Genomic DNA, 57,671 nt, shown 5'->3' with positions numbered 1-57,671 from the left:
TCCTTGAAGCGCTTCAAGGTCGAGAGCTTGCCTTCGTGCACGACGACGTTGTCGCGGATCAGCCGCACATTGGCGCCGCGTTCCACGGTGCCGTCGGTGACGCGGCAGCCGGCGACCTTGCCGACCTTGGAAATGTTGAACACTTCCAGGATCTGGGCATTGCCGAGCATGGTTTCGCGCAGCGTCGGCGCGAGCAGGCCGGACATCGCCTTTTTGATGTCGTCGACGAGATCGTAGATGATGTTGTAATAGCGGATCTCGATGCCGTTGCGCTTGGCGGCAGCCGCGGCTTCCTTGTTGGCGCGAACGCTGAACCCGATGATGGCGGCGTTAAAGCCTTCCGCCAGCGTGACATCGGATTCGGAGATGCCGCCGACGCCCGCATGCAGGATGCGCGCGGCGACTTCCTCGGTGCCGAGCTTTTCGAGCGAACCCAAAATGGCTTCGAGCGAGCCCTGCACGTCGGCCTTCACGATCAGCGGGAATTCCTTGCGGCCCGCGGTCTTGAGCTGCGACATCATCTGCTCGAGCGAGCCGCGCATGCCGGAGATCGAGGCGGCGGCATTCTCGCGCTTCTGGTGGGCGCGATAGCTCGTGACCTGGCGGGCGCGGGCTTCGTTCTCGACGACCGCGAGGCGGTCGCCGGCTTCCGGCGGCCCGTTGAAGCCGAGCACCTCGACCGGCACAGAAGGTCCGGCCTCGTCGAGATTGTCGCCCTGGTCGGAGATCAGCGCGCGGACGCGGCCCATTTCGGCGCCGGCCACGATGATGTCACCGACGCGGAGCGTGCCGCGCTGGACCAGCACGGTCGCGACCGGACCGCGGCCGCGATCGAGCTTGGCTTCGATCACGGTGCCTTCGGCGGGCCGTTCCGAATTGGTCTTCAATTCGAGCAGTTCGGCCTGCAGCGCGATCATCTCGAGAAGCTTGTCGAGATTGGTCTTGTTCTTGGCGGATACCTCGACGTCGACGACTTCACCGCCGAACGATTCGACCTGGACCTCGTGCTGTAGCAGTTCGGTGCGCACGCGCTCCGGCTTGGCATCGGGCTTGTCGATCTTGTTGATCGCCACGATCATCGGCACCTTGGCCGCCTTGGCGTGGTTGATCGCTTCGATCGTCTGCGGCATGACGCCGTCATCGGCCGCCACCACCAGGATCACGATGTCGGTGACCTTGGCGCCGCGGGCGCGCATCGCGGTGAACGCCGCGTGGCCGGGCGTATCGATGAAGGTGATCTTCTTGCCGCTTTCCGGCGAGGTCACCTGATAGGCGCCGATATGCTGGGTGATGCCGCCGGCTTCGCCCGACACCACGTTGGCGTGGCGCAGCGCGTCGAGCAGCGAGGTCTTGCCGTGGTCGACGTGGCCCATCACGGTGACGACGGGCGAGCGCGGCTCGGTGTCGGTGGAATCGTCGACGACGTCGAACAGGCCCTCTTCAACGTCGGACGCGGCGACGCGCTTGACGCTATGGCCCATTTCCTCGGCGATCAGCTGCGCGGTATCGGCGTCGATCACGTCGGTGATCTTGTGCATCGCGCCCTGCTTCATCAAAAGGCGGATGACGTCGACCGCGCGCTCCGACATGCGGTTCGCCAATTCCTGGATCGTGATCGCTTCCGGGATCGTGACCTCGCGGACCAGCTTTTCCTTCGGCTCGTTCGAGGCATGGCCCTTCAGGCGCTGGGTGCGGCGGCGGAACGAGGCGATCGAACGCTCGCGCACGTCGTCATTGAGCGCGGTGACGACGGTCAGGCGGCCGCGTTCCTTCTGCGGCCCGGGCTTGTGGGTGGTCTTGGGGGCGGCGACCGGACGCATGGCGCCGCCGGGACCGCGCCTGATCTGGCGCGGACCTTCGTCCTCGTCGGAACCGTCGGCGGCGACCGGCGTACGGACGGGCGTCGCAGCGGCCGGGCGGGTGGTGCCTGCCGGGCGCGCCGTGGCCGGACGGGCGGTAGCAGTGGCAGGCGCTGCGGCCGCTGCCGCGGCAGGCTTGGCTTCGCCTTCGCCGAACCGCTTCTTGGCCTCGCCTTCGGCCTTGCGCTTGGCTTCCTCTTCCTGGCGGTGCCGCTCTTCCTCGGCCTTGCGGCGGGCTTCGGCAGCCTCGCGCTCGGCTTTCTCGGCGGTTTCGCGGACGGCGCGGCGCTTGGCCTCTTCCTCGGCCTGCCGCCGCTCCTCGACTTCGCGCACCTTGGCGTCGGCCAGCGCGCTGGCGCGGGCGGAGCGTTCGTCTTCGGTCAGCGTGCGCAGCACGACGCCGGAGCCGCCGCGCGCCCCGGCCGGTGCTGCCCCGGGGCGGGAGAGCGGCGCTTTCGCCGCGGGCGCCTTGGCGGCCACAGGCTCTGGCGCATGCGTCTCAGTCGCCGGCGCATCGCCGCCGACGCGGCGCTTGCCGCGCTTTTCGACCACGACCTGCTTGGTCCGGCCATGGCTGAAGCTCTGGCGCACGGTGCCCGTCTCGACCCGCGGCTTCAGCGTCAAGGTCTTGGTCGGGACACTCAAAGTCTTGTCGCCAGGCGTTTTGGTATCAACCATTCAGCAGTCCTAATCTCGTTAGCGTTGTGCGCTTCCGCGCCGTCATTACAGCAAGGTCTTCGGAACCGATCGTCGTCAGAATTTCTGGCCGCCATCCCCGGTCCTGTCGTCATCGTCCATCCGGTATCGAACCAGGATCTGGCAGCGCGACAGGAACGTTTTGCTCGCCGGGCCCGCGAGCAGCGCAGCATGTATCACATTTGACCGGCCCAGTGCCAAATCCAATTGTGCCGAGGTTAAAGCAGTCACAATCGGCAAATCGCGCGAATCGCCGATATTTCGGCTCCTTTGCCCGGCGATCGCGTCCAATTTGCGGATTCCGTCGGCCGCCCCGTCAGAAGCGTGGACCAGGGCTTCGGCCCGGCCCTGTTCGAGCAGGCCCTCGACCTTGGCATAACCGGAAATCACCTGGCCGGCCTTGGCGGCCATGGCCAGCGCCTCGACACAGCTTCGTTCCAGCAGGGCCTCGGTATCGGCGGGAAGGGTGGCCGCAACCCGGACGTCGCGCTTGAACCCACGGCTAAATTGGTGACGCCGCACCGCTTCTGCAATGGTGCGGCGCGAGGCGCCGACCCACAGGCCGCGGCCGGGCAATTTTCGTTTCAAATCGGGAACGACGTCGCCCGATGGGGCGACCACGAAGCGGATCAGCTCGTCAATCGGGCGCACCTTCCGGCTGACCGCGCACATCCGCATGGTCGCGGACTTGTCGGTCCGCGGCCCATGGTCGAGATCGGGGTCAGCCAAAGCGAGCATGCCTGTTTGACGGCTCCTGTCATCTGCGCACGGTCTGCGCGCAGAAATGATATTCGGCGGTGCGTAACACCCGCATTACGCCGTCTGGTCGGCGGCCTCGGCCGCCTCGGTCTGCTTGGCGAGCTCGGCCTCGGTGATCCAGCCGGCGATGACGCGGGCCTGCATGATCATGCGCTCGGCGTCGTCGCGCGAGATCTCGTTGGCGTCCAAAATGCCGGCGTGCTTGGTCGGCTCGCTGCCTTCCTTGCGCTCGGTCCAGCCAACCAGATCGTCGGTGGCGCAGCCCGCCAAATCCTCGACCGTCTTGATGTCGTTCTCGCCGAACTTCACCAGCATCTTCGAGGTTACGCCGGGGACCTTCTTCATCGCATCTTCCACGCCAAGCTCCTTACGCTTGTTTTCCAGCTCTGTTTCGAGCTGTTCCAGATACTCCCTCGCCCGGCTCTGCAGCTCGTTGGCGGTTTCCTCGTCAAAACCCTCGATGCTGGCCAATTCCTTGACGTCGATCAGCGCCAGCTCCTCGACCGAGGTGAAGCCTTCCGAGGCCAGCAACTGGCCGACCACCTCGTCGACGTTCAGCGCTTCCATGAAGACGCGCGTCGAATTCTCGAAGTCGGCCTGGCGGCGCTCGGATTCTTCCTGCTCGGTCAGGATGTCGATATCCCAGCCGGTGAGCTGCGAGGCGAGGCGCACGTTCTGGCCGCGCCGGCCGATCGCCAGCGAGAGCTGGTTGTTGGTATCGGGCACGACGACCTCGATCCGCTCGCGGTCCTCGTCGATCACGACCTTGGCGACTTCGGCCGGCGCCAGCGCATTGACAACGAAGGTCGCGATATCGGGCGACCACGGAATGATGTCGATCTTCTCGCCCTGCAGCTCGTTCACGACCGCCTGTACGCGCGAGCCGCGCATACCGACGCAGGCGCCGACCGGATCCACGGAGGAATCCCGGGAAATCACGCCGATTTTCGCGCGCGAGCCGGGATCGCGGGCGACCGCCTTGATCTCGACGATGCCGTCATAGATCTCGGGCACTTCCTGCGCGAACAGCTTGGCCATGAACTGCGGATGGGTGCGAGAGAGGAAGATCTGCGGTCCGCGGGTCTCGCGGCGGACGTCAAAGATGTAGGCGCGGACGCGGTCGCCGTTGCGGAACACCTCGCGCGGCAGCATTTCGTCGCGGCGGATGATGGCCTCGCCGCGGCCGAGATCGACGATCACGCTGCCATATTCGACGCGCTTGACGACGCCGTTGACGATATCGCCGATGCGGTCCTTGAATTCCTGATACTGCCGGTCACGCTCGGCTTCGCGCACCTTTTGCACGATCACCTGCTTGGCCGACTGCGCGGCGATGCGGCCATATTCCAGCGGCGGCAGGGTGTCGGCGATGGTGTCGCCGACCTGGGCGCCGGGGTTGGCGCGCTGCGCGTCTGCCAGCGAAATCTGGTTGGCCGAGTTCTCGACCTGCTCGACGACCAGCATGTGGCGCGACAGCCGCAGCTCACCCTTCTTGGCGTCGATTTCGGCGTGAACGTCGGTCTCGCTGCCGTACCGGGCGCGGGCCGCCTTGGCGATGGCGTCTTCCATCGCAGCGATCACGATGCCGCGGTCGATCGACTTTTCGCGGGCGACCGCGTCTGCGATCTGCAGCAGCTCGAGTTTGTTGGCACTGACTGCCATGGCCTAGTCTCCTTCGGTAGGATCGATATCGCCCCTGCGCAGCCTTTCTGCGGCGAGGCGGTGTTTCTTGGTGTTGGTCGGAGCCGGCTTCTTGCCGGACTTCGACTTCGGTCTATTGCTTTTGGCCGGGTCGCTCTTCTTCGCGTGCGGCGGAGACGGCGGCGCCAGCCCGAGATTCTGTTTCAATTGGCGCTCGGCCTGCTTGCCGCGGCGCATCGATTCCGCAATCAATTCGTCGGTCAGAACGAGGCGCGCCTCGGCGATGTCTTCCATCACCAGAAGCACGTCGGCATCTTCGTCCGCGCGTGTGTCATCCCGATGTAACCGCACGGTGTCGCCTTCGACGCCGGCCAGCGTACCACGGAAACGCTTGCGGCCCTGATGGGCGATGGCCATTTCAATTTTCACGAGGTGGCCGCCAAAACGCTCGAAGTCGGAGCGACGGACCAGCGGGCGGTCGATGCCCGGCGAGGATATTTCCAGCCGGTAGGCCCGGTCGATCGGGTCGGCAACGTCGAGCACCGGCGACAGCGCCCGCGAGATCGCCTCGCAATCCTCGATCTGCATCGACCCGTCGGGCCGCTCGGCCATGATCTGGACGGTGCAGCCGGCCTCGCCGGATATTCTGATCCGGACCAGCCGGTAGCCCATGCCCTGCAGCACCGGACCCGCGACCGCCGACACCCGCGCCGCCACGCCCGGCTCGACGACGAGACGGGGCTCGGCGAGCAGGTCGGCATCCACGGAACCAGTCGGATCGATCATGTCCAGGGTCAAAAGCGTCTTACTTGCATGGGTTTAGGCCGGGCCTTAACCGGGTGTCCGGCCGGTTCCCCAAACCGGCCCGCGTGCCCGTTCTGGGCAGGGCAGGTTCAGGTAATAAAAAAGAGCGGGTCCCGGGGGGCCCACTCTCAATACGCGATCGTATGAGAACCATAAGTTGCCGCGGATATAGCGGTTTTTCCGCAATCCGACAAGGCCCGCGATTCCGTTAAGACCGATTTTGCCACGCTTTGGCAGTGCGGAAATCGTCTAACCCTTCATTCATAGACGCTGCCTAGATTTCCCGAAAAACCGGCCAATTCGGCTGGTTTGGGTGGGGTTTATGACTGGTTCACCATCGCTGATCCCGGAACTCGACGACATCGTCAGTCGCGGCGATCCGAAACGCCGCGCCGATGCCGCGCGCCGTGTCAGCGAGCTTTTCCTGCAGGGCGCGGCGAACTTCCGCGCGGACCATGTCGAATTGTTCGACGGGGTCCTCACCAGCCTCGTCCCGCACGCCGAACTTACCGAGCGCGCCGAATTGGCCGAGCGGCTGTCGCTACTGGACAACGCGCCGCGCGGCCTGGTCGGCCAGCTGGCCCATGACGATGAAATCGCCATCGCCGGGCCGCTGCTGCGCCGTTCGCCGCTGATCGACGAAAAGACGCTGCTCGAAATCGCCTCCGAGAAGGGGCAGGGCCATCTGCTGGCAATGGCGGAGCGGCCGACGCTTTCAACCGAACTCACCGACGTCATGGTCGCCCGCGGCGACCGCGACGTCATCAGGCGGACGGCCGGCAATGCCGGCGCGGCCTTCTCGACGAGCAGCTATTCCACGCTGATCAAGCGCGCCAGCCAGGACGGCGTGCTGACGATTCGGCTCGGCCAGCGCGACGACCTCTCGCCCGATCACTTGAAGGAGCTGCTTTCCGGCTCCATCGACGTCATCCGCCGCCGCCTGTTCCAGGTCGTCAAGCCCGAGCGGCAGGCCGAGATCAAGCAGGCGATGACCATCATCGAGACCCCATCCGAGCGCGAGGAGCGGCGCGACTTCTCCTCGGCGCAGCGGACGGTGACCAAGCTTCATCGCGAAGGCGCGCTCGGCGAAGGCGCACTGCTCAATTTCGCCAGGGTCTTCAAATACGAGGAAGCGATCGCCGCGCTGTCGGCGATGACCGGCGTCAAGATCGAAACGCTACATCGCCTGATCAGCGGCGAACGCTACGATCCGATCCTGATCGCGGGCAAATCGATCGATCTCGAATGGGCGACGGTGCGCGCGCTGATCCTGCTTCGGCTCGGTCCGAACCGGACGGCGTCTCCGACCGACATCGAAGATGCGCGGCTCAACTACATGCGCCTGATGCCCTCGACCGCCCAGCGCGTCCTGGCGTTCTGGAAGACGCGGTAAGTCTGGCCCCGACGCTCTCTCCGTCATTGCTCGCAATGACGGCTGAGGAGAAACATCTCCCCAACGCAAAACCGCCACGCTATGCTCCGTGCCAAGGACGCGACACAGCGTCATCTTGGGGAGTGCGACATGCTGACGGACGCAGAAGTTCAAGCCCATGCCGACCGGATCCGCGACAACGGATACACCGTCATCGAAAGGGCGGCGAGCCCGGAACTGGTCGAAGGCCTGATCGCCACGCTGCAGCGCATCGAACGCGAGCATCAGCTCGGCCCGGCCAAAACCTCGTTCGAGGGTTTCAAGACCGTCCGCATCAACAACCTCCTCACCTATGACGATTTGTTCTGGGAGGTGCCGCTGCACGACAACGTGCTGCCGGTGGTGGAGCGCGTGCTGGACAGAGAATGCCTGTTGTCGTCGTTCTGCTCGCTGGTACTGGGACCAGGGCAGGAGGCGCAGCCGATCCATGAGGACACGCAACTCATTCCGCTGCCGCGGCCGCACATTCCGATCACCATCAATGCAATCTGGGCATTGTCGGATTTCCGCGCCGATAACGGTGCGACGCGGATCATCCCTCGCAGTCACAAATATGATTCCTCGCCCGAGTACGGCCGGCAATACGACGCCGTCACGGCGACGATGCCGGCCGGCAGCGTGATGCTGTTCGACAGCGCGCTATGGCATGGCGGCGGCGCCAACAACTCCGAGGAACGGCGCTTCGCATTCTCCTGCGCCTATTGCTGGGGCTGGATGCGGCAGCAGGAGAATCTGCAGCTCGGCATTCCCCAGGAAACCGCAAAGCGCTTTCCGCGGCGGCTGCAGGAACTATGCGGCTACAGCGTCTACAAGGGACAGTTCGGCCATATCGACAACCACGACCCGATCGAGCTGTTGGGACGCGAGCGTGGCAAGCGCATGGTATGGGAGGCGACCGACGTCAGGAAGGCGCGAATGATGGGCGAGGCGGCGAAGGCGTAACGGAACGGATCGCTGCAACATCACGCGATCGAAGAAAACCGTCGACCAGGCCGTTCCCTTCTCTGCATGCGTCGAGCAGAAAAGACCGAGCTTCCAATCTGGCGTCTTGCATCACGCATACAGTCAAGCGAACGCGGCATGCTGCAAGTGCGTCAGATGAAATCCGTCGCCGCTTCCGAAAAAAATTTTCAGTTACACCGGACAAGGTTGCTCGCCGCCTCTTTTTGGCCCGGTTCAGCCTTTCACCTTGTCAAATCTTCGCGCAATCGCCATCACTATGGCATCAGTGCAGAAAGCGAGACGAAAATGTCATCGCCTTCAGACAAGACACGGCGCAGGATTATCCTGACCGCGCTCGCTACTGCGGTGCACGCGTCCGCGCCTCGCTCGGCCGCCGCCGAGGAAGATCCCCCTGGAAGCGATCTGCGGCCGCAAAAAGCCGACCTTCTGGTTTTTGCCGAGGGCGATCACGCAGGCGAGGTGATCAAACCGGAGGACTTGAAGGCGGGCGGCCCGCCCGTGCGCGCCTGGCCGAAGGATCCCAAGACCTCGGTGGTGCGCAAAGCCTCGCGGTTGAACGAGGTGGTGCTCGTCAAGCTTGATCCTGCGGAACTTGACGACGCCACGCGCCCGCGGTCGGCCGACGGCATCGTGGCGTATTCGGCGATCTGTTCCCATGCCGGGTGCCCGATCACGGCCTGGGTGAAGGCGGCGCAGGGCGACAAAGAAGTTCTCAAATGCATGTGCCACAATTCGGAGTTTGACCCCCGGCAAGGCGCGCAGGTGGTGTTTGGACCAGCGCCCCGGCGCCTCGCCGCGCTGCCGCTCGCGATGGCTGACGGTTCGCTCACCATCGCTGGAACATTCATCGGAAAGACCGGAGCACAGCAGGGAGGATGATGTCGCGCCGGCAGATGCCGTTCAAGGACAAAGATGAAGAAAAACAAACAGGGAGGAAGCGTCCATGACCATGAAGCAGTGGCTGTTGCCGGGCTTGTTCGCGTCAACATGCCTTTTCTCAATCACCTGCAGTGCCGGCCCCATCGAAAGCTACAGTCCGGTCACACCAGATCGTCTGAAGAATCCGGAACCCGGCAACTGGATGCTGTATCGCCGGACCTATGACGGCCAAGGCTACAGTCCGCTCAAGGAGATCAACACCTCGAACGTCAAGGACATGAGGCCGGTATGGACGTTCTCGACCGGCGTAGTGGAAGGACATGAAGCGCCGCCGATCGTCAACAATGGCATCATGTTCATCACGACACCGATGGGGCAGGTGATCGCACTCAATGCCAAGACCGGCGATGAGTACTGGCGGTACAAGCGGCAGCTCCCGGACGATCTGTTCCAGCTGCACCCGACCAACCGCGGCGTCGGGCTGTGGCAAGACAAATTGTATCTAGCCACGACAGACGATCATGTGGTGGCGCTCGACGCCAAGACCGGCAAGGTGCTGTGGGACACCAAGGTTCAGGATTACAGGAAGGGCCAGTACCTGACGCTGATGCCGTTGGTGGTCGACGGCAAGGTGATCGTCGGCGGTTCGGGCGGCGAGTTGGGCGTACGCGGCTATGTGGTCGCGTTCGATGCCGATACCGGCAAGGAACTCTGGCGCACCTTCACCATACCGGGGCCGGGCGAGCCGGGCCATGAAACATGGACCGGTGACGACTGGAAATCGGGTGGCGGCTCGGCATGGATGACGGGCACTTACGATCCCGAGACGAAGACGATCTATTGGGGCGTCGGCAACGCCGCGCCCTGGCCGGGAGACAGCCACCCCGGCGACAACCTCTACACCAGCTCGGTGCTCGCGCTCGACCCTGATAACGGCAAGATCAAAACCCACTTCCAATACCATCCGAACGATTCCTGGGATTGGGACGAGGTGGATGCGCCGATGCTGGTCGACCTGCAGCGGGACGGTCGCACCTTCAAGAGCCTGATCCACCCGGGACGCAACGCGATCTTCTGGGTGCTGGAGCGCAAGCCGGACAAGATCAACTATGTCGCCGGCTGGCCTTTCGTTCACACCGACGTCTGGAAAGGCATCGAAGCCGAGACCGGCAAGCCGATCGTCGATCCCGCCCACAAGCCGGTCATGGGCAAGCGGATCGAATTCTGTCCCTCCTTGTGGGGCGGCAAGGATTGGCCGTCGGCGGCCTACAGCCAGAACACCAAGCTCGTCTACGTCCCCGCCAATGAGAATTTCTGTGGCGGCTTCACCGGCGAGAAAGTCCCGCTGGTGGAAGGCCAGCTATGGCTCGGAACCAAGCCCGAAGATATCGGCCTGAAGGTCCGGCCCGGCGCGACGCATTATGGCGAGTTGCAGGCGTGGGACCCGGCGACCGGCAAGAAGGTCTGGTCGCACAACTTCCCGAAATCGCAACTGTTCGGTTCGGTGACGGTGACCGCCGGCGATCTGGTGCTGGTCGGTGGCACCAATGACCGGATGTTCCGCGCCTTCCACGCCAAGACGGGCGAGTTGCTGTGGGAGCAAAAGACCAACTCCGGCATCATGGGCATGCCCGTCGCCTATGAGGTGGACGGCACGCAATATATCGCGGTGCAGTCGGGGTGGGGGGTTGACGCACAGCGCATCCAGGATGCGCTGGCCACCCAGAACAATGTCGGTATCGAAAACAACGTACCGCAGGGCGGTGTCGTCTGGGTGTTTGCCGTCAAGAAGTGATTGGCGGACGCCGCTCGGGAGCGATCGGAAATGAAAGGGGGCGCCGAACGAAATGTTCGGCGCCCCTTTTGCTGGCCGCTATCGATACTACTTGCCCATTCTCTCGACCTTGCCCTTCTCGGCCTCGTTCATTTTCTTAACGGTCGGATCCCGCGGCGCTTCGCCGGTGGTCTGGTTCGTCGTTGCCGGCGGACCTTCGTTTGGCAGGGAAGATTGCCCCGGCGGTGTCGTCGCCGGCCGCGTTGCGGTCGCAGGGGGTGGCGATGTCGTTTGGGCGGTCGCCGCCTGCACAAACAATAAAAGAGCGCTCGACAGCAGGGACGCCGCGAGCGCTGTTGAGTTCGGTTTCATCGATCTCGCTCCTGTCGGATCGATGAAAACGGCCGGTGCCGCCCAAGGTTCCTGTTACGCCTCCAATTGCTTGCCGATCGGCAAGGCGCGGATGCGCTTACCGGTCGCGGCGAAGATCGCGTTGATCAGTGCTGGCGCAAAGGGCGGCACGCCAGGTTCGCCGACGCCGCTCGGCGGCGTATCGGGGCCGGCGGGCACGATGTAGACATTGGTCACGGCCGGTGCCTCGTCGATGCGGATCACAGGGAAGTCGTCATAATTGCCCTGCTGCACCTTGCCGTCCTTGAAGGTGATGGCGCCGTGCTTGGCGAGGCTCAGGCCCATGATCGCGGTGCCCTCGATCTGGGACTGGATCCGTTCCGGATTGACGTAGGTGCCGCAATCGATCGCGGTATCGACCCGGGGCACAGTGAGCTTGCCCTTGTCGTCAACGGCCACCTCGACGATCGTCGCGATGTAGCTGACGAAGCTGCGATGCGCGGCAATGCCGAGCCCGTGTCCCTTGGGAACGGTTCGGCCCCAGCCGCCCTTTTCAGCGACCAGCTCGACGACCTTGCGAAGCCGCGCAGTGTCGATCGGGTAGCTGTCGTAGGGCTCGCCATAGTTCCAGAGGTCTTTCACGGAATCGAGCTTGACGATCCGCGGCGTGCCGATCAGTTCGAGCAACGTCGTCTTTTGGTCGCGGCCGGTGGCATGGGCGATTTCGCCGACCATGGACTGCACCGCGAAGGCACGCGGAATGTTCGACACCGAGCGGAACCAGCCGATGCGGGTATGCGCGGCCGCTTCCGGATTTTCGCACTGCACGTTGGCGATCTCGAATGGCATGTCGACCAGCCCCATGCCGAGCTCGAACGGCGCCTGATTTTTCGTTCCGGCCGCAAAGGTCGAGGCGATGCTCGGCGCGACGCTGCGGTGCCGCCACGCCGTCACCTTGCCGCTCTTGTCGAGGCCGGCCTCGATGCGCTCCACCGAGACGGTGTGCAGGAAGCCGTTGCGAATGTCGTCCTCCCGCGTCCATTGCACCTTGACGGGCGCGCCGAGTTCCTTTGAGAGCAGCGCCGCTTCGAGGGCGTAATCGCATTTCGACTTGCGGCCGAAACCGCCGCCGAGCAGCGTGACGTTGACGGTGACATTCGCCTCGGGAATGCCGAGCGTCTTGGCGACGTCCTCGCGCGTTCCGCCGGCGCTTTGCACCGGCGCCCAGATCTCCGCCCTGTCGCCCTTGACGTCGGCGACCGCAACCGGCGGCTCCATGGCGACATGGGCGAGATGCGGCAGATAATATTCACCGATGATCACCTTGTCGGCGGCCTTCAGGGCGGCTTCGACGTCACCTTCCTTGCGAACCACGAGGCCGGGTTTGCGTGCCGCTTCCTCGAGCTCGGTTCGGTAGGCGACCGAGTCGTATTTGCCGTTCGGGCCGTCGTCCCAGACGACCTTGAGGGCATCACGGCCCTTGATCGCCGCGCCGGTGTTGCGCCCGATCACCGCGACCCCGCCAAGCGGCTGGAATTTGGAAGGCCACGGCCAGCCCTTGACCTCGATCACCTTCTCGACGCCGGAGACCTTCATCGCATCAGCGCCGTCAAACGAGGCGACCTTGCCGCCGGTCACCGGCGGGCGGGCAATCACGGCGTATTTCATGCCGGGCAGGCGCACATCGGCGCCGTAACGCGCAGCACCGACGGTGATGTCGCGCAGGTCGACCATGCTGATCTGGCCTTTGCCCAGATAGCGAAAATCCTTCGGGTCCTTCAGCTTCAGGCCTTCGACGCTGGGGACTGATTCCTTGGCGGCATCGGCGGCTAGTTCACCAAAGCCAAGGCGGCGGCTGGTCGCACTATGGACGACTTCGTGATTGACGGCCCTTACCTCGGCCGCCGGCACGCCCCAGCGTTTCGCCGCGGCGGCTTCGAGCATTGTGCGGGCCGAAGCGCCGATCTGCCGCATCGGCATCAGATAGTGGCGCGTGCTGCGCGATCCGTCGGTGTCCTGGTTGCCGAATTTGACCTCATCGCCATGCGCCTGCTGGACGCGAACGCGCGACCAATCGGCGTCCATCTCTTCGGCCACGATCATCGGCAGGGAGGTGCGGACACCGGTTCCCATCTCGGCACGGTGCGCGACGATCGTGACAATGCCATCGGGCGCGATCGACACGAACACGCGCGGGTCGACCACGGTGCCGTGCGGCATCTTGTCGGCGCCGGTCTGGTACGCGGCAAAAGCCGGGCGCGACATCACGGGCGCCGCTAGAACGAAGCCGCCGGCAAGGCCGAGGCCTTTTAGGATGCTGCGGCGCGAAACGTTATCGACCTTGACGTACCGTTCAAAGCCACGAAGTTTCTTCGGATTGGTTGCGATGTTCATGATCAGACCCCCGTCGATGCGAGGTGGACCGCGTTTTCAATGCGCTGGTAGCAGCCGCAGCGGCAGATGTTCCCAGCCATCGCTTCGCGTATCTGGTCGTGATTGGGTTTTGGATTTTCGATCAGCAGCGCCGCGGCCTGCATGATCTGGCCGGCCTGGCAAAAGCCGCATTGCGGGACGTTCAATTGACGCCAGGCCTTCTGCACCGCGTGATCGCCGGTCGGATGCAGGCCTTCAATGGTCGTGACTTCGCGGCCGACCACATCGGAAACCGAGGTGATGCAGGCACGGGTGGCCTGCTTGTCGACGATCACGGTGCATGCGCCGCACAATGCCTGGCCGCAGCCATATTTGGTGCCGGTCAGGCCTGCCTCATCTCGGAGAAACCAGAGCAGTGGGAGATCCGGGTCTCCATCCCAGTTCCGTTCCTGACCATTGATCTTCAATTTGATCATGACATGCCTCGCTCTTCATAAGCTGTTGGTGTCGGGAGCGAGGACCAGTTCCCCCGGAAGATCAGCACATGATCCCAAGCGAAACGACCCCGCTGAGAAACTGCAGGCTCTGCACTTCAATGTTTGTTGAATATCTGCGTCGCGCCCGTCCTCCTTTTTGAATTTTTCTTATTCAAAAGAGGGTTGCAGAAAACTACAACAATGCGGCGCGAATAGAATTCACAATGCCTTGTTTTGCTTTTTGTAAAAACAGGTCTCCCGCGAGGTGAGACGCGCGCTGCAAGCGAGCGGTCAGCCGATCCGCCGAAACCGCAAATAGCTCGTGACACGCCCTTCGCGCTCGGCTTTTCGGCCGTAACGCGTCATGGTGTAGCCGTCCCACGGCAGCTTCCAGTCGCTGGCGCGCTCGGCGGTCCAGCGGAAATCGGAACTGCGCATCATGTGCGCCAGTGTCCAGGCGCAGTAATCGTCGATGTCGCTGACGAAGCGGAACTCGCCGTCCTTCTTGAGGATGCGCGCCATGGCATTGACGGTAGCGTCCTGCACGAAGCGCCGCTTCCAGTGCCGCCGCTTCGGCCAAGGATCGGGATGGATCAGGTCGATCCGAACCAGCGATTGCGGCGGGGCCCAGGCGAGCAGCTCTGCGGCATCGCCTGCGTAGAGTCTGACATTGCCGATATTGTGCGCCTCGATCTGCGTCAGGATCTTCGCCATGCCGTTGACGTAAGGCTCGCAGCCGATGAAGCCGATATTCGGAAAGGACTGCGCCTCCGCAATCAGATGTTCGCCGCCGCCGAATCCGATCTCAAGCCTGACATCGTCGACACCGTCATCGAAGAGATCGGCAAGCCGCGCCGGCGCGCTTGTTCCGATATCGAGCGACAGATGCGGCAGCAGATTGTCGATCAGGTCGGCCTGGTGGATGCGAAGCTTGTGGCCCTTGCGGCGGCCGAAGAACGAGCCGCGTCCATGCACCGACGCCGCCCCATCCGGCGGCGCGTCGGCATCGCCGATGTCGCGCGGAGCGGTCATCATCGCAGCGTCTGGTACAGCCGGTAGAGCAGCCGCGCCCGCGGCTCGATCGAGGAGATGTACATCTGCTCGTAATGGGTATGCGCGCCTTGGCCGTCAACACCGAGCCCGTCGAGCGTTGCGGTATGTGGCGCGGTGAAGTTGCCGTCGGAGCCGCCGCCGGTCGACATATCGACGAGATCGAAACCAATTTCGGCAGCGAGCGTCTTGGCGTGCTCGTAGAGCGCGGCGCCCGAATTGCTCTTCTCATAAGGCGGGCGGTTCAACTCGCCGATCACTTTGACAATGACGCCCTCGGTGCGCGGTTTCAGATTGCGGATCTTGGCGACGAGCTCCTCCGAATCTGACATCGTCGGCACGCGCATGTCGACTTCGGCATAGGCTTCCTCCGCGATCACGTTCGGCCGCGTGCCGCCGCGGACCACACCGACATTGACGGTGATGCCGCGCTTCGGATCGTTCATCGCCTCCAGCGTTTGAATGACATGGCCGAGCTCGCGGATGGCGCTGCGGCCGTCCTCGGGCCGCGAGCCGGCATGCGAGGGCACGCCCTTGATGAAGACCTCGAAGCGGCCGACGCCCTTGCGTCCGGTGACGATCTTGCCGCCGTCGCGCGCCGGCTCGGTCACCAGCACATATTTCGCCTTTTTCCCCTCGGCCTCGATCAGTGCGCGCGACGTCGGGCTGCCGATTTCCTCGTCCGAGACGTAGAGCTGGGTGATGCCGAGCGGCGGCCGTGCGCTTTCGGCGCAAACCTGCCGGAATGCGTGGTAGGCGAGATAGGCGCCGCCCTTCATGTCGTAGATGCCGGGACCGAAGGCGCTGTCGTCCGCAATGCGGAACGGCAGCCGCTCGATGAAGCCGATCGGATGCACCGTATCGAGATGGCTGAGCACCAGGATTCCCGGTGCGTCCTGTCCCCAGGACGAGCGCGCCAGCAGATGATCGCCGCAGCCGGAATGTCCGGCGATCCGCTCGACCGTCGCGGGCAGGCCGCGATAGCCCTCGGCGACGAGGGCGGCGAGCTTGTTGACCTGTTCGGGGGCCTCGGTCGGGGTCTCGATTTCGACCCAGCGTCGAATGCCTTCAAGGATCGGTGCGGGATCGAATGGATTGGATGTCGTCATGACGTATCCGATACGTCGTCATCCCCCGATGTGCAATTGCACATCGCAAGCGGCGCAGGTAGGCACCGGGGAATTATGGCATATTCCAGAATACGAAATTATCAAACGGGCAGTTGAAACGGGAAGCTGACAGGATCAGCGTGGATCAGGCCCGTCTCGTGATGCGATCTGTTCGACCAGCTCGACGATCGAGCGCCGCATTTTCGAATCGGCGATGCGCGTAAAGGCGCGTGTCAGTGCCAAGCCCTCTGATGTCGCGAGGAAATCCGACACATAGGCCGGGGAGGCGCCTTCACCGAAGCTGTCGCCGTTAACCGCGCCGCTCGGTCCGCCGTCGAACAGAAACGACACCGGCACTTGCAGGATCTCCGAGATCTGCTGCAGGCGGCTGGCGCCGACCCGATTGGTGCCTTTTTCGTATTTCTGCACTTGTTGGAATGTGAGGCCGAGCGCTTCGCCCAGTTTTTCCTGGCTCATGCCCAGCATGATGCGGCGCATCCGGACGCGGCTCCCGACATATTTGTCTACGGGATTAGGCGCTTTCGTGGACATCCTGCATCACTCCTGGGATTGCGCGACGGGAATGAGGCAATGGAAGCGCAATGCCTCAGGCGCCGGTACCGTCAAATCCTGCTCGGAGGATCGGGTCAAATTACGGACGATCTGAGCAACGAAGTTGACTGGTTGTTGTTCTTGGCTTGCAACCGCAGAAAGCGAATTGCAGGCTGTCTGTCAACTGGTGGAACCAGGCACGCGACGTTTTTTAGTAAACCAGTGCCAACTTGCTACGCGTAAATCTCAGGCAGCGTGCTTCGTCGTGCGGCGTCTGACGATGAACAGCAAGGCAGCCGCCACAATCACCGCCGCGGGGATATCTCCAAGACGAGCATAAATCGTCGGCGGCAGTGCGGACGGCAGGCTGGCGTCCAGCACGCCGTCAACGCCGAGATCAAGGCGTGCCACAATTCGTCCCGCGGGATCGATCACGGCCGAGATGCCGGTGTTGGCCGCGCGCACCATCGGCAGGCCTTCCTCGATCGCGCGCAGTCGCGCCTGCTGCAGGTGCTGGTAAGGGCCGGTCGAATTGCCGAACCATCCGTCATTGGTCACATTGATGATCCAGCCGGGACGCTCGTCGCGCGCTGCAACATTTCCGGGAAAAATCGCCTCGTAACAAATCAACGGTAGCGCGGGCGGTGCATCCGGCACTTCGATGGTGCGGCGCCGCGTGCCGGGAATGAAGCCGCCATGCACCTTGGTCAGCTGCACGAAGCCGAGCTTTTCCATCCATTCCTGAAACGGCAGATATTCGCCGAACGGCACCAGATGCAGCTTATCGTAGACTGACAGCACGCCGCCGTCATGGTCGATCGCATAGATCGAATTGTAGGCGCGGGTGACGCGCATCCCGGGCGGCCCGTCGGGGGCGCGCACCGAGCCGGTCATCAGCACGGTGCCCTTGGGCAAGAGTTCGGCGATCTGCGCCATCGCGTCGGCTTCCCGTGTCAGGAAAAAGGGGAAAGCCGATTCCGGCCAGATCAGGATCTGCACGTCGCGCACGCCGGTGGATTGCGGTCCCGAGGCGCGATCGGACAGCGCGAGGTATTTCTGCATGACCTCGGCCTTGGCGCCGTAGTTGAATTTGACGTCCTGCTGCAGGTTCGGCTGCATGATGCGCAGCTTCACCTTGGTCAGGGCGGTCGGCTGCAGCGACAGCCGCACCGCGCCGAAAATGCCCATGGCTACCAGCAGCGCGAGCGCGGCAACCGGTGCGATCCAGGGCTTTCGGCCGCGCGAGGAGCCGTCGATCAGCACGGCCGGACTGGCAAAGATCGCGACTGTGACGAAGGTCATGCCCCACAGCCCGATCAGCGAGGCGGCCTGCGCCAGCGCCAGAGGTTCCGACAGCGCGTAGCCGAAGGCGTTCCAGGGAAAGCCCGACAGCACATGGCCGCGCAGCCATTCGCTGACCGTGAGCCCGATCGCAAGCGCCAGCAGCCGCGAGGCATCCCGCGTCCAGAGGAGGCGCGCCAGCGCGAAGCCGAGCGCGGGAAACAGCGCGAGATAGGCCGGCAGGCCAAGCACAGCGAACGGCATCAGCCAGGCAAAGGTCGGTGCATCCACCAGGAATGCGTTGCCGATCCAGTAGAGCCCGGGCACGAAATAGCCGAGCCCGAACCAGAAGCCGGACATCGCCGCGGCCGGCACGCCGCCCGATTTTCCGGCCGCCGCGCCGTCGATCAGCCAGACGGCGATCGGAAAGGTCACGAACAGCACCGGCCACGCGTTGAACGGCGCCATCGCCAGCGACGACAGCGCGCCGGCAGCCAGCGCGATCACCGCGCGCTTCCAGCCCCAGGCCAGGATGATCGACAGTCCCGTGAGGCGGAATTTGCTGGAGAGATTCACTGCGAGCCGGCTCCATCGCCGGAGGCCGGCGGTGTGTTGTCATTGGTCGGCGACACGCCGGTGTCGGGCGTGGGCTCGCGGCGGCTTCGGTCGCGCGTTGTGCGCGGCGTCGGACGTTCTTTTCGGATTCCGATCCGCAGCCGCTTCACCCGCCGCGGATCGGCGTCGAGCACTTCGATCTCGAAATTCCCGGGGCCGGCGATCACCTCGCCGCGCACCGGCAGCCGTCCGACCTGGGAGACCAGATAGCCGCCGAGGGTGGCGACCTCGTCACTGGCTTCGCCGGTGACGAATTCCTCGCCGATCATCTTCCGCGCATCCTCGAGGCTGGCGCGAGCATCCGCGATGAAGGTGTTGTCGCCCTGCCGCACGATCGACGGCGGCTCGTCGCTGTCGTGCTCGTCGTCGATCTCGCCGACGATCTGCTCGACGATGTCCTCGATCGACACCAGCCCGTCGGTGCCGCCATATTCGTCCACCACCAGAGCCAGATGGATGCGCGAGGCCTGCATTTGCGCGAGCAGGTCGATCGCCCGCATCGACGGCGGCACGTAGAGCAGCTTGCGGATGATGTTGGCCTCGGCGAGCGGCATGGCGAGGTCGACGGCGCGCAAATCGAGGCCCGCCGGAAACGGCTTTTTCCGTTTCGGCTTGTCGGTCTCACCGACGCGCGCCTTTGCGGTCATGAATGCCAGCAGGTCGCGGATGTGAACGATGCCTTCGGGATCGTCGAGCGTTTCGTTGTAGACCACGAGCCGTGAATGCGCCGCGCTCTCGAACAGACTCATCAGCTCACCGAGCGGAATGTCCCGCTTCACCGCGACGATATCGGCGCGATGCACCATTACGTCGGCGATCCGCCGCTCGTTGAGGTCGAGGATGTTGCGCAGCATGGTGCGCTCGATGGCGGAAAAGCCGACATCGTCGGGCGTGGAAGCATCGAGCACGACCTGAAGATCGGCGCGCACCGATCCGGACTTCCAGCCGAACAGCGTGCGGATCGCCCGCAGCAGCCAGTTCTCTGCCGGCGGCCGCAGCACCTCGCCTTCCTGTACCACGACCGGCAGGTTGGGCGTGTCGCGCGGGTTATCCTGTATTGGGTCGGAGTCCGGCATTTTAATCCATCCGCTCCCGGTCCGCATAGGGATCGGGAATGCCGAGCTGGGCGAGGATCTCCCGTTCAAGACTTTCCATCACCTCAGCGTCGGCGTCCTTCTCGTGATCGTATCCGATCAAATGCAGGAACCCGTGAACCGCAAGATGGCTGAGGTGATGGTCGAACGGTTTTTCTTCCTCATCGGCCTCTTTGCGCGTGGTCTGATAGGCGATGGCGATATCGCCGAGCATGCGCGGCGCGTCCGCCGGTGCGCTCGCGGTCGGCTGCAGCGCGGGGAACGACAGCACGTTGGTCGGCTTGTCGATGCCGCGCCAGTTATTGTTGAGCGTGCGGACGCCGGCATCGTCGGTCAGCATGACCGCCAGTTCAGCCTCACCGACATCGGCATCGGCCATTTCAGCGGCGGCGTTGATGGCGCGATGGATCACCGCCTCGGCATCCGGCTCGGTCTGCCAGCAATCGGCGACGACGAGAACTTCGGTGAGCGGAAGGACGGAGGACACGAGCGTTCCAGCGCTTTGCATTGCAATGTTCGGGTTACGGCCCGGGCCCGCCTGTAGCAGGTCCGGCGCCGACAATTTCTGGGTCAAGATTTTCCGATTGCCGGTTTCTGTGGCAATCCCTCATAGGCGGCGACGATCCGCGCCACCAGTTCATGGCGGATGACGTCTTCCGCGGTGAATTTCACCTGCGCAATGCCTTCGACATTGTCGAGCAGCTTGCAGGCCTCAGCGAGCCCCGAAGCCTGGCCGTTCGGCAGGTCGACCTGCGAGGGGTCGCCGGTGACGATCATGCGGCTGTTCTCGCCGAGCCGGGTCAAAAACATCTTCATCTGCATCGAGGTGGTGTTCTGCGCCTCGTCGAGGATGATGACGGCATTGGTGAGGGTGCGGCCGCGCATGAAGGCGAGCGGTGCGATCTCGATCTCGCCGGCCTGCAGCGCGCGCTCGACGATGCGCGCATCCATCAGATCGTACAGTGCGTCGTAGATCGGCCGCAGATAAGGGTCGACCTTTTCCCTCAGGTCGCCGGGCAGGAAGCCGAGCCGCTCGCCGGCCTCGACGGCAGGCCGCGACAGGATGATACGATCGACTTCCTTGCGTTCGAACAATTGCGCGGCATGCGCCACCGCAAGCCAGGTCTTGCCGGTGCCGGCCGGGCCGATGCCGAACACCAGCTCGTGGCGTTTCAGCGCGCGGATGTAGGAATCCTGCGCAGCAGTGCGGGCGCGCACCGGACGTTTGCGCAAATTGATGGTCTCGAATGTCGGCTTTGCGGTCTTGGCGTCGAACTCGAACAGCGAGCCCTGCGCGATCACGGCGCGGATCGCGCCCTCGACTTCGCCCTGCGAGAGATCGTGGCCCTGCAACGCCTGCGCATAGAGCGTCTCCAGCACGCGCCGCGCGGCGTCGCAGCCGTCGCGGGAGCCGGCGATGGTGATGTGGTTGCCGCGGGAATCGACGACGATGCCGAGCCGCCGTTCGATCAGCGCCAGGTTCTGGCCGTAGGGGCCGACCAGGGCGGAAGCGGCGCGGTTGTCGTCGAAATCGATGACGACCTGGGTCTCGGGCGGAATTTGCATGTCGCGATCAAATTTGCGGCTGGGAGCGAGCGAAGATGAATCCGATGCACTTTTTGGCAAGGGTTCAGGCTCCCAGCGTTTCTTGAGAAGAATGGGTCGTCTGAGCCGCGCGCGGCGCGGCGGGGCCGGCGAGCTCGCCGAGCAGGCTGTAACGCTCGAGGCTGTCGATCCTGACCGGCAGCACCTGTCCGATGATGTCTGGCGAGGCGAACACGTGGGCGGGCTGCAGATAGGCGGTGCGCCCGACGATCTGGCCGGGATTGCGGGCCGCGCGTTCGAACAGCACATCGACGGTGTTGCCAATCATGGCCTTGTTGAAGGCCGATTGCTGGCTGTCGATCAATTCCTGGAGGCGCACCAATCGCTCGTCCATTTCCGCCGCTGACACCGTCTCCTGCATGTCCGCCGCCGGCGTGCCGGGCCGCGGCGAATATTTGAACGAATAGGCCGCAGCGTACCCGATTTGCGTGACAAGCGCGAGGGTGGCAGCAAATTCTCCCGCGGTTTCGCCGGGGAAGCCGACGATAAAATCCGATGAAAACGCAATGTCTTGGCTGGCGGAACGGAAACGGTCGATGACCCGGCGATAATCATCGGCGGTATGCTTGCGGTTCATGGCGGCGAGAATCCGGTCGGAGCCGGACTGCACCGGGAGATGGACGAACGGCATCAGCGCCGCCAGATCGCGATGCGCCGCAATCAGGGTGTCCTCGACGTCGCGCGGATGGCTGGTGGAGTAGCGCAGCCGGGCGATGCCGTCGATTTCGGCAAGCCGGTGCAGCAGCTTGCCGAGCGGCCAGACGCGACCGTCAGGGCCCTCGCCGTGATAGGCGTTGACGTTCTGACCGATCAGGGTGATCTCGCGCACGCCGTTGTCGGCCAGCCGCTTCACGTCGTCGACGATCCTGGTGACCGGGCGCGAGACTTCCGCACCGCGCGTATAGGGCACCACGCAGAAGGTGCAGAACTTGTCGCAGCCTTCCTGCACGGTGACGAAGGCGGAGATGCCGCGCGCGCGGATCGCATCCGGTTTCGGTTGGGGCAGGAAGCTGAACTTGTCCTCGACCGGGAATTCGGTCTCCAGCGCGCGGCCCTCGCTTTTGGCGCGCGCCAATAGCTGCGGCAGATGATGATAGCTCTGCGGCCCGACCACGACGTCGACGGTCGGCGCGCGGCGGATGATCTCCTCGCCCTCGGCCTGCGCCACGCAGCCCGCGACCGCAATGCGCATGTCGCGCCCGTGACGCGCCGCCTCATCCTTGGCAACGCGCAGCCGGCCGAGCTCCGAATAGACCTTCTCGGACGCCTTTTCCCGGATATGGCAGGTGTTGAGGATGACGAGATCGGCATCCTCGGCGCTTGCAGTCTCGACAAAGCCCTCGCTGGCCAGCGTGTCCACCATGCGTTGCGCATCGTAGACGTTCATCTGGCAGCCATAGGATTTGATGTGCAGCTTGCGCGGCGGCTTCATGGAACCTTAAAGGGGTGGTGGAATGGCGCCCTGACGGCGGCTGGGGCTCAAATATAGCCTAAACGGCCAAAAAGCCAGTGTTTGAGGCAGTCATTCCGGGGCGCGAAGCGAACCCGGAATCTCGAGATTCCGGGTTCGATGCTGCGCATCGCCCCGGAATGACGGGAAAAACGGATGCGAAAGTATTTGCGGCGAGGATGCCGCGAGATCAGTCTCAGTCCGCCTTGCCCCATAAATCGAACAGTTCGGGCGGCGGGACCTCGACCCACTCATTGCCGAGATTGATCCGGTAGGGCGTGCCTGAAGATGCGGACAGGCGCCACAGTTTCGGGTCGACCGGGCGGCTATGGCGCGCACCCATCGCGCGACCGGTTCGAGCGCCGCCGCCTGTTTGGCCGGCGCCAGGGTAAATCCGCCAAGCATCACGAAGCGCAACTTCCTGTCGGCGGCGAGCCGTTCGAGGTCCGCGGACGTGAGGATCGGGTCGTCGCCGAGATATCCGCCCATCGCCATCACGGGCTGGCCGGTGGAAATGATCAGCGGCGCGGCGACATTGGCATTGGGAACCGCGACGAGAAAGCTCGCCGCCTCGCGATTGGCGGCCAAATAGCCCGTGAGCTTCCGGCGGGCCGCTTCCAGCCGCGATGTTCTCACCGCCGCCCGCTCGGTATCGGATTGCGCAAGCAACGCGGTCATGTTGGCGACCGGCGCGGCAACGTTCGGACGCCGCAGAACGAGGCTCGCGGCGGTCAGGACCGGTGCCGCGAGCAATGCGCCGATCGACGCGATCGCAAGCAGTCTTGCCGGACCGCTATTCTGGCGCGGAAGTGCATAAAGCACACCGCCGCAGATCGTCGCCGCTGCAATCGCTATCAGCCACGTGCGGCTGAGCCAGTCGGACCCGATCGTCGTCGTCGACTGTGCGATGCAGAGATAGGCTTGCCAGGCGGCGGTCGCCGCGACGGCCAGCGGAAAATATATCCGCTTGCCTTCTTTCCATTTCGACCACAGCCCGGCGACGGCGATGCCGCAAAATACGGCGAGCGGCGGCCCGAGCACGGCGACGTAATAGGTATGAATCAAGCCGCCGGCAAAGCTGAGCACGATCCAGTACAGCGCAAGCCAGCCGGTCCATAGACCGGCGCTAATGCGCCGCGATGCCGGCGCGCCCACGCCCCACGCATCCGACCAGGCGAGCACGAGACCTAGAAGCGCGGGCGGCAGCAGCCAGGCGAATTGTGCCGCGGCCCTTGGGCGGAACAGGCGAAGAGGTCCGATCGGCGAGTCGTCGGTCAGGACAGGTTGCCGGACGGCAGTGCTCGCCGGCGTCGCTGCGTCAGGGACTGCCGCTTGATCGGCGGCCGTGGATCCGATGAAACGCGCCGCGCCGTTATGTATCAAGGCGAGCTCCAGCATGGAGTTATGCCGGGTGCTGCCCGCATAGGGCCGATCGCGAACCGGTGTGAGGTCGAACAAGGCCGCCCATGACAGCGAGACGATAACAAGGACGACGCCGGCGATCGCCTGTCGCTGGATGTGCCACAAAACCGGTGCTGCCGGGCGGGCGAGGCTGAACGCCAGGGCGACGACGGGAGCGAGCACCAGCGCCGCTCCCATCTTGACGTTGAAGCCGATGCCGATCGCCGCCATCGCGGCGCAGAAGAGCCCAAGCCGGCCGGTCTCGGCGGCGCGCATTGCGAGCCATACCGCTGCTAGCAGCACCAGGATGAGGCAGCTCTCGGTATTGTTGGAGCGATCGACCGCAATGTTGACCGGGCTGAGCGCCAGCGACAGCGCGGCCATGGCGCCTGCCGTGCTGCCCCAGACCCTCTGCACGAGCATGTAGAGGAGAACGATTGCGGCCAATCCCGCCATCACCTGGGCGAGCAGGATCGAAAGCGCGCCAAAGCCGAGCAGCTTGGCGCTCGCGACCTGCAGCCAGATCGCCACCGGCGGCTTGTCGATCGAGACAAAGGCCGCCGGATCGAACGAATTGAAGAAGAAATTATGCCAGCTATCGAGCTGGCTGCGCACGGCCGCGGCGTAATACTGCCGGCCGAACTCATTCTGCGAAAGCTGCCAGGTGCGCGCCAGCGCGGCCAGCGCCACAATGAGCGTGAGCGGCACGGCCTGCTTCAACATCCGGCTGTCGGGTGATTTCAGAATGCGCCGCTCCCCTCGCGCAGGCTCGTCTGAAACTATCACCTGCGGATTCCGCGGCCAGTTAACTCGCGGCAAGGTTGCTTGACCGACGTCAGGAGTGACGCCGGGCGTCTACCACGTTGGGCTCCGCTAGCCGGCCTTTCGACCGAGGCGTGCAATCAACTCAGGCAACTCTCGCATATCGTCGAAGATCACGGTCGCCCCGGCGTCGTATAGCCTCTTGCCATAACCTTCCCGGCAATGGCTGCCGCCATGGAAGCCGAGAACGGGCATGTCGGCCGCGACCGCGGCGGCGATGCCGGCGACGCTGTCCTCGATCACGAGGCAGCGTTCGGGCGGAACGTTCATCTGTCCGGCCGCGAACAGAAACAGGTCGGGCGCCGGCTTGCCGTTGTCGACCTGCGAGGCCGAAAAAATATTCGGCGCAAACCGGCCATGGAGCCTGGTGCGGCCGAGGCTGATCTGCATGCGTTGATGCGATCCGCTGGATGCGACGCAGACCGGTTGGCTTATGGCATCGAGCGCGGCGTGAATGTGGGGCACGGCTTCGAGGTCAGCCTCGAACGTCCGGTACAGCGTGTCCTGCAGCTGCAGATGAAAATCATCCGGCAGCGCGCGGCCGAGTTCCGCCTCGACTTCCGAGTTGGCCTGTTTGGTCGATCGGCCGAGGAAGCGGTGAAACACCTGCTCGGCCGTGATCGGATAGCCGTGGCGCGTCAGCGTCTGCGCATGCACGCGGCATGAAATGACCTCGCTATCGACCAGCACGCCGTCGCAATCGAAGATGATGAGGTCGAAGCTCACGAAAAATGATTCACAAAACTTAAGCTTTGTCTTCGTCGAGCGGCACGCAATACAGCTCCAGCCGGTGATCGACCAGCTTGTAGCCGAGCTTGCGGGCGATTTCGGCCTGCAGCTTCTCGATTTCTTCCGAGGTGAATTCGATCACCTTGCCGTCGCGCAGATTGATCAGATGATCATGATGGCTGTCGGGCATCTGCTCGTAGCGCGCGCGGCCCTCGCGGAAATCGTGCCGCTCGATGATGCCGGCATCCTCGAACAGCTTGACGGTGCGGTACACCGTCGAGATCGAGATCTTGTCGTCCACCGCGACACAGCGCCGATAGAGTTCCTCGACATCGGGATGGTCGACCGAATCCGCGAGCACGCGCGCGATCACGCGGCGCTGTTCGGTCATGCGCATGCCGGTGGCGGCGCAGCGCGCCTCGATGCCGGTATTCTTTTGCGCTGACGAGGATTTCAATGCGGACATGGTCTCTGAACGCCTTGGGGAAGGTCGAAGTGTTTTGCCACCCCGTGCATCCTACGACAAGTCGCGCCGCATCAGAAGTGCGTTCAATTGCTCCCCGCCGGGTTGCTGATAATAGCGTTCCCGGCGGCCGATGACCTCAAATCCGGCCCATTCATAAAGCCGCCGCGCCGGCTGATTGTTTTCCTCGACCTCGAGGAACACCTTGCGCGCGCCGCGGCCGGCGAGATGACCAAGATGTGTCAAGAGCAGGTTGCGCGACAGGCCGCGGCCGCGCTGGGCCGCATCGATGGCGATCGACAGCAGCTCGGCCTCATCGGCACCGATGCGCGACACCGCAAAGCCGATGATTTTTTGTCCTAGTCTCAACCGGTGAACGAGGGTGTTACGCTCGGTCAGCATCACCTCGAATTCGCCTTCGCCCCAGCCGCGGTGAAACGATGCGCCATGCAGTTGCGCCAGGCGCTGCGCGTCGCGCTGGCCGGCCGGTTCGATCACCGCCTTGCCGCCGCCCCACCAGTCGGACAACCACTTCATCATGATCCTGATGGTGGCAATGCGCCGGCCAGTGGATCCTTTGGCGGCTTGGCGTCGGGCGCGCGCAGATAATAGGGCCGTGCGGGAGAGCTCTCCGGATTGACGGCCGCGCCGAGCCACGCGACCCAGGCAATATCGGGCGCCGCCTGTTGATCGACCTTGAACGGCGGCACATCCGCCATCCAGCGCTCCGCCAGAATCTTCGCCGCATTGCCGACCAGATGCGGGGTGCCGAAGCGCGCCGCATCGAGCGCCTCGGCGATCGGCGCCACCTTCGGCTTGATGAGCGAGCGGCCGTCGCCGCCGAGCGCCTGAAAATAGACGTGATCATGCCGCGCATCGATCGCCGATATGACGGGATGTTCGCTGTTCTCGCTGACGATGGGGGCGGCAAACGCGGTGAGCGTCGTCACGCCGACGACCGGCTTGCCGGCGGCAAGCGCGATGCCGCGGGCGGCGGAAAGGCCGACGCGCAATCCGGTGAAGCTGCCGGGACCCGTCGTCGCGGCGACGCGGTCGAGCGCGGCAAAGGAAACGCCGGACGCTTTCATCACCCGCGCGATCAGCGGCATCAGCGCCTCGGCATGGCCGCGCTTCATCGATTGCGATTCTTGTGCGATGACGCCGCCCGCGGTGTCGAGCACGGCCGCGGCGCAGGCATCAAGCGCGGTATCGATGGAGAGGATGAGCATGAGGAAGGTATAGCAGACGCGTGGTCAGGCCGTCATGTGCTGCGGCTGCGTACGAGGCTGTCGTAGGGTGGGCTGAGCGAAGCGGGCCCACCATCTTTGTCGTGCTGATGCGCGGTGGGCACGCTTGCGCTTTGCCCACCCTACAGCATCAACTCACATCGGCCGGACTTCGACCACGTTAGGCACGAAGTGCCGCAGCAGGTTCTGGATGCCGTGCTGCAGCGTCGCGGTCGAGGACGGGCAGCCGGCGCAGGAGCCCTTCATGTTGAGGTAGACGACGCCATCCTTGAAGCCGCGGAAGGTGATGTCGCCGCCATCATTGGCGACCGCCGGCCGCACCCGCGTCTCGATCAGGTCCTTGATGGTCGCGACCGTCTCGGCATCCTGCTCGTTGAAGAACTCGCCTTCCTCGTCGGAGGCATCGTCGCTTCCTGCGCTGCCGTCGGCGAGCAGCGGCGCGCCGGACATATAGTGCTCCATGATGGCGCCGAGGATCGCGGGCTTGAGGTGCTGCCAATCGCCGTCCTTCTTGGTCACGGTGACGAAATCATAGCCGTAGAACACGCTTGAAACGCCGGACACGCCGAACAGGCGTTCGGCCAGCGGCGAGCGGGCGGCGGCTTCAGGAGAGGTAAATTCCATCGTGCCGCTGTCGAGCACGGTACGGCCCGGAATGAATTTCAGCGTGGCGGGATTGGGCGTGGCTTCGGTCTGAATGAACATTGGTTTTCTCCGGCGTCGCCGGTTCAAGGCCGGCGCGTGGGGTCTCCATAGCAGATGGCGACGGGGCGCGCACGATCAAGGGCAGAAATCAGTTACTTTATAAAGGCATAGGTCCGGGCTGAGCGGCAGAAAAGCATGGGTCCCGGCTCTGCGTCGCGTCATTGCATGCCGCGCCGCGTCCGGGACACGTGAATCATGCGCCGTCCTCCGTTCCCCGGACGCAACGCAGCACGGAGTGATGCGTTGCTGAGCCGGGGTCCATGGCGCCCTAAGACAGCCCGTCGATGTCGGAATCGCTGAGGTCGCCGGGCACGATGACGACCGGAATCGGGAAAGAGCCCGCGACCTGGGCCATCATGCTGATCAGCGGCCCCGGGCCTTCCGGGCCGGGATTGGCGGCGAGCACCAGCATGGAAATATCGACGTCCTTGTCGATTACGTCGAGGATCTGGGCGGTCGGGTCGCCTTCGCGAATCACCCGCTCCGGGGTGATCGCGGCGATGCCGTTGGCGCGGCCCGAGGCGCGGTCGAGCGCCTCGTTGGCGGCTTCCTCGGCCTCGGCGCGCATGATGTCGGCGACCCCCAGCCATTGCTGGTTCTGGTCCTCGATCGCGATGATGCGCAGCATCACCACGCCGCCGCCGACGCGCACCGCCCAGCGGCTGGCGTAATACACCGCGCGGTCCCATTCCGCGGTGTCGTCAACAATGACAAGGCATTTTGGCTTGTGACCCGTCTCGTAGCTTCGTCGCTGGGTGGTCATGCATGTCCCGGTGCTGCGCCAAACCGACGCATGCTGCCACGGCGCTGATACGTTCGACAAGCGGTGTCGCAGTTCCGCAATCGTGTGGCGAGGAATTCTTACCCTCCCCTGGGAGGGGGAGGGTCGGCTCACATTGAGCGTAGCGAAATACGAGACGGGGTGGCGTGATCTCTCCTCACGGGCACCGTTGGATGGGGAGAGACCGTCACCCCACCTCGGTTCGCATTTCATGCGAACCGATCCTCCCCCTCCAGGGGAGGATGGAGATCCTACCGCTTCCGGATGAAACCGACGATGTCCATCGTCCTGCGCATGGTTTCATCGGCCAGCACGCGGGCGCGGTCGGCGCCGTCGACCAGAATGCTATCGACATGGCCGGGATCGGCGACCAGCCGCTTCATCTCGGAGGCGATCGGCGCGAGTTTGGCGACGCAAAGTTCCACCAGCGCGTTTTTGAAGCTGGAGAACTGCCCGCCGCCGAACTCCCTGAGCACGTCGGCTTTGCTCTTGTCCGACAGCGCGGCATAGATGCCGACGAGGTTGTCGGCCTCGGGGCGGTTCTCCAGGCCCTTCTCCTCCGACGGCAACGGTTCCGGATCGGTCTTCGCTTTGCGGATTTTCTGCGCGATCAGGTCCGCATCGTCGGTCAGATTGATGCGCGAATTGTCCGACGCGTCGGACTTCGACATCTTCTTGGTGCCGTCGCGCAGGCTCATCACCCGCGTCGCCGGTCCCGTGATGAACGGCTCGGGCAGCGGGAAGAACGCGCCGTCGTTAAAGCCATGGCCGCGGATCGAATCGCCAAAGTCGTTGTTGAATTTTTGCGCGATGTCGCGCGAGAGTTCCAGATGCTGCTTCTGGTCCTCGCCGACAGGCACATGGGTGGCGCGATAGAGCAAAATGTCCGCCGCCATCAGCACCGGATAATCATAGAGCCCGACGGAAGCGTTCTCGCGGTCCTTGCCTGCCTTCTCCTTGAACTGCGTCATGCGGCTGAGCCAGCCGACCCGCGCCACGCAATTGAAGATCCAGGCGAGCTCGGCATGGCCGGCGACCTGGCTCTGGTTGAACACGATGTGCTTCTTCGGATCGATGCCTGATGCGATGAAGGCCGCGGTGACCTCGCGGGTGTTGCGCGCCAGCTCGGTCGGGCCGCCCCAGACGTCGACGCCTTGGGTGATCGCGTGCATGTCGACGACGCAATAGATGCAGTTATGGGTTTGCTGCATCTTCACGAAGTTGACGATCGCGCCGAGATAATTGCCGAGATGCAGATTACCGGTCGGCTGCACGCCGGAGAAAACCCGTTCAACAAAGGCCATTGGTCAGCTTCCCCAAGGATCCCGCTTCGGATGCCTGTTTCGCGCCGTCGTTTGCCACGCGGGAGGTAGCAGTGCAAGCCGTTAAGGCCCGGTTCGCCTCAAGGCGTTAACCGCCTCGCGCCAGCCGGTGACGCCGAAAAGCTGCAGAAACAGGCCGTAGGCCGCGATACCCGCCGCGATCACCCCCAGCAGCAGGACGGCCTGCACGAGGCCGTGCGCGCCTGAGGCGAGCGCCGGCAGCGACCGGGCCAAAAGCCAGAGAACCGCGCCCATCGTGAGTGCCGCGAGCACGATGCGCGGCAGCCGCCGCCGGGCGTTGGCATCGATCGAGAATCCGAATGTCGCCGCGCCGCGGCTGATCAGGCGGAGCGCCATGCTCCAGGCGCCGAGCGCAATCGCCGCGGCAATACCGTCCGCACCGTACCAGCGGCCAAGCAGGAATGCGGCGGCGACGGCGAGCCCGACGCCAAGCGTTGCTGCAACCAGCGGCGTCATCGTATCCTCGCGCGCAAAGAACGCCGGCGACAGCGCCTTCACCAGCACATGCGCCGGCAGCGCCAGCGCCAGCCACGCCAGCGCACGGGCGGTGGCGCGTGCATCATCGGCGGTGAAGGCGCCATGCTCGAACAACAGTCGCACGATCGGCTCAGCCAGCACCATCAGCCCGAGCGTCGCCGGCAGCGCGAGTCCAACCGCGAGTTCCAGCGCGCGCGATTCCGCATGCGCCACTGCCGTGTGATCTTCGCCACGCACCGCGCGCGTCAGCTCCGGGATCAGCACCGTGCCCATGGCGACGCCGACGATGCCGAGCGGCAGCTCGACCAGGCGGTTCGCGAAATAAAGCCACGACACCGCCGAGGGCGAGGATGAGGCAATGATCGCGCCCGCGACCATCAGAAGCTGCGGCGCGCTGGAGGCCATCATGCCCGGCGCGGCCTTGCCGACAAAGCCGCGGATCTCCTGGTCGAAGGAGATGCGTAGCGGCGATGCCAGCGCCTCACCCCGGCGCAGCACCAGCACGGAAAGCTGCAGCAGCCCGGCAATGCCGACGGTGGCGGCAATCACTTGCGCCGCGCGCGCCGCGTCCGCGCGTGCCGCGAGCAGCACGGCCATCACCACGATCAGCGCGATGTTGAACAGCAGCGGCGAGAACGCCGTCAGCGCAAACCGTCCCTGCGCATTCAATAGCGCCATCATCACCGTCACCGGCCCAGCGAAGGCAAGGTAGGGCAGCATCAGCCGCGCATTGTCGGTCGCAAGCTGCAAGGTCTCGCGCCCGACAAAGCCCGGTGCCAGCACGGCGATGACCAGCGGCATCACGAGCGCCAGCAGCGCCGTCGCCACGATCAGGAGACAGGCGATGGTGCCGAGCACGCGCCCGGCAAACGCCGCCGCCTCCTTGGCGCCGCCGCGCTCGCGCACCTTCAGCCACGCCGGCACCAGCGCCGCATTCAGCCCGCCCTCGGTGAGCAGCCTTCGCACGACATTGACGAGCTGAAACGCCGTCAGAAACGCATCCGCCACCGCGCCCGCGCCGAGCAGCGCCGCCAGCACGGAATCCCGCGCAAAGCCGAGCAGCCGCGACGCCAGCGTTCCCGTGGATACCGTGACAATGGAGCGGATCATTGGGAGGCTGTATAGCAGCGAGAAGCAAACAAACACTACCGGCGCTGCCGCTTCCCCCTCTCCCCGTTCTTACGGGGAGAGAGTAGGGGTGAGGGGCTCTCCGCAGATGCGGTGGTAGATGAGTGCGCGGAGATTCCCCCTCACCGGGAATTCTAGCGAGCGCTTGAATTCCGACCTCTCCCCGCAGGCGGGGCGAGGTTGGGCACCTTCTCTTGCTGCCGCGCCCCCCGCCGTGCTAGCCCCAGCCACCCGCAAACCCCGCACACAGGCCGCCACGAATGACATCCGCAAAATACGACGTTCTTGGAATCGGCAACGCGATCTTCGACGTGCTGGTGCAGACCGATGAGGGTTTTCTCGCGCGCCACGGCATGACCAAGGGCGGCATGGCGCTGATCGACGGGGCGCGGGCGGCGGCGATCTACAGGGATATGGGCCCGGCGACCGAGATGAGCGGCGGCTCCGGCGCCAACACCATCGTAGGCCTGTCCAGCTTCGGCGCGCGCGCCGCCTTCATTGGCAAGGTCAAGAACGACCAGATCGGCGGCCTCTACATCCACGACATCAGGGCCGCTGGCGTCGCCTATGAAACCAAGGCGGCGGAAGCCGGCCCCGCCACCGGCTGCTCCTACATCCTGGTGACGCCGGACGGTGAGCGCACCATGAACACCTATCTCGGCGCCGCGCAGGATTTGAACCCGTCCGACATCGATGAGGCGCAGATCGCGGCCTCCCGCATCGTCTATCTCGAAGGCTATCTCTGGGACCCCAAGAATGCCAAGGAAGCCTTCGTCAAGGCCGCCACGATCGCGCATCAAGCCGGCCGCCAGGTGGCGCTGACGCTATCGGATTCCTTCTGCGTCGATCGTTATCGCGACGAGTTCCTCGATTTGATGCGCAAGGGCACCGTCGACCTCGTCTTCGCCAATGAGGCCGAGCTGCATTCGCTGTACCAGACCTCCGATTTCGACGGCGCACTGCAGCAGCTCCGCAGTGACGCAAAACTCGGCGTCGTCACCCGCAGCGAAAAGGGCTGCGTGGTGGCAGCCAAAGACGCTATCACCTTAGCCCCCGCATTCCCGATTCAAAAGCTCGTTGACACCACCGGCGCCGGCGACCTCTTCGCCGCCGGCTTCCTGTTCGGCCTGGTGCGCGATGCCAGCCACGAGATGTGCGGAAGGCTCGGCGCGCTGGCGGCGGCGGAGGTGATCCAGCACATCGGCGCCCGGCCGCAGGTGTCGCTAAAGGAGCTGGCGGGGCAGAACGGGCTGACGGTTTGAGTTGCTCTTCACCCTCATGCTGAGGAGGCCCGAAGGGCCGTCTCGAAGCACGAGGCCAAGCTGGTGCCATTCATCCTTCGAGACGCGAGCAAGAGCGCGCGCCTCAGGATGAGGTCTCAGAAATCTCACGCCGTCTTCGCCGCCTCCAGCCCCAGCTTCGCCTCCACCGCTTCCCGCATCAGAAACTTCTGAATCTTCCCCGTCACCGTCATCGGAAACTCGTCGACGAACTCCACGTAGCGCGGGATCTTGTTGTGGGCGATCTGGCCTTGGCAGAAGGCGCGGACGTCCTCGGCGGTGAGGGTTTCGCCGGGGCGGGTGCGGATCCAGGCGCAGAGTTCTTCGCCGTAGCGCTCGTCGGCGACGCCGAAGATCTGCACGTCCTGGATTTTTGGGTGGCGATATAGGAATTCCTCGATCTCTCTGGGGTAGAGGTTCTCGCCGCCGCGAATCACCATGTCCTTGATGCGGCCGACGATGTTGCAATAGCCCTCGGCGTCGATCACGGCGAGGTCGCCGGTGTGCATCCACCCCTGCGCGTCGAGCACCTCAGTGGTCTTCTCCGCCTCATCCCAATAGCCCAGCATGACGCTGTAGCCGCGGGTGCAGAGTTCGCCGCGCTCGCCGCGCGGCACCACGCGTCCCTCGAGGTCGACGACCTTGACCTCGACATGGGGATGGATCCGCCCCACGGTCGAGACGCGCCGTTCGAGAGGATCATCGGTCGAACTCTGGAAACTGACTGGCGAGGTCTCGGTCATGCCGTAGGCGATGGTCACCTCGCCCATGTTCATCTTGCTGTTGACGCGCTTCATCACCTCGATCGGACAGGGCGCGCCCGCCATGATGCCGGTGCGCAGCGATTTCAGGTCGAAGCGCGAGAACTCCGGATGATCGAGCTCGGCGATGAACATGGTCGGCACGCCGTACAGCGCGGTGCATTTCTCCTTTTCGATGGTCTGCAGCGTCGCCAGCGGATCAAAGCCCTCGCCGGGATAGACCATGGCGGCGCCGAGCGTGACCGCGGCGAGGTTGCCCATCACCATGCCAAAACAATGATAGAGCGGCACCGGAATGCAGATGCGGTCCGCTTCCGTCAGGCGCATCGAGCGGCCGACGAAATAGCCGTTGTTGAGGATGTTATGATGGGTCAGCGTGACGCCCTTGGGCGAGCCGGTCGTGCCGCTGGTGAATTGTATATTGACCGCATCGTCGAACTGCAGCGTCGCCGCCAGCGCGACAAGCTGCTCGCGATGCCGCGCACCGCCCATCTGTGCCACATCGTCGAACGCGATGGTGCCCGGAGATTTCGGCCCGCCGATCTGGATCACCGCGCGCAGCTGCGGCAGCCGCGCCGATTTCAGCTCGCCCGCCTGCGAGGTTGCAAGCTCCGGCAGCAGCGTGTTCAGCATCTCCATGTAGTTGGAGGTCTTGAACGCGGTGGCGGTGACGATCGCCGCGCATCCGGCTTTTGCCAGCGCGAATTCGAGTTCGCTCAGGCGGTAGGCGGGATTGATGGTGATGAGGATGAGCCCGGCCTTGGCGGCGGCGAATTGCGTCAGCGTCCATTCCGGGCGGTTGAGCGACCACACCCCGATCCGCGCGCCGCGTTCGAGGCCGAGCGCGAGAAAGCCCGCCGCCAGCGCATCCACCCGTTCGGCGAATTCCTTCCATGTCCAGCGCACGCCATGGCTCGGCGAAACCAGCGCCTCGCGATCGCCCCAGCGCGCTGCGGCCTGATCGAGGCTGCGCCCGATGGTGTCGCCGAGCAGCGGCGCGTCGGAGGTTCCGCAGACATAGCTGTTGATGGTGTCGGTCAAATCACGTCTCCCGCTAGTGAGAGGAGGTCGTCAACGAGCGCCGGGGATCGTCCTGAAATAACATCATAATGATATCATGCAGATAGAGCTGGTTGCGGTGCGCCTACGGCGGGGATCTGCCATATGGCTGGGCCTTTGACGCTTCGCGCCAGGCTACTGTGCATGGGGTTGTTTTCGATATTTTTACCTGAGGGCTGCGTCGGCTCTGCGTTTGGGGCATGACGGGCGTTGCCGAGGCGAGGGCGGGCGACACGCGGACGCGTCGCCACCCTTGTTGTCCTTCACGCCGCCTTCTGCCCGCTGCCCACATCTAGCCCGGCGTAGACGCCGCGCTCGAAGCCCGCGAACGCCTCCAGGCACTTGCCATCCGCGAACGGCAATAGCTGCATCAGGATCACGCCGGCGACGTTGCGCGACGGGTCGATCCAGAAGTAGGTGTTGGCGAGACCCGCCCAGGCGAGGCTGCCGGCGCTGCGGCCCTCGGGCGTCTTGGCGGTGTTGATCAGGAAGGAGAGGCCCCACTTCTTGACGATGTCAGGATAGAGGTCGACGTCGTTGGTGTAGATCGGCGTCACCGTCGTCATCTTCCCCATCGAGAGCTCGCCGATGTGGTTCTGGCTCATCAGCGCGACCGTCTCGGCTTTAAGCACCTGGTTGCCGTTGCCGCGACCCTGGTTGAGGATCATCTGGGTGAACTTGATGTAGTCGCCGGCCGTGCCGTAAAGGCCGCCACCGCCCATGTGGAATTCCGGCGCCTGTTCGAGCTCGAACGGGATCGGCGCCAGCACGCCGCCTTCGCCGCGCGCATGCATGCCGACGAGGCGCTGACGCATCGCGTCGGATATCTTGAATGCGGTGTCGTTCATGCCGAGCGGCGCGAAGATGTTGTCGCGCAAATAGGCATCGAGCTTCTGGCCGCTCGCGGCTTCGACCGCCTTGCCGACGAAATCGATGTTGATGCCGTATTCCCAGCGCGTGCCGGGATCGGTCATGATCGGCAGCGTCAGCGCGGCGTTCTGGCAGGTGGTGATTGGCGGGGTGCCGGTCTTCTCCAGATATTGCGCGCAGTCGCCATTCCACATGTGGTAGGCGAAACCTGCGGTATGCGTCATGAGATGGCGCAGCGTGATCGGCTTCGATGCGGGCCGCAGTTTTGGTGCGCCATTGGCGTCAAACCCTTCCAGCACCTGCGGGTTCGCGAGATCGGGCAGCAGCCTGCCGATCGGCTCGTCGAGCGAGAGCTTGCCCTGCTCGACCAGCTGCATGCCGGCCGCGGTCGTGATCGCCTTGGTCATCGAGGCGATCCAGAACACGCTGTCGGCGGTCATGTTGTCGTCCTTGCCGAGGTCGCGCTTGCCGAACGCGCCCTGGTAGATGATGTCGCTCCCGGTCGCCGCCATCGCGACCACGCCGGGGATCTCCTTGGCCTCGCATTTTTGCCGCAGAACCTGATCGATCTCAGCTTTGCTTTGCATAGGTCTCCTCCCGCTTTGTTTTTATGGAAGTGGAAGATCATCCTCCCGGCGGCCTTATCCGGCAAGCGCGCGTCGACCGCCGGCGCAGATGTCGCGATCTCGTGATGGGCAATGGGGGTGGGCGAGCCTTGTTGGGGTGATCCGAAACAAAACTGCAACACCTTGCCGCTTTCAGCGATGGAGGAGCGGCAACGGCGGTGACCGGATTTACCATCCACGATAACGTGATGGTGCCAGCGATTCCCTTCGCCGATCTTTTCCAGTAAGGCGTTCAAATTCCAGCACAAACGTAGCGCGTTGGCTGGCTCAAATTAACCAAAATGGTTGTCTTTTCCGCTTGTGCAAAGGTGCGCAATGATTTCGACTTGGAGTGAATGGAAGCGCTATCCCCGCGCGGGGCGTGGCGAAAATATCGAAGCCCCGATCTCGCCCGGCATTTACGAAGTGCGCTACGCCGGCACCGGCGCGCTGCACTCGTTCGAGGCCGTCGACAACGTCGCCCAGGCGCTGGCGCTGCTGCCAGTCGGTTCCAAGTCCTGGTTCGGCCGCCGCGATACGGGGAAATTGCCCGATCTCGAATACCGGACGTGCGCGACCTCGAGCAAAGCCGCCGCCAAGGCCGCCGCCCAGCGCATGATCGGAAGGCGCGAGACCTATATGAGCGGCGCGGCCTGATTGCTGCCGTCATTCCGGGGCGACACGAAGTGTCGAACCCAGAATCTCGAGATTCCTGGTTCGATGCTGCCCATCGCCCCGGAATGACCGCGGCAGACGTCAACATTGCTTGAAGCAGAGCTGCGTCTGCGGGCGGTGCATTGCCGCCGATCCAGGCCTATACTCCCGCCAACCCCCAAGAAACTTCAGGGAGTACTGCCATGAACCCACCCGTCGCCGCTCGCGCCCAATCCGCCCAGCCCTCGCTGCACGACCGCCTGAAAGACCCCTCGCTGCTGCGCGACCGCTGCTATATCGACGGCGCCTGGGTCGGTACGCCCTCGCGCCCGGTCACCAACCCTGTCAATGGCGTCGAACTCGCCAAGGTGCCGGCGTTCAGCACGGCAGAAGCCACCCAGGCCGTCGAGGCTGCCGAGCGCGCGTTCCCATCCTGGGCCAAGCAGACGGCAAAACAGCGCTCCAACATTCTGCGAAAATGGTTTGAGCTGATCGCGGCCAACCGCGAGGATCTCGCGCTGATCCTCACTTCCGAGCAGGGCAAGCCACTGGCGGAAGCGCTGGGCGAGGTCGATATCGGCGGCGCCTATGTCGAATTTTTTGCCGAGGAGGCCCGCCGCGTCTATGGCGAGACCATTCCGACGCAGCGGCCGGATGCACGGCTGCTCGCGATCAAGCAGCCGATCGGCGTCTGTGGCGCGATCACGCCGTGGAATTTCCCGTGCTCGATGATCACGCGAAAAGTCTCGCCGGCGCTCGCCGCCGGCTGCACAGTGGTGCTCAAGCCCGCCAACGAAACGCCGCTGACCGCGCTGGCGCTGGTCGCACTCGCCGAGAAGGCCGGCGTGCCGAAGGGCGTGTTCAACATCCTGACCGGCAATTCCTCTGCGATCGGCAAGGTGCTGTGCGAGCATCCCGCCGTGCGCTTCGTCGGCTTCACCGGCTCCACGGAAGTCGGCAAGATCCTCTATCAGCAGGCCTCGGTAGGTGTGAAGAAGCTCGGCTTAGAGCTCGGCGGCAATGCGCCGTTCGTGGTGTTCGACGATGCCGATATCGATGCGGCGGTCGAAGGCGCGATCGTCTCGAAATACCGCAACATGGGCCAGACCTGCGTCTGTGCCAACCGCATCTACGCCCAGGACAAGATCTACGACGAGTTCGTCGAGAAGCTGTCCAAGAAGGTCGCGGCGATGAAGATCGGCGACGGCACCGAGCAGGGCGTGGTGCAGGGCCCGCTGATCAACATGGATGCGGTGCTCAAGGTCGAGAAGCATATCGATAACGCGGTGAAGGGCGGCGCCAAGATCGTCACCGGCGGCAAGCGCCACGCGCTCGGCGGCAGCTTCTTCGAGCCGACCGTGCTGTCGAACGTCAAGCCGGACGCACTGGTCGCGCATGAGGAAACGTTCGGGCCCTTAGCGCCGGTATTCCGCTTCAAGGACGAGGCCGACGTCATCGCGATGTGCAACAATTCGCCGTTCGGGCTCGCCTCGTATTTCTATTCCCGCGATCTCGGCCGCGTCTGGCGCGTCGCCGAAGCGCTGGAATCGGGCATGGTCGGCGTCAACACCGGCCTCATCACGACCGAAGTCGCGCCGTTCGGCGGCGTGAAGGAGAGTGGCCTCGGCCGCGAGGGTTCGCATCACGGCATGGAAGAATATGTCGAGATCAAGTACGTGATGATGGCGGGCGTTTAGCTTTCGTCGTCCGCTACTCTCTCTTCGTCGTCCCTGCGTTCGCATGCGTTCGCAGGGACGACATCTCATTCAGTCGCTCCCATCTCAGTCGCTTGCATCAATCGCGAACGCGCCGTGACGTCCGACGCCGGAGGCGAAGCGCGTCGCGCCCGACAGGGTTTCGCCCGAGGCGATCACGGCAAGGCCGCCGCGCATCTCGTTGTCGATCGCCTCTTCCTCTGTGAGGTCCCACTGCCGCAGCGCCGACAGCCGATCGGCGCGCAGGCATTTTTGCGGAAACGCCGCGATCTCCCGGGCGAGCGCAATCGCGTGCGCGACGGCTTCGCCGCGGCCGACGACGCGGTTGGCGAGCCCCATGCGCAGCGCCTCCTGTGCGCCGACCGGGCGCCCGGTCAGGATCAGGTCGACCGCCTGCGAATGCCCGATCAGCCGCGGCAGGCGGATGGTGCCGAGATCGATCAGGGGCACGCCGAAGCGGCGGCAGAAGATACCAAACGTCGCATCGTCGGCGACCACGCGCATGTCGGCCCACAGCGCCAGCTCCATGCCGCCGGCCACCGCAAAACCCTCGACCGCCGCGATGACAGGCTTCGACAGCCGCAGCCGGCTCGGCCCCATCGGCGCGATCGAATCGTGTCCGCCGAACTCACGCTTCTTGTTCGGATCGCCCGCCGCCACCGCCTTGAGATCGGCGCCGGCGCAAAAATAGCCGCCAGTGCCGGCGAACACCGCAACCGACGCGCTCTCGTCGGCGTCGAAGGCGAGGAAAGCATCATACAGCTTGCGTGCGGTCGCGCCGTCGACGGCGTTGCGGCAGTGCGGGCGGTTGATGGAAACGATGGTGATGGGGCCATCGCGTTCGATGAGTACGGATTTTTCTTCGGACATATCAGGCGCTCCCTATATTTTTCTGGGAGGTAGCTTGGCATCAGACGGGCTTGTTGGGCAATCCAGTATCCGCGTCATTGCGAGGAGCGACAGCGACGAAGCAATCCGTTTCTCCGCTTGTGGCGCTATGGATTGCTTCGCTTCGCTCGCAATGACGGGCTGGCCATCCTACGAAATTTGCAGCTCATCCCCCGTCACGCGGCGATACGCTTCGAGATAGCGCTTGCTCGTCGCGTCGACGACGCTGTCGGGCAGCGGCGGGGGCGGTGCATCGCCGTTCCAGCGGCCGGCCCTTCGCTCGGCGTCGAGATAGTCGCGCAGCGGCTGCTTGTCGAAGGAGGGCTGCGGTCGGCCGGGCTTGTAGACGTCGGCGGCCCAGAAGCGCGAACTATCCGGTGTCATCACCTCGTCGATCAGGATGATGCGGCCGTCCGCGGCCTTGCCGAACTCGAACTTGGTGTCGGCGATGATGATGCCGTGATGACGGGCGATCCGCTCGCCGAAATTATAGACCGTGCGCGCCATGCTTTCGAGCTTCCCGGCGACGTCGCTGCCGACGATCTCGCGCACCCGTGCCACCGTAATGTTCTCGTCGTGGCCGGTCTCGGCCTTTGTGGCGGGACTGAAGATCGGCGCATGGAGCTTCTCGCTTTCGACGAGGCCGGGCTTGAGCTGTTCGCCTGCGAGGGTGCCGGATGCGGCATATTCCTTCCAGGCCGAGCCGGAGATATAGCCGCGGATCACGCATTCCACCGGGAAGACAGTGGTGCGCTTGCACAGCATCGCGCGCCCCAGAATATCGGCGCGATGATCCTTCAGTGCTGGCACCTTGCGGATGATCTCGTCGGCGTCGGCGCTGATCATGTGATGCGGCACCACGCCTTCGAGCTGGTGGAACCACCACGCACTGATCTGAGTGAGTACCGCGCCCTTCATCGGGATGGTTTCGGCCATCACGACATCGAATGCGCTGATGCGGTCGGTGGTGAGCAGCAGCACACGGTCGTCGCCGACGGCATAGATATCGCGTACCTTGCCGCGGCCGATCCGGGGCAGGGGCAAATCGCTGGCGAGCATCGCGTTCATCGGGGCAGGCTTTCGGTCAGGCGCCCCGCGCTGGCGCGAAGGCAAAAATTGGAAAGCGGAGCAATAGCTCACTCCGGCAGCGGAATGAACTCATGTTCTTGCGGAACGGCGGCAAACCGGCCGGTTTTCCAGTCCTGTTTGGCCTGCTCGATCCGTTCCTTGCTGGAGGAAACGAAATTCCACCAGATATGGCGCGGCCCCTCCAGCGCGTCGCCGCCCAAAAACATCATCCGCGTCGGCCGCACTGCCTTTACGGTGATGCGGTCGCCCGGCCGGAAGATCAGCAGGCGCGGGCCCTCGTAGCGCTCGTTCGCGATTTCGACCTCGCCGTCAACCAGGTAGATCGCGCGCTCCTCATGGTCGGGGTCGAGCGGCACGCTGGTGCCGGCCTGCGCGGTCACCTCGGTGTAAAACCACGGCGAGACCACGCTGACCGGCGATTTCACGCCAAAGCCGCTACCTGCGATGATGCGCGCGGTGAAGCCGCTCTCCTTCACGGTCGGCAGCGCCTCGGCAGCATAGTGCTGGAACGACGGCGCGATCTCTTCCGATCCTGCGGGTAGCGCGATCCAGCTTTGCAGGCCGAGCATCTTCTGCCCGTCGCGGCGCTGCACATCGGGCGTACGCTCGGAATGCGCGATGCCGCGGCCCGCTGTCATCAGGTTCATCGCGCCGGGCTGGATCTCCTGGATGTTGCCCTCGCTGTCGCGGTGCATGATCGAGCCGTCGAACAGATAGGTGACGGTGGCGAGCCCGATATGCGGATGCGGCCGCACGTCCATGCCCTTGCCGGCCATGAACTGAACCGGGCCGAAATGATCGAAGAAGATGAAGGGGCCGACCATCTGCCGTTTGCCATGCGGCAGCGCGCGCCGCACGGCAAAGCCGTCGCCGAGGTCGCGCGTGCGTGGCACGATGATGAGATCGAGCGCATCGCAGGTCTTGGGATCGCCGAGAACGGGATCGTTGGAGGGTTGCCAGCTCATGGGGACTCCTTGATGTTTTGTGCGATCATAGCAGGAATTGCGGTCATAGGTGAAAGCTTCTCTGCGTCATTGCGAGCGAAGCGAAGCAATCCATTTCTCGGCTTGGGGATCTATGGATTGCTTCGCTTCGCCTGTCATCGGGCGCGCATTCGCGCGACCCGTTGGCTCGCAATGACGGCGGCCGGCATCTGCTGATCTGGAACCTAAAAATTGAATCAAGCGGCAATTCGCTTTAGGGTCACGCATAGCCTATAACCGCGCGAACGGGCCCAACTTGATGCCGCTTGCCACCATCGACATTGCCTTGCGAGCCGCCACTGTGGCGCTGCTGCTGGTATTGGCAATCTCGCTGTATCGCGGCTTCGGCACTGTGCTCGCGGGGCGGCTGGCCGCCGCGTTTGCGCTCGGATCCGCGGCGCATACCGTGACGTCGTCGATCGGCACGGCGTCGCCGGTATCGGTAGCGCATGCGCCACTCATTGCGCTGTCGACCGGCAACGTCGTGATATTCTGGCTGTTCACGCGCGCACTGTTCGACGAGGCGTTTAGACTGCGCTGGCGGCATGGTGTAATGTGGGCCGCGGTTGCTTCGTTCAGTTTGGTCAATTGTCTGTGGCTTGCCCCGCTCTACAGCGCCCGGTTCGCGATCATCGCGGTCAATCTGATTGCGCTCGGCTTCATCGCATTGGCGTTGGTGCAGACGCTGGCATCCTGGCCGACGGATCTGGTCGAGGGGCGCCGGCGTGTCCGCGTTTTCATCGTCAGCGCGGCCGCACTGTATGGCGGCCTCAATGCGATCCTGCATATATTGATGGCCGGGGGCGGCGGCGCCGACATCGCCAATGTCTTGAATTCGGCTGCTCTGGTTGCCGTGGTGGGGTCGATTGCGATCGCGATGATGCGCGTTGATGGCGCCGACCTGTTTCCCGCTGTGCCCGAAATCAAGATCAACGCAGGCGAAGCGACCGTCATCGAAACCAGTGCTGCCGACCAGAAACTGATCGATGCGTTAATGCGCCTGATCAATGACGAGCGCGTCTATCGCCATGACAACGTCACCATCGGCACGCTCGCGACCCGGCTCGCCATTCCCGAATACCGGCTGCGGCGGCTGATCAACCAGCGGCTCGGCTATCGCAACTTCAATGTGTTCCTCAACGAGCACCGGATCGCGGAGGCCAAGGCGGCACTTGCCGATCCGAGCCAGGCCGAGGTCCCCGTCATCACCATTGCGATGGACGCCGGCTTCCAGTCGCTCGGCCCGTTCAACCGCGCCTTCAAGGCGATTACGGGCGTTACGCCGACCGAATACCGCCGGCTCAAGGCCAGCGCGGCTTAGCCTCATTGCTCTGTTATCACTAGTAAATTTCGGATTCGGTGAGCCGCTTTCAGGTTCCGGCTAGCTTCAATTCCAAATACGGCGAGCCTGCCCGCGACAGCCCCGCCACTCCTTCCGGCACGCGCTGATGCGTGCTGCCGGAGGCCCCTGTGACCCGACGAAATCTCATCCTCATCATCGTCACCTCGACCGTGCTCACGGCGCTCGCGCTATCGGTCGCCCGCGCCCGCGACGTACCGAAGGTTGCGACCGGCTTTGTCGCCAGCGTGCTGTGCACCGAGACCTTCGTCTCCAGGCTCGATTCGGTACGGGGTTTCGCGGAGACCACATCGGCCATGCCGGGCGCGGGCCTGATTTCCTGGGCCTTCAATTATCGCGTCGACCCCGCGCGCAAGGACGTCACCGTGACGCTGTTCGGCCTCGGCCACAGCCATGCCGTCTATCGCGGCGAGGGTCTCGGCTGCTATCTCGACCACGGTAGCGTGGCAGCCGACATTGCGTTGCCGCCGTCCGAGGCCAGGACGTCGTTGCTGCCGGAGATCGGCGGCCCATCGATCGTGCTGCCGCAGACGGCGAAGCTCGCAGCAGTGCTCGATCGCGCCTTTGCCGAGCCGGACAAGTCGACGCCGCGCAACACCCGCGCGATCGTGGTCATTAAGGATGGCCGCATCCTTGCCGAGCGCTACGCCGAGGGTATCGGTATCGATACGCCGCTGCTCGGCTTCTCCGCGACCAAATCGGTCATCTCGGCGCTCGCCGGCATCCTCGTGCGCAAGGGCGCGTTGAAGCTTCATGGGCCGGTGCCGATCGCAGCCTGGCAGGGCGCCGGCGATGCGAGAGGCGCGATCACGCTCGACCATCTGCTGCGCCATACCGCCGGGCTCGCACTCGGCAGCTCGCTGCAGGCCTCCCTGGCCTCCGCACTCGAGCCGGTAAATCGCATGAAGTTCATGGAGCCCGACATGGCCACCTATGCGGAAAGCATGCCGCTGGCGACGACGCCGGGAGAGGCGTGGAATTATCACGACGGCAACACCGTCATCCTCGCGCATCTGATCCGCCAAGTCGCCGGCGGTCGCGCCGCCGACATGATGCGCTTTGCGCGGCAGGAACTGTTTGAGCCGCTCGGCATGCGCCATGTCACGCTCGAATTCGACGCGTCAGGTAATGCGGAAGGCTCGAGCCAGTTGCTGGCCAGCGCACGCGACTGGGCGCGCTTCGGCCAGCTCTATCTCAATGACGGCATGGTCGGCGGCAAGCGCATTCTGCCCGAGGGGTGGGTGAAATATTCGGCAACGCCGACGCCGGGCGCCTGGGTCGGGCAGGGCGCGGGGTTCTGGACCAATCAAGGCGACAGTTTTGGCGCGATCTATCGCACCGAGCACGGTTGGCCGCGCGATGCGTTCTACGCCAAGGGAACGCTGGGGCAGTATGTCATCGTCGTGCCATCGGAGCGGCTGGTGATCGTGAGACTCGGCCGTTCGCCGAACTCGCCTCCGGAAGCCGACGGCGTGTTTGATCTCGTGCGCGATGTGGTGGCGGCGACGGGAGGCACGGGAAAGTTGGCGGCGGGGAACTGAGGTGTGACTCACCATCCCCCTCCAGGGGAGGATGCGATCCCATTCGGGCTACTGCCGCCCCAACTGCGTCGCCTTCTCCACGCGGTCGAACCGCTCCAGCGAAAGGATCGCATCCGCAAGCTGATCGGCGCGGCCGTTCAGCACGGGGCGGGCCAGCGTCAGGAACTTCTGCTGCATCGCCTGCGCGTCCGGGAACGTATCCGGCTCGCCTGAGGGGTCGGCATAGAGCCGCTCATGCACGCCATCGTCGGTGGTAATGGAAACCCGCGCGCCGAAGGGATGGGGGCGGCCGATCTCGAGACGGTCGTCCTGCACCACGTCGAACTTGTCGGCGAGCGCGTTGATCGCGGCGTCGCCGAGCCGCTCGTAGTCGTCCCAGCCAAAGCTGCCTTGATCGAGCGCCAGCGCGCCGGTGAAGAACATCGAGAACTGCCCGCCGACGATCGAGGTCGGATGCCGTTTGGTGGGAGCATCGCCGGTCAGCGTAATGCCGTTGCGATGTAGGCCGATCTCGACGCGCTTGATCTGGTCCGGCGTCAGATTGTGCTCGCGCCGCATCGCGATCAACGCATCGAGCGCGGCATGGGTATAGCGACAGCTCGGATAGGGTTTTACCCCGATCTTCAGCGTCTCATAGGTCTTGCCGAGGTCAGCGATGGCCTTGCCCGGATGGGCGTCGTCGCTGTAGCCGACGAGCAGGCCGTGCTTGCCTTCGACCGACTCGGTCGAGCCGATGAAATTATTTCGCGCCAAGGTAGCCGCGATCACGCCGTTCATCGCGGCGGCGCCGACCTGGTAGCGCTTGTTCCAGGCGCCGTTGACCAAGAATTGCAGCGAGCCCGCCGCTTGGCTGCCGGAAACGCCGAACGCGGAGATGATCTGGTCCTTGGAAAGGCCGAACAGCTTGCCGGCCGCCGCCGCGGCGCCATAGGTTCCGGCGGTCGCAGTCGGGTGGAAGCCGCGTGCATAATGCGACGTCGGATCGAGCGCGTTGCCGAGCCGGCAGCACACTTCATAGCCGGCGACGATCGCGGTCAGCACGTCGCGGCCGGAGGCGCCGACCATCTCGCCGACCGCAAAAGCGGCGGGCACCACGGGTGCGCTCGGATGCAGCGAGGAATCGGCATGCGTGTCATCGAAATCGAGGGAGTGGCCGAGGGCGCCGTTGAGGAGCGCGGCAACCGCCGGCGTCCAGGTTTTGGAATCGCCGAATACGGTGGCCCCGCCCTTGCCGTCCAGCGCCAGTGCTTCCAGCATGTTGAGCAGCGAGGGGGTGGATTCCGCGTCGCGCCGGGCCCGGATCGCGCTGCCGAGGAAATCGAGCGTCAGCACCTTGGCGCGTTCCAGCACCTCCGGCGGGATATCCGCAAATTTCAGGTCGGCGACATAGGCGGCGAGCGTTGCGGTTTCCTGGGCCATCGTGTTTCCTCGTTTTGCCGGATAGCGTAGGCGGGCCGAAAAGAGCTTTCAAGCCGCCTTCCCGTCGCGGCGCCGGCCGTAGCTGATGTCGTTTAGCACAGGCGCGGCGTGCGGTTTCTGGAATGCGGTGCATGATGGCCTTCGCAAAACGCATGCTTGGATCGCTTCGCGGCTACAAGACGCAACTCGCGCTCGCGGTCAGGCTCGCAATTGCCGCGGTCGCGGCCTATGCGATCGCCCGTGCACTGCATCTGATGCTGCCGCTCTGGGCGGTGCTGACCTCGCTGATCGTCACCCAGATGAGCGTTGGCCGATCACTGAAGGCGACCCGCGATTACATGCTCGGCACGATCGGTGGCGCGGCCTATGGCGGGGCGATCGCGATGCTGATCCCGCATTCCGGCGAGGGCGGATTGCTGGCGCTGTTGGTGCTCACGGTCGCACCGATGGCCTTCATCGGCGCCGTCAATCCGAGCCTGAGCGCTGCGACAGTAACGGCCGTGATCGTGTTGCTCGTGCCGGCGATGAACCACGCCAATCCGCTGGATTCAACCATCGACCGGCTGTTCGAAGTCGCCGTCGGCGCCCTCACCGGACTGGTCGTCTCCTTTCTGGTGTTGCCGTCGCGGGCGATCAGCCAGATCCGCGTCAATGCGGCGCAGATTCTGGAACTGCTGGCCGCCGCGTTCGCCGAATTGCTCGCAGGGCTGACACGCGGGCTCGACAACGATGCGCTGCATCGTATCCAGGGTGGGCTCGGCACCGCGCTGGCCAACGTCCACACGATCGGTCTGGAAGCCGAGCGCGAACGCGCCGCGCATCTGTCGTCCGGTCCGGATACCGGCCCTCTGTTGCGCACGCTTCAGCGTTTGCGTCATGACGTCGTGATGATCGGGCGCGCCAGCGTGGTGCCGCTGCCGGCGAACGTGCAGGCACGGCTGGCGCGGCCGCTCGCCGACGTCAGCCAGGCGATCGTCGGCTATATGCGTGCGGCAGCCGTATCCTTGCGCAGCGGCAGCGGCGCGGTGGACATCCGGCCCGTCGATGCGGCGCTGCAGGCCTACGCCGCCGAAGTCGCCGCCATACGGCGCGAGGGCCTGATCCGCGGCGTTCCCGTCGATGTCGCCGAACGATTTTTCGTGCTGGGGTTCTCGCTGGATCAGATGCGGCAGAATCTGAACGATCTCGATCGCTGCCGGGCCGACTGGGGCGAGAAGCCGAAGACCTAGTCGAGACGGATGCCAGGAAATTCGAGGGTCGCCGTATAGCGATGGAACGAGATCGCGTATTCAGACCGTAACTTGCCGCAGCAAAGCGGGCACGATCAGCCGGTGAAACGGCATGATGACCGCAAGGTAGGTCCGGCCGAGCCGGTTGTGCGTCTTGATCACCGTGGTGGCAGTGACCTGCCTGGCCTCGCCCGGCGCCGTCACATCCACCACGACACGAAAATCAAGGTGGCGGTCGTTGAAGCCGGCAATGAGGCGATCAGGCGTTTCGCTCACGACCGGAAAAATTCCGATCATGTCGCGGGGCACGCCCTGAGTGGCACCCGAGGTTTTCAGCCCGAGCGGCGCGACGAGGAAATTGCGCAGCCACAACAGCGCCTCGGCCCAGCGCGGCTGCCGCGCCATCATCCGCTCCGCCGCCGCGCGGGCGTCGAGATCGCGGTCGCCGATCTCGATGCAGAAGGCGTCGGCGAACTGCGCGCCGGCCAGCAGCGCGCGGGTATCGACGGCGGGTTTGATCTCGCGGACGGTCATCAGAAGGTCAGCTTGCTGGTCAACCGCCGGAAGCGCAAGAGCAGAAGCACGGCATAGACCGCAGTTCCGACCGACAACCCGATCCAGACACCGACGGCGCCCCATGATATCCAGAAGCCGAGCCAGCACGCGCCGGCGAAGCCGATCAGCCAGTAGCTGAGGATCGCGAACAGCAGCGGCACGCGGGTATCGTTCATGCCGCGCAATGCACCGGCGGCGATGGTCTGGATGGCGTCGGCGACAAACAAGGTCGATCCGACCAGCAGCAGCGTAGCCGACAGCTCGGCGGTCGCATCGGTGCTTTCGCCAAGAAAAAGGTGCGCAACGCCAAAGCGGCCGAGCATCACGGCGAGCGTCAGGAGGGCGGCGAGGACAATGCCGAGCCAGGTTGCGACATGGCCGGCATGCCGGACCGCGCCGGCATTGCCACGGCCGATGGCGTGGCCGACGCGTACGGTGGCGGCCATGCTGATGCCGAACGGCACCATGTACAGAATAGCTGCGACCTGCAGTGCGATCTGGTGCGCCGCCAGCGCCGTCGTGCTGATCAGGCCCATCAACAGGCCGGCGGCGCCGAACAGGCCGTATTCGAGCAGGAAGGAGAGCGAGATCGGTGCGCCGACGACAATCAGTTTCCACATCAGCCGCCAGTCGATGCGCCAGAAATGGCCGAACACGTGATACTTCCGGAACGGCCGGCGATACATCGCAAACCACACCGCAGCCAGGAACGTGCCGACATTGACGATCGAGGTCGCCAGCCCGGCGCCGAACAGGCCGAGCTGCGGCAGGCCGAACGCGCCGAACAGCAGCAGATAGACCAGCAGCGCATTGGCCGGGATCGCGGCCAGCGTGATCCATAGGATCGGCTCGGGTCGGTTGATCGCACTCATGAAGCCGCGGATCGCCATGAACCACAGGGCGGGCAGGATGGTCCAGACCAGGCCAGCGAGATATTCCTGCGCGAGATGCGCTGATGTCGGCGACTGGCCCAGCATCAGCAGGACCTGCTCGGCCCAGAAGCGGAGCGCCATCAGCGGCAGCGAAACCAACAGCGCCGCCCACAGGCCGACGCGCAACGAACGGCGGATCACATGCGGATTGCGCGCGCCAAAAGCCTGCGCAGCCAGCGGCGCGACCGCGGACACCAGGCCCATGCCGAAGGTGAAGCTGACGAACAGCACGGTATGCGCCAGCGCCGCCGCGGCCACGGCTTCTGCGCCGAGGCGGCCGATCATCGCAAGATCGGTCGTCATCATCGCGATCTGCCCGAGCTGGGTCAGTGCGATCGGCGCCGCGAGCTTCAGCGTCTCGGCAAGCTCGATCGCGAGGTGGCGGCCGGGCACGGCCGCAGAAACAGGCGGCGCGACGGTTGCGCGTTCAATCTTGTCGAGCGAGGTCATTGCAGGAGATTAGAACATGATCGGTTCTGATTGAATCAGAACCGATCATGTTAGGCTTATATTTTGCGCGTTTTCTTCACGCGAACCGGAATCCACTTCTCTTGAAAACGCTATATCACCGCCGAGAGTCGAAAAAGTGACGGACGCTTAGTGCGCCTATCCGGCGGCCCGTGCCGGCACGCGCGTGATCTTCGCGCCCAATGCGTTGAGCCGCTCCTCGATGCGCTCATAGCCGCGCTCGATCTGGTCGGCATTGTTGATCGTGGAGGTGCCCTCGGCGGCGACGGCGGCCAGCAGCATCGCCATGCCGGCGCGGATGTCGGGCGAGGTCATCGGCGCGCCGCGCAACCGGCTCGGGCCGGCGACGATGGCGCGGTGCGGGTCGCACAGTACGATGCGGGCGCCCATCGAGATCAGCTTGTCGACGAAGAACATCCGCGATTCGAACATTTTTTCGAACATCAGGATCACGCCGTCGCACTGCGTCGCCGTGACGATCGCAATCGACATCAGATCGGCCGGGAAGGCCGGCCAGGGCTGGTCCTCCAGCTTCGGCACGTGGCCGCCGAAATCGTCGTGGATCTTCATGGTCTGGCCCGAGGGCACCACGAGATCGTCGCCCTCGACGCCGCAGACGATGCCGAGCCGCTCAAAGCCCATCCGGATCGAGCGCAGATGCTCGACGCCGGCTTTCGCGATGCGCAGCGGCGAGCGCGTCACCGCGGCGAGCCCGATCAGCGAGCCGACCTCGATATGATCGGGCTGGATCGAATAGCTGGTGCCACCAAGCGTCGCTGGGCCGTGCACGATGATGGTGTTGGTGCCGATGCCCTCGATCTTCGCGCCGAGCGCGACCAGAAAGTGCGCGAGGTCTTGCACATGCGGCTCGGAGGCGGCGTTGCGCAAGAACGTGGTGCCATGGGCGGCGACCGCCGCGACCAGCGCGTTTTCGGTGGCGGTGACGCTGGGTTCGTCGAGGAAGACGTCGGCGCCCTTCAGGCGCGTAGCACGGAATTCCAGCCGGTGCGTGGCGGTGACCGTGGCGCCTAGCTGCTCGAAGGCGAGGAAATGCGTGTCGAGACGGCGGCGGCCGATGACGTCGCCGCCCGGCGGCGGCAGCGCCACCTCGCCGCAGCGGGCGAGCAGCGGGCCGGCGAGCAGGATCGAGGCGCGGATCCGCGCGCAGAGTTCGGGATCGAGATCGGCGGCGCGTACGTCCTTGGCGTGGATATCAAGCGTATTGCGCTCCTTCCACTCAGCCGAGGCGCCGACCGATCGGATCAGTTCGACCAGCGTCTCGGTATCGCGGATGCGCGGCACGTTCTGCAGCGTGACCGGGTGCTCGGTGAGCAGCGCTGCGGCGATGATCGGCAGCGCCGAATTCTTGTTGCCGGACGGCTCGATGGTGCCGGAGAGCCGGTGGCCGCCTTCAACGATGTACTGGATGGGCGCCACGAGCGTTCAAAGCCTCACACGTCGACGGTGGCGCTGAGCGAGTTATCCTGGATGAACTCGCGGCGCGGCTCGACCACATCGCCCATCAGCTTGGTGAAGATGTCGTCGGCCTCATCGACCTCCTTGACCTTTACCTGCAGCAGCGAGCGCTCGTTGACGTCGAGCGTCGTTTCCCAGAGCTGATCCGGGTTCATCTCGCCGAGACCTTTGTAGCGCTGCAACGTCACGCCCTTGCGCGCGGCCTCCGTCACGGCCTCGAACAGATCGACGGGGCCGTAAATCGTCGTCTCCGTGTCTTTGCGGCGAAGCTTGCCGGGACGCGCATAGACATCCTGCAATCTCTGCCGGTACTCGTGCAGCTTGCGCGCATCGGCGGAGCCAAGGAAGGCGTCATCGATGACGGCAACACCTTTCACGCCGCGCACCGTGCGCTCGAACACGAAACCCTGGCCTTCGACGAATTGCCCGGTCCAGCCGCGTTCGACTTCCTCGGCCTGATTGTCGAGCCGGTGAGTCATGTATTCGGCGGCCGCTGCTGCGTTTTCCGGGTTGGTGTAAATATCCCTTCCGAACAGGCCGGCGACGGCAGCCTGTTCGACAACTTTTCGATTGTAGCGGCTGTGCAGGTTGCGCAGCACGGTGCGGATGACGCGAGCGTCTTCTACCAGAGAGAGCAAATCACGGCCAGCACGGTCGTCGCCGCTGCCCAGCTTGAACACGCAGTCGTCGATTCCGGTCGCGATCAGATAGTCTTCCAACGCCCGCTCGTCCTTCAGGTACTGCTCGGACTTGCCGCGGGTGACCTTGTAGAGCGGCGGCTGCGCGATATAGAGGTGGCCGCGATCGATTAGTTCGCGCATCTGCCGGTAGAAGAAGGTCAATAGCAGCGTGCGGATGTGAGCGCCGTCGACGTCGGCGTCGGTCATCACGATGATCTTGTGGTAGCGCAGCTTGTCGGCCGAGAAATCGTCGCTGATGCCGGTGCCGAGCGCGGTGATCAGCGTGCCGATCTGCTCAGACGACAGCATCTTGTCGGTGCGCACCCGCTCGACGTTGAGGATCTTGCCGCGCAGCGGCAGCACCGCCTGGAATTCGCGGTTGCGGCCCTGCTTGGCGCTGCCGCCCGCCGAGTCGCCCTCGACGATGAACAGTTCGGACTTGGCCGGGTCCTTTTCCTGGCAGTCGGCGAGCTTGCCGGGCAGCGAGGAGACGCTGAGCGGGCTCTTGCGGGTCAATTCGCGCGCCTTGCGGGCGGCTTCGCGCGCGGCAGCCGCCTGGATCACCTTGCCGACGATGACCTTGGCTTCGCTCGGGTGCTCCTCGAACCACGCGGCCAGCGCCTCGTTGAGGACGTTCTCGACCACCGGGCGGACTTCCGAGGAGACCAGCTTGTCCTTGGTCTGCGACGAAAACTTCGGATCGGGCACCTTCACCGACAGCACGGCGGTGAGGCCTTCGCGGCAATCATCGCCGGTCAGCGCGATCTTTTCCTTTTTCGCGTTGGCCTCGGCATAGCCGTTGACCTGGCGCGTCAGCGCGCCGCGGAAACCGGCAAGGTGGGTGCCGCCGTCGCGCTGCGGGATGTTGTTGGTGAAGCACAGCACGTTCTCATGGTAGCTGTCGTTCCACCACAGCGCGGCCTCGACGCCGATGCCGTTGGCTTCCGAGCGCACCATGATCGGGACCGGCACGATCGCCTTCTTGTTGCGGTCGAGATATTTGACGAACTCCTCGACACCACCGCTGTAATACATCTCCTCGCGCTTCTCGACGGCATGACGCATGTCGGAAAGGATGATGTGGACGCCGGAATTGAGGAAGGCGAGCTCGCGCAGCCGGTGTTCCAGCGTCGCGAAATCATATTCGATGTTCTTGAAGGTCTCGGTCGAGGCGAGGAAGGTGACCTCGGTGCCGCGCTTGCCCTTGGCCTCGCCGACCACCTTCAGCGGTGCAACCGCATCTCCATGAGCGAACTCAACGAAATGCTCCTGGTCGTCGCGCCAGACCCGGAGCTTCAGCGAGCTCGACAGCGCGTTGACGACCGAGACGCCGACGCCATGCAGGCCGCCGGAAACCTTATAGGAGTTCTGGTCGAACTTACCGCCGGCGTGGAGCTGGGTCATGATGACCTCGGCGGCGGAAATGCCTTCACCCTTGTGGATGTCGACCGGAATGCCGCGGCCGTCGTCGCGCACCGTGACGGAATTGTCCGCGTTCAGGACCACGTCAACGCGCGTGGCGTGGCCTGCGAGCGCCTCGTCGATCGCGTTATCGACGACCTCGTACACCATGTGGTGCAGGCCGGAACCGTCGTCGGTGTCGCCGATATACATGCCCGGCCGCTTGCGAACGGCATCGAGGCCCTTCAGCACCCGGATCGATTCCGCGCCATACTCGACCGGAATTGGATGCTCAGTGTCGGCAGGGGTCTGCCGGGCAGGTTCTGTCATGTGAAGCCTTCGAGGGTGTCCCGAATCAGCCGCGCAATATGAGGCGCTGATCGATCTATTTGTGCCATGAAAGAGGCATCGCGCCTAGCGCAATCTCTCCTCCTACAAGTCTTTGAATAAATGGTGGTTTTTTACACTTTTTCAAGGTGTTCGAGGGCCGATTTTGCAGGCCTCGAAAAGCGCGATTCGGGGCCTGATTCTGAGCCTCTCGCAGGGCGATTTTCGGCTCTCAGCCGGCTCGTCGGCAGGTGCCGGAACGCGAGCTCAATACATTTGCAGCGCCAGTACGACGCCACGGGGTCCGATCATCATTTGGACTTATCAGCCTCAGGCGCGGCGGCGGACCTGGCCGGATTCGACGTCGAAAATCTCGCTGTTCGCGCCGATGTCGACGAATGCCGCCGGGTCGGCGCCAGTCATCCAGACCTGCGCGCCGAGTTTTGCCAGTTCGTCGAACAGCGCCTTGCGCCTGTTCGGATCGAGATGCGCGACGACTTCGTCGAGCAGCAACAGCGGCACGATGCCGGTCATTTCGGCGACGAGGGTGGCATGGGCCAGCACCAGGCCGATCAGCAGCGCCTTTTGTTCGCCGGTCGAGGCATCGCGTGCCGGCATGTTCTTTGGCGCATAGACCACCTGCAGGTCGCTCAGGTGAGGACCGTCAAGCGTACGGCCGGCCGCGGCGTCGCGTGCGCGGTTCGCGCGCAGGATTTCGCGGTAGCGATCCTCAACGGCGGTGGCTGGCTCGCTCACGAGAGCGTTTTCCATCCAGCCGTCGAGCATGATCTGCGCGGAGGGAAAGGCGGAGGCTGCGCCGCGCTCGCTGAGCATTGCAGCCAGCCGCGTCACGGTCTGGCCGCGCGTCGCGGCGACCGCCACCGCAAGCTCGGCGGTCTCGCGCTCGATCGCGTCGCACCAGTGGTCGTCGTAATTGCGCACTTCGAGCAGGCGGTTGCGCGAGCGCAGCGAACGTTCCAGCGCCGAAACGCGGCTGGAATGCTCGCTGTCGATCGCCAGCACCAGGCGGTCGAAGAAGCGGCGGCGTTCGGACGCGGCGCCGAGAAACAGCCCGTCCATCGTCGGCGTCAGCCATACCATGCGCAAATGGTCGCCGAACGCATTTGCCGAACCCACCGGCTCGCGGTCGATCCGGCAGCGCCGGGTGGTCGAAGTGCCTTCGACACCCGGTGCATCGATGCCGGTGCCGAGCGTCGCCAGCCCCAGCGCGCCCTCGACCTCGGCGGCGACCGCCCAGGAGCCGTCGCCCTGATTGTCGGCGACATCCTCCAGCGTCGCGCGCCGCAGCCCGCGCCCCGGCGAGAGAAACGAGATCGCCTCCAGGCAATTGGTCTTGCCGGCGCCGTTCGGACCGACGAGCACCACAAGGTCGCCACGCGCCTGCACGCTTCCCGCGCGATAGTTGCGGAAGTGCGTGAGCGAGAGACGATGGATGCGGGAGGGGGTCATGGCGCCCTGTCATTGCCGAAGAGTGCGAACGTGGCGGCAACTACTGTTGTCATCATCCGCGATGACCGATGATCCAGTACGCCGAGCTGCTCAACGTTTTCGTCGGCGCCGGCGATTACTGGATACCCGCCTTCGCGGGTATGACAGCTGTTTTTGTCGGGTGCCACCTTCTCCCACAAGGGGAGAGGGGATCTCCGCGTCCTCGTCGCCTGAAGTACTCACACCCGCATCGGCATCAGCACGTAGAGCGCGCCCTTGTTGTCCTTGTCCTGCACCAGGGTCGGCGAGCCGGGGTCGGCCAGACGCAGCACGGCGACCTCGCCTTCGATCTGGGCTGCGATGTCGAGCAGGTAGCGTGAGTTGAAGCCGATATCGAGCGCGTCGGATGCATACTCGACTTCCAGTTCTTCGGTGGCGCTGCCGGAATCCGGATTGGTCACCGAGAGCACCAGCTTGCCCGAGGACAGTGCGAGTTTCACGGCGCGGCCGCGTTCGCTGGAGATGGTCGAGACGCGGTCGACCGCGGCTTCGAAATCCTTCTTGTCGACGATCAGTTCCTTGTCGTTGTTCTGCGGAATGACGCGGCCGTAATCCGGGAAGGTTCCGTCGATCAGCTTCGAGGTCAGGACGACGTTGCCGAGGGTGAAGCGGATCTTGCCCTGCGACAGCTCGATCTTGATCTCGGCTTCATTGTCCTCGATCAGCCGCTGCACCTCGCCGACCGTCTTGCGCGGCACGATTACGCCGGGCATGCCGGTGGCGCCGGAGGGCAGCGCCAGATCGATCTGCGCCAGGCGGTGGCCGTCGGTTGCCACCCCGCGCAGCGTCGCCGCCTTGGCGCTGCCGGCGGTGTGCAGGTAGATGCCGTTGAGGTAGTAGCGGGTCTCTTCGGTCGAGATCGCAAACTGCGTACGGTCGATGAGGCGCTTGACGTCGGAGGCGGCGAGCGCGAACGAGTGCGTCATGTCGCCTGCGGCAAGATCCGGAAAGTCGCTTTCCGGCAGGGTCTGCAGCGTGAAGCGCGAGCGGCCGGCACGGATCGCCATCACCGAACGGTCGCCATCGGCTTCCAGCACGATCTGCGCCCCGTCAGGCAGCTTGCGGACGATGTCGTAGAACATGTGGGCCGGCACGGTGGCGGAGCCGCCAGTCGCCGTTTCCGCCGCCAGCGTTTCGGTGACCTCCAGATCGAGGTCGGTCGCCTTGAGCGACAGCCGGGCATTTTCGGCGCGCAACAGCACGTTGCCGAGGATCGGGATGGTGTTGCGGCGCTCGACCACGCGATGGACGTGACCCAGCGATTTCAGGAGTTGCGCGCGTTCGACGGTGACCTTCATTGCAATACCCGCCAGAGATGGAAAAGCCGGGCGGCCCGTCAAGGCAGCGCCGCGGCATTGGAAACCCGAAAAGCCGGATCAGGATCGGATTTGATCAAACCCCCGGGGGGACCGCAAGTTGGCGCGGATGGCCCGCCGGTGCAAGGGAGACCGGCCCCGTTCCCCCTACTTTTGGGGCGAAAAATGCCGGCAGAAAAAAATTCTCCCTCCCCACCCAACTCGGGTTTTAGCCGAGTGGGGTGGAAGGGAGAGGCTGGGGAGGAGCCACCTTGCTCGAAACGGCTATTCCTGCAACTGCCGCTTCAGCGACTCGACCTCCTCGGAGAGGGCGGTGTCGCGGGCCACCAGCGCCTCGATCTTGCGCACGGCGTGCAGCACAGTGGTGTGGTCGCGCCCGCCGAACCGGCGGCCAATCTCGGGCAGCGAACGCAGCGTCAGCGTCTTGGCCAGATACATCGCGACCTGGCGCGGCCGAACCACATTCGCCGTGCGCCGCGACGACAGCAGGTCCGAGCGGCTGACATTGTATTGCCGGGCGACCACGCGCTGGATGTCCTCGATCTTGATCCGCTTGGGTTCCTGCGGACGGATCAGGTCGCGCACCTCGCGCTCGGCCATCTCCAGCGTCACCGGCTGGTTGTTGAGCTTGGAGTGCGCGAGCAGGCGATTGATCGCGCCCTCGAGATCGCGGCCATTATGGGTGATGGTGCGCGCCAGATAATCCAGCACCGCTTCCGGCACGTCGAAGGTCGCGTGATGCGCGCGGGCGGCTGCCATCCGCGATTTCAGGATTCCGAGCCGCAGATCTTCACCGAGCGAACCCATTTCCACCACGAGGCCGCCGGCCAGCCGCGACCGCACGCGATCGTCGAGACTTTCGAGATCGGACGGCGGACGGTCGGCCGCGATCACCACCTGGCGGCCGGCGTCGATCAGCGCGTTCAGCGTGTGGCAGAACTCCGCCTGGGTCGACTTGCCCTGCAGGAACTGCAGATCGTCGATCACAAGCACGTCGATGCCGCGCAGCGCTTCCTTGAAGGCCAGCGCCGTCTGCGTCTTCAGCGCGGCGACGAAGCCGTACATGAATTTCTCGGCGGTGAGATACAGCACCTTGCGTTCGCCGCCCGAATTGCCGGCCCAGGTCACGGCCTGCAGCAAATGGGTTTTACCGAGGCCGACGCCGGCGTGAATATAGAGCGGGTTGAACATTACGGGATCGCCGCGGCGGCCCTCGGCGACCTGGCGCGCGGCGGCGTGGGCCAGCGTGTTGGAGCGGCCGATCACGAAGCTCGCAAAGGTCAGGCGCGGATCGAGCGGCGAGCCGCCGAGCGCATCGTGGCTGGCGGATACCGGCGCAGTCGCGGTCGCGCGCAGTTCCGGCGCGGGCCGGCCGTTGGCCGGCTCGATGCGGCGCGGATCGGCCGGCGCGGCAGCGTCCTTTGCCGGCGCGGCCGAACGCATGGCGGAGCGCACGGTGAGATCGATCCGGTGCACTTCCGGCATCTCGGCCTGCCAGCAGGTCAGGACGCGATCGGCATAATGCGCCTGGATCCAGCTCTTGAGGAACCGCGTCGGCACCGACAAATGCACGGCTTCGTCCTGCACGCCCTCCAAGTCCATGCGTGCAAACCAGCTGGTGTAAACGTCCTCGCCCACACTCGTCCGCAACCGCCCCTTCACGCGCGACCAGCGATCCTGTTCCGTATTTGTCAT

General features: G+C 64.4%; 47 protein-coding genes (1 of these 47 running past the window's edge). 10 read left to right on the top strand and 37 right to left on the bottom strand.

Going from position 1 to position 57,671, the window contains the following annotated elements:
* The 4 genes from infB to rimP form a co-directional block, all read right to left on the bottom strand.
* Window positions 1-2,537, bottom strand: the 5' portion of a protein-coding gene (infB, locus tag RX331_RS00235) for a translation initiation factor IF-2 (protein WP_317254692.1). It extends 121 nt beyond the left edge of the window; the window shows 2,537 of its 2,658 coding nt (coding positions 1-2,537); the start codon lies at window positions 2,535-2,537; the stop codon falls past the left edge of the window.
* Window positions 2,538-2,612: 75 nt separating this feature from the next.
* Window positions 2,613-3,293, bottom strand: a complete 681-nt coding sequence (locus RX331_RS00230) for an RNA-binding protein (protein WP_317254691.1) — start codon at window positions 3,291-3,293, stop codon at window positions 2,613-2,615.
* Window positions 3,294-3,368: 75 nt separating this feature from the next.
* Window positions 3,369-4,976: a transcription termination factor NusA gene (nusA, locus tag RX331_RS00225; RefSeq protein WP_317254690.1), complete on the bottom strand. Its 1,608-nt coding sequence runs from the start codon at window positions 4,974-4,976 to the stop codon at window positions 3,369-3,371.
* A 3-nt stretch (window positions 4,977-4,979) separates the two neighbouring features.
* Entirely contained in the window at window positions 4,980-5,741 is a 762-nt protein-coding gene (gene rimP, locus RX331_RS00220; protein ID WP_317254689.1) for a ribosome maturation factor RimP, read from the bottom strand.
* A gap of 340 nt (window positions 5,742-6,081) precedes the next feature.
* On the opposite strand from rimP, the gene RX331_RS00215 reads away from it, so the two are divergent.
* From RX331_RS00215 to RX331_RS00200, 4 genes are all read left to right on the top strand, one after another.
* Window positions 6,082-7,152: a DUF2336 domain-containing protein gene (locus RX331_RS00215; protein WP_317254688.1), complete on the top strand. Its 1,071-nt coding sequence runs from the start codon at window positions 6,082-6,084 to the stop codon at window positions 7,150-7,152.
* A 129-nt stretch (window positions 7,153-7,281) separates the two neighbouring features.
* The gene (locus RX331_RS00210) at window positions 7,282-8,133 is read left to right on the top strand and encodes a phytanoyl-CoA dioxygenase family protein (protein ID WP_317254687.1); all 852 of its coding nucleotides are present in this window, start codon (window positions 7,282-7,284) and stop codon (window positions 8,131-8,133) included.
* Window positions 8,134-8,439: 306 nt separating this feature from the next.
* Entirely contained in the window at window positions 8,440-9,033 is a 594-nt protein-coding gene (locus tag RX331_RS00205; RefSeq protein ID WP_317258344.1) for a Rieske (2Fe-2S) protein, read from the top strand.
* A gap of 64 nt (window positions 9,034-9,097) precedes the next feature.
* Entirely contained in the window at window positions 9,098-10,828 is a 1,731-nt protein-coding gene (locus tag RX331_RS00200) for a methanol/ethanol family PQQ-dependent dehydrogenase (RefSeq protein WP_317254686.1), read from the top strand.
* Window positions 10,829-10,915: 87 nt separating this feature from the next.
* On the opposite strand, the gene RX331_RS00195 is transcribed toward RX331_RS00200, so the two are convergent.
* From RX331_RS00195 to murJ, 20 genes are all read right to left on the bottom strand, one after another.
* The gene (locus RX331_RS00195; protein WP_317254685.1) at window positions 10,916-11,179 is read right to left on the bottom strand and encodes a hypothetical protein; all 264 of its coding nucleotides are present in this window, start codon (window positions 11,177-11,179) and stop codon (window positions 10,916-10,918) included.
* Between the two features lie 54 nt (window positions 11,180-11,233).
* A complete protein-coding gene (locus RX331_RS00190; RefSeq protein WP_317254684.1) occupies window positions 11,234-13,552 on the bottom strand; it encodes a xanthine dehydrogenase family protein molybdopterin-binding subunit in 2,319 nt (772 codons plus the stop codon).
* 2 nt (window positions 13,553-13,554) lie between these two features.
* Window positions 13,555-14,007: a (2Fe-2S)-binding protein gene (locus RX331_RS00185; protein ID WP_283031221.1), complete on the bottom strand. Its 453-nt coding sequence runs from the start codon at window positions 14,005-14,007 to the stop codon at window positions 13,555-13,557.
* 291 nt (window positions 14,008-14,298) lie between these two features.
* Window positions 14,299-15,039: a tRNA (guanosine(46)-N7)-methyltransferase TrmB gene (gene trmB / locus RX331_RS00180; RefSeq protein ID WP_317258343.1), complete on the bottom strand. Its 741-nt coding sequence runs from the start codon at window positions 15,037-15,039 to the stop codon at window positions 14,299-14,301.
* Window positions 15,039-16,166, bottom strand: a complete 1,128-nt coding sequence (locus RX331_RS00175) for a M20 family metallopeptidase (protein WP_317254683.1) — start codon at window positions 16,164-16,166, stop codon at window positions 15,039-15,041. The genes trmB and RX331_RS00175 overlap by 1 nt, the downstream gene beginning before the upstream one ends.
* 135 nt (window positions 16,167-16,301) lie before the next feature.
* Window positions 16,302-16,718: a helix-turn-helix domain-containing protein gene (locus RX331_RS00170; protein WP_317254682.1), complete on the bottom strand. Its 417-nt coding sequence runs from the start codon at window positions 16,716-16,718 to the stop codon at window positions 16,302-16,304.
* A 246-nt stretch (window positions 16,719-16,964) separates the two neighbouring features.
* A complete protein-coding gene (gene lnt / locus RX331_RS00165; RefSeq protein ID WP_317254681.1) occupies window positions 16,965-18,575 on the bottom strand; it encodes an apolipoprotein N-acyltransferase in 1,611 nt (536 codons plus the stop codon).
* Window positions 18,572-19,690, bottom strand: a complete 1,119-nt coding sequence (locus RX331_RS00160; protein ID WP_317254680.1) for a hemolysin family protein — start codon at window positions 19,688-19,690, stop codon at window positions 18,572-18,574. Before RX331_RS00160 ends, lnt begins: the two co-directional genes overlap by 4 nt.
* Window position 19,691: 1 nt before the next feature.
* The gene (gene ybeY, locus RX331_RS00155) at window positions 19,692-20,195 is read right to left on the bottom strand and encodes an rRNA maturation RNase YbeY (RefSeq protein ID WP_410708057.1); all 504 of its coding nucleotides are present in this window, start codon (window positions 20,193-20,195) and stop codon (window positions 19,692-19,694) included.
* Window positions 20,196-20,278: 83 nt separating this feature from the next.
* The gene (locus tag RX331_RS00150) at window positions 20,279-21,274 is read right to left on the bottom strand and encodes a PhoH family protein (RefSeq protein ID WP_317254678.1); all 996 of its coding nucleotides are present in this window, start codon (window positions 21,272-21,274) and stop codon (window positions 20,279-20,281) included.
* A gap of 64 nt (window positions 21,275-21,338) precedes the next feature.
* Entirely contained in the window at window positions 21,339-22,745 is a 1,407-nt protein-coding gene (miaB, locus tag RX331_RS00145; protein WP_317254677.1) for a tRNA (N6-isopentenyl adenosine(37)-C2)-methylthiotransferase MiaB, read from the bottom strand.
* Window positions 22,746-22,835: 90 nt separating this feature from the next.
* Complete coding sequence (locus tag RX331_RS00140; RefSeq protein ID WP_317254676.1) at window positions 22,836-24,950, bottom strand: ArnT family glycosyltransferase; 2,115 nt, start codon at window positions 24,948-24,950, stop codon at window positions 22,836-22,838.
* Window positions 24,951-25,037: 87 nt separating this feature from the next.
* A complete protein-coding gene (locus RX331_RS00135) occupies window positions 25,038-25,712 on the bottom strand; it encodes an HAD family hydrolase (protein WP_317254675.1) in 675 nt (224 codons plus the stop codon).
* Between the two features lie 19 nt (window positions 25,713-25,731).
* Complete coding sequence (locus RX331_RS00130) at window positions 25,732-26,181, bottom strand: Fur family transcriptional regulator (protein WP_317254674.1); 450 nt, start codon at window positions 26,179-26,181, stop codon at window positions 25,732-25,734.
* A gap of 51 nt (window positions 26,182-26,232) precedes the next feature.
* Window positions 26,233-26,718, bottom strand: coding sequence for a ribosomal protein S18-alanine N-acetyltransferase (gene rimI / locus RX331_RS00125; RefSeq protein ID WP_317254673.1), 486 nt, complete (start codon window positions 26,716-26,718; stop codon window positions 26,233-26,235).
* Entirely contained in the window at window positions 26,715-27,407 is a 693-nt protein-coding gene (tsaB, locus tag RX331_RS00120) for a tRNA (adenosine(37)-N6)-threonylcarbamoyltransferase complex dimerization subunit type 1 TsaB (protein WP_317254672.1), read from the bottom strand. The genes rimI and tsaB overlap by 4 nt, the downstream gene beginning before the upstream one ends.
* A 153-nt stretch (window positions 27,408-27,560) precedes the next feature.
* Complete coding sequence (locus RX331_RS00115) at window positions 27,561-28,130, bottom strand: NifU family protein (RefSeq protein WP_317254671.1); 570 nt, start codon at window positions 28,128-28,130, stop codon at window positions 27,561-27,563.
* A gap of 268 nt (window positions 28,131-28,398) precedes the next feature.
* Window positions 28,399-28,893: a universal stress protein gene (locus RX331_RS00110; protein ID WP_317254670.1), complete on the bottom strand. Its 495-nt coding sequence runs from the start codon at window positions 28,891-28,893 to the stop codon at window positions 28,399-28,401.
* Between the two features lie 269 nt (window positions 28,894-29,162).
* Window positions 29,163-30,215, bottom strand: coding sequence for a tryptophan--tRNA ligase (gene trpS, locus RX331_RS00105; protein ID WP_317254669.1), 1,053 nt, complete (start codon window positions 30,213-30,215; stop codon window positions 29,163-29,165).
* Between the two features lie 81 nt (window positions 30,216-30,296).
* Entirely contained in the window at window positions 30,297-31,841 is a 1,545-nt protein-coding gene (gene murJ, locus RX331_RS00100; RefSeq protein WP_317254668.1) for a murein biosynthesis integral membrane protein MurJ, read from the bottom strand.
* A 278-nt stretch (window positions 31,842-32,119) separates the two neighbouring features.
* On the opposite strand from murJ, the gene RX331_RS00095 reads away from it, so the two are divergent.
* Complete coding sequence (locus tag RX331_RS00095) at window positions 32,120-33,121, top strand: adenosine kinase (protein WP_317254667.1); 1,002 nt, start codon at window positions 32,120-32,122, stop codon at window positions 33,119-33,121.
* 125 nt (window positions 33,122-33,246) lie between these two features.
* On the opposite strand, the gene RX331_RS00090 is transcribed toward RX331_RS00095, so the two are convergent.
* Both RX331_RS00090 and RX331_RS00085 read right to left on the bottom strand, forming a co-directional pair.
* Window positions 33,247-34,941: an AMP-binding protein gene (locus tag RX331_RS00090; protein ID WP_317254666.1), complete on the bottom strand. Its 1,695-nt coding sequence runs from the start codon at window positions 34,939-34,941 to the stop codon at window positions 33,247-33,249.
* Window positions 34,942-35,222: 281 nt separating this feature from the next.
* The gene (locus RX331_RS00085; protein WP_317254665.1) at window positions 35,223-36,416 is read right to left on the bottom strand and encodes a serine hydrolase domain-containing protein; all 1,194 of its coding nucleotides are present in this window, start codon (window positions 36,414-36,416) and stop codon (window positions 35,223-35,225) included.
* A 354-nt stretch (window positions 36,417-36,770) separates the two neighbouring features.
* On the opposite strand from RX331_RS00085, the gene RX331_RS00080 reads away from it, so the two are divergent.
* A complete protein-coding gene (locus tag RX331_RS00080; RefSeq protein ID WP_317254664.1) occupies window positions 36,771-37,091 on the top strand; it encodes a hypothetical protein in 321 nt (106 codons plus the stop codon).
* Window positions 37,092-37,291: 200 nt separating this feature from the next.
* Window positions 37,292-38,785 carry an NAD-dependent succinate-semialdehyde dehydrogenase gene (locus tag RX331_RS00075; RefSeq protein WP_317254663.1) on the top strand — a complete coding sequence of 498 codons (1,494 nt, stop codon included), beginning with the start codon at window positions 37,292-37,294 and terminating at the stop codon, window positions 38,783-38,785.
* Between the two features lie 84 nt (window positions 38,786-38,869).
* On the opposite strand, the gene RX331_RS00070 is transcribed toward RX331_RS00075, so the two are convergent.
* From RX331_RS00070 to RX331_RS00060, 3 genes are all read right to left on the bottom strand, one after another.
* A complete protein-coding gene (locus tag RX331_RS00070; RefSeq protein WP_317254662.1) occupies window positions 38,870-39,673 on the bottom strand; it encodes a crotonase/enoyl-CoA hydratase family protein in 804 nt (267 codons plus the stop codon).
* Window positions 39,674-39,841: 168 nt separating this feature from the next.
* Window positions 39,842-40,759 carry a phosphoribosylaminoimidazolesuccinocarboxamide synthase gene (locus RX331_RS00065; protein ID WP_317254661.1) on the bottom strand — a complete coding sequence of 306 codons (918 nt, stop codon included), beginning with the start codon at window positions 40,757-40,759 and terminating at the stop codon, window positions 39,842-39,844.
* Between the two features lie 68 nt (window positions 40,760-40,827).
* Window positions 40,828-41,745 carry a pirin family protein gene (locus RX331_RS00060; RefSeq protein WP_317254660.1) on the bottom strand — a complete coding sequence of 306 codons (918 nt, stop codon included), beginning with the start codon at window positions 41,743-41,745 and terminating at the stop codon, window positions 40,828-40,830.
* A 277-nt stretch (window positions 41,746-42,022) separates the two neighbouring features.
* Between RX331_RS00060 and RX331_RS00055 the strand changes: the two genes are divergently transcribed.
* Complete coding sequence (locus RX331_RS00055; RefSeq protein ID WP_317254659.1) at window positions 42,023-43,084, top strand: helix-turn-helix domain-containing protein; 1,062 nt, start codon at window positions 42,023-42,025, stop codon at window positions 43,082-43,084.
* Between the two features lie 149 nt (window positions 43,085-43,233).
* Window positions 43,234-44,664: a serine hydrolase gene (locus RX331_RS00050; RefSeq protein ID WP_317254658.1), complete on the top strand. Its 1,431-nt coding sequence runs from the start codon at window positions 43,234-43,236 to the stop codon at window positions 44,662-44,664.
* A 48-nt stretch (window positions 44,665-44,712) separates the two neighbouring features.
* Here RX331_RS00050 and RX331_RS00045 read toward each other — a convergent pair whose 3' ends face one another.
* Window positions 44,713-46,083 (bottom strand): MmgE/PrpD family protein, encoded by a 1,371-nt coding sequence (locus RX331_RS00045; RefSeq protein ID WP_317254657.1) that lies wholly within the window; start codon window positions 46,081-46,083, stop codon window positions 44,713-44,715.
* 134 nt (window positions 46,084-46,217) lie between these two features.
* On the opposite strand from RX331_RS00045, the gene RX331_RS00040 reads away from it, so the two are divergent.
* Complete coding sequence (locus tag RX331_RS00040) at window positions 46,218-47,312, top strand: FUSC family protein (RefSeq protein WP_317258342.1); 1,095 nt, start codon at window positions 46,218-46,220, stop codon at window positions 47,310-47,312.
* Window positions 47,313-47,372: 60 nt separating this feature from the next.
* Here RX331_RS00040 and RX331_RS00035 read toward each other — a convergent pair whose 3' ends face one another.
* The 7 genes from RX331_RS00035 to dnaA form a co-directional block, all read right to left on the bottom strand.
* Entirely contained in the window at window positions 47,373-47,846 is a 474-nt protein-coding gene (locus tag RX331_RS00035) for a DUF2867 domain-containing protein (protein WP_317254656.1), read from the bottom strand.
* Entirely contained in the window at window positions 47,846-49,249 is a 1,404-nt protein-coding gene (locus RX331_RS00030) for an MATE family efflux transporter (protein WP_317254655.1), read from the bottom strand. The genes RX331_RS00035 and RX331_RS00030 overlap by 1 nt, the downstream gene beginning before the upstream one ends.
* 156 nt (window positions 49,250-49,405) lie before the next feature.
* A complete protein-coding gene (gene murA / locus RX331_RS00025) occupies window positions 49,406-50,704 on the bottom strand; it encodes a UDP-N-acetylglucosamine 1-carboxyvinyltransferase (protein ID WP_317254654.1) in 1,299 nt (432 codons plus the stop codon).
* Between the two features lie 14 nt (window positions 50,705-50,718).
* Window positions 50,719-53,154 (bottom strand): DNA topoisomerase (ATP-hydrolyzing) subunit B, encoded by a 2,436-nt coding sequence (gene gyrB / locus RX331_RS00020; RefSeq protein ID WP_317254653.1) that lies wholly within the window; start codon window positions 53,152-53,154, stop codon window positions 50,719-50,721.
* A gap of 327 nt (window positions 53,155-53,481) precedes the next feature.
* Window positions 53,482-54,621: a DNA replication/repair protein RecF gene (gene recF / locus RX331_RS00015; RefSeq protein ID WP_317254652.1), complete on the bottom strand. Its 1,140-nt coding sequence runs from the start codon at window positions 54,619-54,621 to the stop codon at window positions 53,482-53,484.
* A 218-nt stretch (window positions 54,622-54,839) separates the two neighbouring features.
* Window positions 54,840-55,958 carry a DNA polymerase III subunit beta gene (dnaN, locus tag RX331_RS00010; RefSeq protein ID WP_317254651.1) on the bottom strand — a complete coding sequence of 373 codons (1,119 nt, stop codon included), beginning with the start codon at window positions 55,956-55,958 and terminating at the stop codon, window positions 54,840-54,842.
* A 282-nt stretch (window positions 55,959-56,240) separates the two neighbouring features.
* Window positions 56,241-57,671 carry a chromosomal replication initiator protein DnaA gene (gene dnaA / locus RX331_RS00005; protein WP_317254650.1) on the bottom strand — a complete coding sequence of 477 codons (1,431 nt, stop codon included), beginning with the start codon at window positions 57,669-57,671 and terminating at the stop codon, window positions 56,241-56,243.

The sequence above is a fragment of the Bradyrhizobium sp. BWA-3-5 genome (genome assembly GCF_032917985.1).
In the GTDB taxonomy this organism is placed as follows: Bacteria; Pseudomonadota; Alphaproteobacteria; order Rhizobiales; family Xanthobacteraceae; genus Bradyrhizobium.
This window is presented reverse-complemented; position numbering and strand designations above follow the sequence as displayed.

Coding starts and splice junctions, on each gene's coding strand:
- RX331_RS00110 (WP_317254670.1), bottom strand. CDS start 28,893: ATGACCACCCAGCGACGAAGCTACGAGACGGGTCACAAGCCAAAATGC.
- RX331_RS00160 (WP_317254680.1), bottom strand. CDS start 19,690: ATGCCGGACTCCGACCCAATACAGGATAACCCGCGCGACACGCCCAAC.
- rimI (WP_317254673.1), bottom strand. CDS start 26,718: ATGATGAAGTGGTTGTCCGACTGGTGGGGCGGCGGCAAGGCGGTGATC.
- RX331_RS00130 (WP_317254674.1), bottom strand. CDS start 26,181: ATGTCCGCATTGAAATCCTCGTCAGCGCAAAAGAATACCGGCATCGAG.
- RX331_RS00085 (WP_317254665.1), bottom strand. CDS start 36,416: ATGCAAAGCAAAGCTGAGATCGATCAGGTTCTGCGGCAAAAATGCGAG.
- nusA (WP_317254690.1), bottom strand. CDS start 4,976: ATGGCAGTCAGTGCCAACAAACTCGAGCTGCTGCAGATCGCAGACGCG.
- murJ (WP_317254668.1), bottom strand. CDS start 31,841: ATGATCCGCTCCATTGTCACGGTATCCACGGGAACGCTGGCGTCGCGG.
- RX331_RS00230 (WP_317254691.1), bottom strand. CDS start 3,293: ATGCTCGCTTTGGCTGACCCCGATCTCGACCATGGGCCGCGGACCGAC.
- RX331_RS00150 (WP_317254678.1), bottom strand. CDS start 21,274: ATGCAAATTCCGCCCGAGACCCAGGTCGTCATCGATTTCGACGACAAC.
- RX331_RS00080 (WP_317254664.1), top strand. CDS start 36,771: ATGATTTCGACTTGGAGTGAATGGAAGCGCTATCCCCGCGCGGGGCGT.
- RX331_RS00115 (WP_317254671.1), bottom strand. CDS start 28,130: ATGTTCATTCAGACCGAAGCCACGCCCAATCCCGCCACGCTGAAATTC.
- RX331_RS00170 (WP_317254682.1), bottom strand. CDS start 16,718: ATGTCCACGAAAGCGCCTAATCCCGTAGACAAATATGTCGGGAGCCGC.
- rimP (WP_317254689.1), bottom strand. CDS start 5,741: ATGATCGATCCGACTGGTTCCGTGGATGCCGACCTGCTCGCCGAGCCC.
- RX331_RS00075 (WP_317254663.1), top strand. CDS start 37,292: ATGAACCCACCCGTCGCCGCTCGCGCCCAATCCGCCCAGCCCTCGCTG.
- RX331_RS00040 (WP_317258342.1), top strand. CDS start 46,218: ATGGCCTTCGCAAAACGCATGCTTGGATCGCTTCGCGGCTACAAGACG.
- RX331_RS00060 (WP_317254660.1), bottom strand. CDS start 41,745: ATGAGCTGGCAACCCTCCAACGATCCCGTTCTCGGCGATCCCAAGACC.
- RX331_RS00210 (WP_317254687.1), top strand. CDS start 7,282: ATGCTGACGGACGCAGAAGTTCAAGCCCATGCCGACCGGATCCGCGAC.
- trpS (WP_317254669.1), bottom strand. CDS start 30,215: ATGGCCTTTGTTGAACGGGTTTTCTCCGGCGTGCAGCCGACCGGTAAT.
- RX331_RS00185 (WP_283031221.1), bottom strand. CDS start 14,007: ATGATCAAATTGAAGATCAATGGTCAGGAACGGAACTGGGATGGAGAC.
- RX331_RS00200 (WP_317254686.1), top strand. CDS start 9,098: ATGACCATGAAGCAGTGGCTGTTGCCGGGCTTGTTCGCGTCAACATGC.
- recF (WP_317254652.1), bottom strand. CDS start 54,621: ATGACCCCCTCCCGCATCCATCGTCTCTCGCTCACGCACTTCCGCAAC.
- RX331_RS00030 (WP_317254655.1), bottom strand. CDS start 49,249: ATGACCTCGCTCGACAAGATTGAACGCGCAACCGTCGCGCCGCCTGTT.
- RX331_RS00055 (WP_317254659.1), top strand. CDS start 42,023: ATGCCGCTTGCCACCATCGACATTGCCTTGCGAGCCGCCACTGTGGCG.
- dnaN (WP_317254651.1), bottom strand. CDS start 55,958: ATGAAGGTCACCGTCGAACGCGCGCAACTCCTGAAATCGCTGGGTCAC.
- gyrB (WP_317254653.1), bottom strand. CDS start 53,154: ATGACAGAACCTGCCCGGCAGACCCCTGCCGACACTGAGCATCCAATT.
- RX331_RS00195 (WP_317254685.1), bottom strand. CDS start 11,179: ATGAAACCGAACTCAACAGCGCTCGCGGCGTCCCTGCTGTCGAGCGCT.
- tsaB (WP_317254672.1), bottom strand. CDS start 27,407: ATGCTCATCCTCTCCATCGATACCGCGCTTGATGCCTGCGCCGCGGCC.
- RX331_RS00070 (WP_317254662.1), bottom strand. CDS start 39,673: ATGTCCGAAGAAAAATCCGTACTCATCGAACGCGATGGCCCCATCACC.
- RX331_RS00175 (WP_317254683.1), bottom strand. CDS start 16,166: ATGACGACATCCAATCCATTCGATCCCGCACCGATCCTTGAAGGCATT.
- RX331_RS00035 (WP_317254656.1), bottom strand. CDS start 47,846: ATGACCGTCCGCGAGATCAAACCCGCCGTCGATACCCGCGCGCTGCTG.
- RX331_RS00190 (WP_317254684.1), bottom strand. CDS start 13,552: ATGAACATCGCAACCAATCCGAAGAAACTTCGTGGCTTTGAACGGTAC.
- RX331_RS00065 (WP_317254661.1), bottom strand. CDS start 40,759: ATGAACGCGATGCTCGCCAGCGATTTGCCCCTGCCCCGGATCGGCCGC.
- RX331_RS00095 (WP_317254667.1), top strand. CDS start 32,120: ATGACATCCGCAAAATACGACGTTCTTGGAATCGGCAACGCGATCTTC.
- dnaA (WP_317254650.1), bottom strand. CDS start 57,671: ATGACAAATACGGAACAGGATCGCTGGTCGCGCGTGAAGGGGCGGTTG.
- trmB (WP_317258343.1), bottom strand. CDS start 15,039: ATGACCGCTCCGCGCGACATCGGCGATGCCGACGCGCCGCCGGATGGG.
- RX331_RS00045 (WP_317254657.1), bottom strand. CDS start 46,083: ATGGCCCAGGAAACCGCAACGCTCGCCGCCTATGTCGCCGACCTGAAA.
- RX331_RS00215 (WP_317254688.1), top strand. CDS start 6,082: ATGACTGGTTCACCATCGCTGATCCCGGAACTCGACGACATCGTCAGT.
- RX331_RS00205 (WP_317258344.1), top strand. CDS start 8,440: ATGTCATCGCCTTCAGACAAGACACGGCGCAGGATTATCCTGACCGCG.
- miaB (WP_317254677.1), bottom strand. CDS start 22,745: ATGAAGCCGCCGCGCAAGCTGCACATCAAATCCTATGGCTGCCAGATG.